Below are 57,671 nucleotides of genomic sequence, written 5' to 3'. Positions count from 1 at the left end.
CGTCCGGATGTGACCTTGCTTCTCGATGTTCCCGCCGACCTGGGGCTGTCCAGGGCCCGGGGCAGGGGAGCTCTTGATCGCTTTGAGCTGGAGGATCTGGCTTTTTTTGAGCGCGTGCGACAGTCCTATCTGTCCCGTGCCCGCCGCAGCAGTGGCCGCTATCAGATCATTGATGCCTCAGCAGAGCTCGCGGACGTGGAGCGGGCGTTGCAGGCCGTCGTCAAGGACCTCATTGCCTGCCCACCCCTGGTGACGGACTGATGCCGGAACTGCCACCCACGATAATCCCGCCACCGCAGTCCCGGACCCTGCCCTGGCATCAGTCGGCGTGGCGCAGCCTCCATACCCTGTTCCAGGGAGGGCGGCTTCCCCACGCTATGCTTTTAGAGGGGCAGCCCGGTACCGGACGTAATCGCCTGGCCCTGGCTTTGGCGCGTTTTCTTCTGTGTAGCCAGCCCGGCGTTGAGGGCAACTGCGGCGAGTGTAAAACCTGCACGCTCAGCGCTTCCGGCGCACTCCCGGACCTGTTGAGCGTTGGGCCCGCCGAAGAGGGCAAAGCGATCGGTATTAATGCAATCCGGGAAGTTATCCGCTTCGCGGCGGGGACACCGTCCCTCGGGCGCTACAAAGTCATACTGATCACCCCCGCCGAATCCCTCACCACGGCAGCGTTCAACGCTTTCCTCAAATGCCTGGAGGAACCCGCATCGGAGACCTTCATAATTCTGGTGTCCGCCCGGGGGTTTCCCTTGCCCGCAACGATCCGCTCCCGCTGTCAGCGCTGGCAACTGCCGTCGCCGGAGGAGGAGGCAGCTCAGGAGTGGCTGAAAAAGGAGCTGGGGCAGCAGGCAGAGGCCGATGGCGCGGCGTCCGCAATGCTGGAATTATGTAACGGTAGGCCCCTCGATGCCCTTAGCAAACTCCAGGGCGAAGAGCGGGAGCCCTTGCTCGCGATGCACCGGTGTGCCAGGGAAGTGCTCCATCAGGGCAGAAAATCAACCCTGCTGGAGCAGGCAGTCGCCGGCGTGGAGCCCGATAGTGCCCTGGACGCTATGGAGTCTGCACTCCAGCGCTGGCTTCGCGAGTTACCGGCGGCGCGTCTTCGAACGGTGGAAGCCCAGCGGGGGTTTGGGGCGCTGGATACCATCGGTCGCCTGCGCGCAGCGAAACGCAGCGGAACTAACCCCAATGTCGACTTGTTGCGCTTCAGTGCAACAAGCGCGCTTAACGGGCTATGGGAGTGATAAACGCAATGCTACACTCAGCGCTGCGCACTACATATTTCTTGCATCATGAATGAACAATCTTCCGGCCATCAGGGCATTCTTTCTCTGACGATTAAGGACAAAGCGGTCCTGTATTCTGCATACATGCCTTTTATTAAAAACGGCGGTTTGTTTGTTCCCACTAACAAGAGTTACGAAATTGGTGATGAGGTGTTTATGTTACTCACCCTCATGGAAGAGCCTGACAAGATTCCCATCGCGGGAAAAGTGGTGTGGGTGACGCCGCGGGGCGCCCAGGGAAACAGAACCTCGGGGATCGGAGTGCAGTTTTCTGAGCAGGACGCTGCGGCTAACTCCAAGATCGAAGAGCATCTGGCGGGCATGCTGACCTCCGATAGACCCACGCATACGATGTAAGAGACCGCGAGGGCGGCAACAAACAGTCTTCAGATGTCATGCCCCTTTATAAGCCCTTCATGGCCGCTTCATGCCCCCTTTTTTGTCCCGTCAGTGTCCCCCTCAAGGGAGTGGCCAGTTCAGAAGCGTTACCTTTCCTGCTTGGAATTGTTCTTGAGAACGTTGTCTTTCGAAGGTGTGTGGGAAGTGCATGGGAGGTGCATGGGAGGTGCATGGGAGGTGCGTGGAAAGTGCAGGCCCGAGATACCTAACATAAAATCGAGAAAACCTCGTTAAGCTATTGATTTTAATGATTTTCAGTCAAAAAAGTGGGCTCCAGGAGGAGCCCAATAAGACCATTAGGAGTGAAACATAAAGGAAGTTAATCCTTCACAACGGAACATTGGGTTTGTTCCGGTGACATACCATTCCTGCGAGGAAATGGGGTCACCTCTATAGTAAAGGCATTAATTGGAAATATTCCACAGTTTACTGTGCAAAAACTAGTTCTTTTCTGCATATACAAATAAATTTTTAATAGCCTGAGGGAGCAAAAAGCACTCAGTGATCGGTGAAAGGCCCACTTTAGGGGTTTTGGAAGGATTTTACGGACGGCCGTGGTCGCCGGCCTCTCGCCTGCGCATGATCGACTGGTTAGTGGCGCTTGGCATTGACGCCTATCTCTATGCCCCGAAGGCCGATGCCTGCCTCCGAAAGGGCTGGAAGCGGTCCTGGCCAGCAGCGGAGCGAGCCCATCTGGCCGCCGTAGCGCGGCGCTCAGGCGATAAGGGACTGGCCTTTCATATCGGCCTGTCGCCTTTCGAGCTTTACCGTGAGTACAACGGCGCGTCCAAGACGGCCCTGAAAAACAAGCTGGGGGAAATTGTCGATCTGGGCGTTGGGGGGCTTGCGCTGCTTTTTGATGACATGCCCGGCAATCTTGACAACCTCGCTGACCGTCAGGGGGAAGTCTGTAGCGATATACGCCACTGGGTCGGCGCCAGCGATCTCGAGCTGCGCCTGTGTCCCAGCTATTACAGCGATGATCCCATCCTTGATGAAATTTTTGGCCAGCGGCCGGATCGCTATCTCGAAACGCTTTTGGATAGTCTCGAAGGGAGCTACGAAGTTTTCTGGACAGGTCCCGAAGTGTGTTCACCCGCGGTAACACCCGAGGATCTCGCGAAACCGAGCCTGCTTTTTCAAGGGAGGCTCGCTCTGTGGGACAACTATCCTGTCAACGACAGCCGGGCCCGCTCGCCCCACATTTTTATAGATCCCTTGCAGGGGCGCTCGGCGGCGTTAGGCAGCGTCATCAGCAGCCACTGGTGCAACGCGATGAACCAGCCCGCACTATCGCTCCCTGCACTCGCCTCCCTACCTGCGCTTTATGGCGCATTGAATCAGCAGTGGGAGGGGGCCCTGAAAGAGGCAGGTGTTGATAAAGCACTGATTGAGGCCTGCGAGCCCCTGGCGAGTCGCACCCTGGGCAGCCTCCAAGAGGGCGAGCGCGCAAAACTGGAGTTCGCCGCGTCCAAAGACAGCCTGGCGGCGGCGGAGTTACGGGATTGGCTTGGCGGCGGCTACGATTTTGACCCCGAGTGTCTCACCTGTTGAAAGGCATGTTGCTGCCACGGGACGCCTGTGGCAAAATCGCGCCCCTCGAAGGCACCCGGCGCAGCCCCTGCCTTAGATAAAAGTCCAGAAATATCAACGTTTTGCAGGTTTTTTGGCCGCTCAGAGAGGGCGCTGAAACGCCTGGTCCATATGCGGGAGTGGCGGAATTGGTAGACGCGCTGGTTTTAGGTACCAGTGTCTTATGGCGTGAGAGTTCGAGTCTCTCCTTCCGCACCAATCAGGGGCTTGTCCAAAGCCCCGCCAAAGAATGAGTTATTAGGGATCACCAGATTATGCAGGTTTCCATAGAAACAACGTCCAAGCTGGAGCGCCGGCTGACCGTTGGAGTACCGGCCGAAACTGTCGACTCACAGGTCGACGAACGTCTCCGTCAGGCCGTTAAAAACGTGCGTCTGCCGGGCTTCAGGCCCGGTAAAGTGCCACTTAAAGTGATGCGCCAACGCTTTGGTCCCGGTGTTCGTCAGGAGGTGCTGGGCGAGGTCATGAGCCGAAGCTTCCAGGAGGCGGTTACCCAGGAGAAACTCAAGCCTGCAGGGCAGCCCACCATCGAGCCGCGCAACATGGATGCGGGCAAGGATCTTGAGTACATCGCGACCTTCGAGGTGTTCCCCGATGTGGAAGTGGTCGAGCTCAAGGACTACCCCGTGGAGAAGCCCGCTGCGGAAGTTACCGCCGAGGATGTGGATAACATCATCGAAGTGTTCCGCAAGCAACGGGGTAGCTGGGAAACCGTAGAGCGTGCAGCCGAGAAAGAAGACCGCGTGAATATCGACTTTGAGGGCACCCGCGACGGGGAAGCCTTCGAGGGCGGAAGCGCCGAAGGAAGTGACCTGGAGCTGGGTTCAGGACAGATGATTCCCGGCTTTGAGGATGGCATTGTCGGCATGAGCGCAGGTGAAGAGAAGGTGCTCTCCCTGAGTTTTCCTGATGACTACCACGCAGACGAGCTCAAAGGCGCTGCCGTTGAGTTCAAGGTCAAAGTCAACAAGGTCGAGGAGATGCAGTTGGCGCCCCTCGATGCAGAGCTCTACGCGGCTTATGGCCTCGAAGGCGACGATGAAGCCGAGTTTCGCGCAGAAGTTGAGCAGAACATGGCTCGCGAACTGCGAAACGCCGTTGATGCGCGGGTCAAGAAGCAGGTTATGGATGCGGTCATAGAGGCCTACAGCGATCTGGAGGTGCCCGCGGCACTCATCTCCCAGGAAACGGATGCACTGCGCAATCAGATGTTTCAACAGTTCGGTGGCTCCGCGCCCGAAGGTATGGACCTCAAATCCATTCTCCCCGACGACATGTTTGCGGAGAATGCTGCCCGACGCGTAAAGCTTGGCCTCGTGCTGGCGGAGCTCATTGCCCACTTCGAACTCAAAGCCGATGAAGAGGCGATTAAGGCTGCAGTAGAAGAGATTGCCTCCACCTATCAGGACCCCGAAGAGGTGGTTAATTGGTATTTTGGAAACCAGGAGCAGCTTGCCGCCGTAGAATCCAAGGTATTGGAGGACAAAGTAGTGGATCGTCTTCTCGAGTCCGCCGCGATTAGTGAGAAGGCCTGCACGTACCAGGAAGCCATCGCTTTAGGTCAGCAGGCTAATCAGCAGTAAATAAACGCTGCAAAAACCGTAAGAGTTACTCAAGCTCAGGAGCTGAGGAAGTATGTCGAAGCAGATCCAAGGAATGTCCCCTCCCGTTGAAGCACTGGGTCTTGTACCCATGGTGGTGGAGCAGACTTCGCGGGGCGAGCGGTCCTACGACATTTACTCACGCCTTCTTAAGGAACGCGTGGTGTTTGTGGTGGGGCAGGTTGAAGACCATATGGCCAACCTGATCGTTGCCCAGCTCCTGTTTCTTGAGTCTGAGAATCCGGATAAAGATATACATTTATACATCAATTCCCCGGGCGGGTCCGTAACGGCAGGGCTGTCGATCTACGACACCATGCAGTTCATCAAGCCTGACATCAGCACCATGTGCCTGGGTCAGGCCGCTTCCATGGGGGCTTTCCTGCTGTCCGGTGGCACCAAGGGCAAGCGTTACTGCCTGCCGAATGCGCGGACCATGATCCACCAGCCCAGCGGCGGTGCCCAGGGTCAGGCCACGGATATCGACATTCAGGCCAAGGAAATTCTGATCATCCGCGAGCGTCTCAATCGCCTCATGGCGGAGCATACGGGTCAGCCCCTGGAAGTTATTGAGCGCGACACCGAGCGCGATCGCTTTATGGACGCCGAGCAGAGCAAGGAATATGGCCTGGTCGACGAAGTCGTGACGGCTCGGAGCGCCGGCGCCAGCGAGTGATTCAGGCGCAGTTTTCTAAGGCACACGATGCCTGTCCACTTGCATTAGGAGGCGAAAAACATCAACCTAAAACCGGTGGCAGTGTCGTGGGAGGCGAAGTGAGCCAATGAGTAAAGATTCATCCACAACAGATGACGGTGGCAAACTTTTATATTGCTCGTTCTGCGGCAAGAGTCAACATGAAGTTCGCAAGCTCATCGCCGGTCCCTCGGTCTTTATATGCGACGAGTGCGTAGACCTCTGTAACGACATAATTCGCGAAGAGGTGCAGGAGAGCGCGGCCGAAGATGCCGACGAAAAGTTGCCGGTTCCCGTAGAGATTAACGCAATTCTTGACGAATACGTGATCGGTCAGCAGCGCGCCAAAAAGGTGCTCTCCGTCGCGGTTTACAACCACTACAAGCGACTTCGTCACGGCGGTTCCAAGAGTGACGACGTCGAGCTGGGCAAGAGCAACATTCTCCTCGTGGGCCCTACAGGTTCAGGTAAGACATTACTCGCCGAGACCCTCGCGCGACTTCTCGATGTCCCCTTCACGATCGCTGACGCCACCACGCTCACGGAAGCAGGTTATGTGGGCGAGGATGTTGAGAACATCATCCAGAAGCTGTTGCAGAAGTGCGATTACGACGTTGAGAAGGCCCAGGTAGGCATTGTTTATATCGATGAGATCGACAAGATTTCGCGCAAATCCGACAACCCGTCTATAACCCGGGATGTGTCAGGGGAGGGCGTGCAGCAGGCCCTGCTCAAGCTCATTGAGGGTACCGTCGCATCCGTTCCTCCCCAGGGCGGGCGAAAGCATCCCCAGCAGGAATTTCTGCAGGTAGATACATCGAGCATCCTGTTCATCTGCGGCGGCGCCTTTGCGGGACTGGACAAGGTCATTCGTGATCGGTCCGAGAAGGGCGGTATTGGCTTCGGCGCCGAGGTCCACAGCAAAGACGCCACACGCAACGTGGGGGAAGTGCTTTTTGATCTCGAGCCTGAGGATCTGGTTCAGTACGGTCTGATTCCCGAGTTTGTGGGTCGCCTGCCGGTGATAGCCACCCTGGAAGAACTCGACGTACCGGCGTTGGTGCAGATCCTGACAGAGCCCAAGAACTCCCTGACGAAGCAATACAGCAAGCTTTTTGAAATGGAAGACGTGGAAATCGACTTCCGCGAGGATGGTTTGCGAGCCGTGGCGGAAAAGGCTATGGAACGTAAAACCGGCGCGCGGGGTCTTCGCTCTATCCTCGAAGGCGTGCTTCTGGATACCATGTACAGCATTCCGTCCCGAGAGGATGTTGCCAAGGTTGTTGTCGATGAATCGGTGATCCGCGGCGATTCTGAGCCCCTGCTGGTGTATCAGAACAACGAGCCTGTGCGGGCAGCTGCGCCGGAGGAATAAGCACCCCCGCGTTGGAATCCGCCGACGGATTGCAGCGTCGACTTGCATTTCGTGTAACCGGCCCCACTACATAGGGGTCGGAGTCCTCGCAGACCCAAGCGGGCTGCGCCAAAATTCTTGACCCGATTTCTGGTTGTCACTGGAGAACACTATGGGCGAGCACCCTGTTTTAGAATTACCCCTCTTACCCCTACGCGATGTTGTGGTGTATCCGCACATGGTGTTGCCATTGTTTGTGGGAAGGGAGCGATCCATAGAGGCCCTGGAGCATGCCATGGCCAACGACAAGCAGGTGCTTCTGGTCGCCCAGCGCAATGCCTCCGACGACGACCCCCGGGCCGATGACATTTACCAGGTGGGCACCGTCTCCAACATTCTCCAGCTGCTGAAACTCCCCGACGGTACCATCAAGGTGCTCGTGGAGGGCGGCTTCCGCGCTGCCGTCGATTTCGTTAATGACGACGGCGAGTTCACTGTTGCCGGTGTGCGCGAAATAGAGGCCGATGAGCCCGACGAGGAGGAAGCCGAGGGCCTCCTGCGGACCACGTCGGCAAACTTCGAAAAGTACGTGACTCTCAGTAAAAAAGTCCCCGCAGAGGTCCTTACCTCTTTAACCGGCATTGACGAACCCGGGCGTCTCGCGGACACCATCGCGGCGCACATGGGCGTAGAGCTTGACCAGAAACAGAAGATACTTGAGATCTCCTCCGTAAAAGGCCGTCTCGAGTACCTCATGGGCCTGATGGAAGCAGAGATTGACGTTTTTCAGGTCGAGAAACGCATTCGCGGCCGCGTCAAAAAGCAGATGGAAAAAAGCCAGCGGGAGTACTACCTGAATGAGCAGATGAAGGCCATTCAGAAAGAACTCGGGGAAATGGATGAGGCGCCCAATGAGGTCGATGAGCTTGAACAGCGCATCGCCGAAGCCAAGATGCCCGATGAGGCCAAGGAGAAGACACTGACGGAGCTGGGCAAGCTCAAGATGATGTCCCCCATGTCCGCAGAGGCATCTGTACTCCGTAGCTACATTGACTGGATGGTCAGCGTCCCGTGGGCAAAGCGCAGCAAGGTGAAGCATGACCTGAAGCGTGCCACGGACATTCTTGACGCAGATCATTATGGCCTGGAGGAAGTCAAAGAACGCATCCTGGAATACCTCGCGGTGCAGAAGCGCGTGCGCAAGGTCAAGGGTCCCGTGCTGTGCCTCGTCGGCCCTCCGGGTGTTGGTAAAACCTCCCTGGGTGAGTCCATCGCGCGCGCCACCAATCGCAAATTTGTCCGCATGGCGCTTGGCGGCGTACGTGATGAAGCCGAGATCCGCGGGCATCGCAGAACTTATATCGGCTCCATGCCGGGTAAATTACTGCAAAAAATGGCCAAGGCCGGCGTGCGGAATCCGCTCTTCCTGCTCGACGAAATCGACAAGATGGGCATGGATCACCGGGGCGATCCGGCTCAGCGCTTTGGAAGTGCTAGATCCAGACAGAACATCAGTTCATGATCACTACTCGAAGTGGACTCGAAGGTCTGAGTCATGTCGTGTGGCCTCAACACCATGAACATACCGGGACCGCTCCTTGATCGCATGGAAGTTATTCGTCTGCCGGGCTATACGGAAGATGAAAAACTCAATATCGCCCAGCGTTATCTCATACCGAAGCAGATCAAGCGTAACGGCCTCAAGACCGATGAGCTGACCATCACCGAAGAAGCACTCATTGACGTGATTCGATACTACTCCCGCGAAGCCGGTGTCCGTGCCCTGGAGCGGGAGATTGCGAAGATTTGCCGAAAGATGGTCAAAGCCATCACCCTCAAGGAGAGTGAGTACGGTGCGACGGTCACGCCGGAGATGCTCTCCACCCTGCTGGGCGTCAGGAAATTTAACTACGGCGTTGCCGAAGAAGAGAACAAGATCGGACAGGTGACGGGTCTCGCATGGACCTCCGTGGGGGGGGAACTCCTGACCATTGAGACCGCTGCGGTGGCCGGCAAGGGCCGCTACGTAAAAACCGGCTCCCTCGGCGACGTGATGCAGGAATCCATCCAGGCGGCGAGCACGGTTGTCCGTAGTCGCTCACAGCTTCTGGGAATTCCCGCGAGCTACCACGACAGCCACGATATGCACATCCATGTCCCCGAAGGGGCGACGCCCAAGGATGGTCCCAGCGCCGGAGTCGCCATGTGCACGGCCCTTGTCTCTGTATCGACGGAGATCCCGGTACGCGCCGATGTGGCGATGACCGGAGAGATCACCCTCCGCGGGGAAGTACTTCCCATCGGCGGATTGAAAGAGAAGCTCCTCGCAGCCCGGCGGGGCGGCATCAAGACGGTCATCATTCCCAAGGAAAACGAGCGTGACCTTCAGGAAGTTCCCGATAACATCAAGGAAGATCTGGAGATCATTGCCGTGAAGTGGATTGATGAGGTCCTTGCCGTTGCCCTGGAGAGTCCGCCTGTGCCCCTGAGTGATGAGGACTATCTTGCGGGATCTGAGAGATCCCAGGCCGAGAAGGGACGCGACGGCGATGAGAGCCGTATAAATACCCATTAAAACCTTGAATAGTCCCGGCGATAGTTGACCCGTCTGAGGAGGCTGGTATACAGTCTCGCAGCTGTTAGGCGCTTCGTTTTAACCACCGAAAACAGGCACCGGCGGGTCGCCGAGATCGCTAGGTACATCTCTAGATGAGTCGTTAGAAGAGTCTTTAAAAGAGTCTTTAAAAGAGTCTTTAAAAGAGTCTCTAGAAAAGTCTCTAGGTACACCTTTGATCCTGGCAAGCCGCCGTCAGCCCGGCCTTACAAGGCATTCACGCTGTCGGCGCAGGCAAGCAGTGCGTGCCTATCCAATGCCAGAAGAGTGACAGTAAGCGAAACGATCAACGGGGTATCAAGGCAGGCGGGACGGGCTTTCAACAACTTTCAGCGGCTTTGCCATGGAACGCCAAAGTTTTTGCAATGACAAGTATCGTAGAGATTACGATTCAAAATTAAAAAAGGGGACCTTAGTGAACAAATCAGACCTTATCGACGCTATCGCGTCAGCAGCTGACATCAATAAATCAGACGCCGGACGTGCATTGGATGCCGTGGTAGACAGCATTACCGACACTTTGAAAAAAGGTGACCAGGTGTCTCTGGTGGGCTTTGGCACTTTTTCTGTGAAGCATCGCGCTGCTCGCGACGGCCGTAACCCTCAGACCGGAGAAACCATTAAGATCAAAGCCTCCAACGTGCCTGGCTTTAAAGCGGGAAAGGCGCTGAAGGACGCGGTCAACTCCTGAGGATTTGTTGGGGGGCTGAATTGAGTCGGTGATCTGAACCGACGACCGAGGCCTCTCTTACACGACATTCATACAAGGCGCACTTCGGGTGCGCCTTGTGCGTAAAGGCAGAAAGAGAATTCTTTTTCTTCATCATCGCAGGGTAAAAATTCAATGCTCCAGGACATCCGGGCGAACGCTCAGGGAACGGTCGCCAAAATCATCATTGGCCTCATCGTTATTTCGTTTTCCATATTTGGTATTGAGTCACTTCTTTTCAGTGGCGGATCCGACGGTGTTGCCGAGGTGAATGGTGAAGAGATCACGCCTTTTGCCTTACAGCAGGAGGTATCGGTTCAGCAACGACGGCTCCTATCCATCCTTGGAGAAAACGCGGACCCGGCGCTCCTCGATCAGGCACAGCTGAGCCAGCAGGCGCTGGAAACGCTTATCCAGAGGGAGATCATCAAGCAGGCGGCGGCAGACCTGGAGCTCACGACCTCGGATCAGGCCCTGGCTGACATCATCGGATCCATGGGGCAGTTTCAGATAGACGGTCAGTTTTCGCCGGACATGTTTCAGAGCGCTCTGGCAAGTGCCGGCTTTACGCCTGCTTTGTTCCGTGAGCGACTGTCCGAGGACGTCGAAATAGGCCAACTCCGTGCAGGAATCGCGGGGAGTGATTTCACCACTGCCGCGGAGCTCGAACTTGCGTCCGCCATCGCCCTGGAGGGGCGTGATGTGCGCTACGTAAGCTTACCGCTCATCGACTTCATGGCGTCGGTAGAGGTGAGCGATGAAGCCGTTGAAGCGTTCTACAACGACAATCCAGAGCGTTTTCAGAGTGAAGAGCAGCTGGTGCTGGAGTATGTAGAGATCACCTTGGATCGCTATATTGAAGATATTGATGAAGAGCGGGTCCGGGAAGAATTTGAGCTGGTGCGTGACGAGTTTGAACTTGCCACGGAAGCCCGCGTATCCCACATCCTTGTTGAAGGTGATGATGAAGAGCGAGCGGCACGTATCGCCGAGGCGCAGGCCGCCCTCGATGCCGGTATGAGCTTTGCCGAAGCCGCGGCGGAATATTCCGATGACATCGGATCGTCGCAGTTCGAAGGTGATCTGGGCTACACGGCGGGAGATACATTCCCCGAGGCCATGGAGGACGCGGTTGCTAATCTCGCGGTCGGTGAGCGATCGGCTCCCGTCGAAACGGAGGCGGGCACCCACCTGTTGCTGGTCACGGACCGACGGGAGGGCAGCAATGTGAGTTTCGAAGAGGTCGCTGAGGAGCTTGAGGACCGCATTGCCCGTCGTGATGCGGCTGCTGAGCTACTCTCTGACGTTGAACGCCTCCGGGACATCGCGTTTAACGCAGCCGATCTCGATGCGCCGGCAGAGGCCCTGGAGCTCACGGTGCAAACATCAGACCCCGTGACCCGCAATCAGAGAGAAGGCCTGTTCAGTCGCCCGGTGCTCCTCCAGGCAGCCTTTTCTGAAGATGTGCTGGAGGCGGGCCACAACAGTGAAGTACTGGAGCTGAGTCCCGAGCAATTTGTGCTGCTGCGCGTTGCAGAGCGGCGCCCGCCGGCTCAAGTGCCACTGGAAAGCGTTGCCGGCGAGATAGAGGACCTTTTGCGAGATCGCCTCGCCAGAGAAGCAGCCGCAGCGGAGGCTCGCGAGCTGTTGGCAGCACTGGACGATGGAAACACCGTCGAGGAAGCGGCAAACGCAGCGGGGTTTCAGTGGCAGGTGGAGCTGGGTGCTCGCAGAGACAGCCCTACGCTGCCCCCCGTGGTGCGTGAACGTTTGTTTTCCATGGCGGCACCTACAGATGGCAACGCCGTACGCGAGATCGTCAGTGATGACCCGGACGCCACCTACATCGTCGAGCTGGCGAGGGTGAACGCCGGTGATCCTGAAGATCTGCCCGCGGAGGAGCAAAACAGTCTCCGCCAGCGTATCGCCGGTGAAACGGGCGGCACCTTGCAACAGCAATATGAACGCAGCCTTCGGGAACGGGTTGAGGTCATCGTTTACTAAGCGCCGTACCGTGGGTGGATAGCGTGGGTAAGTCGCGTGGGTAAATCCCTTCAGAAGATCGTCGATACGATTGTCGCTGCCACGTCGGGCTTGCCCGACCCCGATGCCCTGGCCGGCTGGTCGCCGGCGCTAAGCGGTGATATCGACATCCGCATTCTTGCCGATGGCTCCTGGACCCACGATGGCGACATCATTCATCGCGAGGGGCTGGTGCGCGTCTTTGCGTCGCTTCTGAGACGGGAGGGCGACGGGCATTACTATCTCGTCACCCCCTCAGAAAAGTGGCGTATTCAGGTAGAGCGACACGCATTACTCGGCATTGATTGTGAATTCGTCGATGACGTCCTGCGGGTGCTGCTCAATACCGGAGGGCGTTGTCAGCTCGGGGGCCCCAATCGTCTTCATTTACCTGGCGTCGATGATGAAACAGCCGGAGAACCCTATATTGAAGTCCCGAACGGGCTCACAGCGCAGATTACCCGCGCCGCCTGGTATCGCCTGGTAAATGCCGCGCAGCTAGAGGGTGATACGGCGTTTGTCATCAGCGGTGGCGAAAAAATAAGCTTAGGTGCTGTGACCTAAAGCTACCTGAAGCGCCGCGGCCACTAGCGCCCAGTGCCTGAAACCTGGCGCTTACAAAAAAATACCGAATGAGAGCCCGTTCCCGGGCTCCTCTCCTGACTCTGACTACCAGTCCGAATCACATATTCGGGTAATTCGGCCCGCCGAAGCCCTCAGGCGTCACCCAGGTAATGTTCTGCGCAGGATCCTTGATGTCACAGGTTTTACAGTGAACACAGTTTTGCGCATTGATTTGAAAACGCTTCCCCTGATCATCTTCCACCACCTCATAGACGCCCGCAGGGCAATAGCGCTGCGCCGGTTCATCGTAGATGGGCAGATTGGACTGGATGGGGATCGCGCTATCCGCCAAGGTCAGGTGACAGGGCTGGTCCTCTTCATGGTTGGTGTTCGACAGGAACACCGACGACAACTTGTCGAAGCTGATGACATTGTCGGGTTTCGGGTAGGTGATCTTTGCGCACTCCGCTGCGGGCTTGAGTACCGCGTAGTCAGGCTTGCTGTCGTGGAGGGTGAAAGGCACCTTGCCGCCAAAAATATTCTGATCAATCCACACCATGGCGGCGCCCAGCATGAAACCGAACTTGTGCATATAGCCGGAGAAATTCCGCGTGCTGTAGAGCTCATCGTAAAGCCAGGAATCGCGGACTTTGGCTTCAAAGCTGTCGAGCTGAGCCGGCGGGGCGTCAGACAATAAGGCCTCGACCACGGCTTCCGCGGCAACGAGTCCGCTTTTCATCGCGGTGTGATTACCCTTAATCTTTACGGAGTTGAGAGTTCCCGCATCACAACCAATGAGCAGACCACCGGGAAACTGCATCTGCGGCAGAGAATTCAAACCGCCTTTTGCGATTGCCCGGGCCCCATAGCTCAGGCGTGAACCGCCCTCAAGGTACTTAAGCGTCTCAGGGTGATGCTTCCAGCGCTGAAACTCCTCGTAGGGAGACACGTGAGGGTTGCTATAGTTCAGGTCGGTGATAAAACCGATGTACACCTGGTTATCGTCCGCATGGTAAAGAAACGCACCACCGCTGGAGCCACTCTCCTTTAATGGCCAGCCCAGGCCATGAACCACAAGGCCCGGCTGATGCTTCTCCGGGGGAATTTCCCAGATTTCCTTGATGCCGATGCCGTAATGCTGCGGATCTTTACCGTCATCAAGACCGAATTTGCTGATGAGCTGTTTGCCCAGATGTCCCCGGCAGCCCTCCGCAAACAGGGTGTACTTTGCGTGCAATTCCATGCCCCGCATGTAGCTGTCTTTTTCCTCGCCCTCGGCGCTGATACCCATGTCGCCCGTGGCAATGCCCTTGACGCTGCCGTCGTCCCCGTAGAGCACTTCTGACGCGGCGAAACCGGGATAGACTTCAACACCGAGGTTTTCTGCCTGCTCTGCCAGCCAGCGGCAGACATTCCCCATGGACACGATGTAGTTGCCCTCGTTGTGCGTAGGCTTGGGGATCGCAAAGTTAGGTAGTTTGGTTGCGGATTTTTCTCCGGTATAAAAGTAGAAATGATCCTCCGTCACTTTGGTTTTCAGAGGAGCACCCATTTCTTCCCAGGTAGGGAACAGTTCGCTGAGGGCATGGGGCTCAAGTACCGCACCGGAGAGAATATGAGCACCCACCTCCGATCCTTTCTCAACCACGCATACCGTCAGTTCGCGATCATTTTCCTGTGCCAGCTGCATAATCCGGCAAGCCGCCGACAGTCCGGACGGACCGGCACCAACAATAACAACATCGAACTCCATGGCTTCGCGTTCCACTGGGTAACCTCTCTCGCTGTGGTTTGGGCGCCCGGGACCGGACGACGAAAAATGTAGTCTCCTATTATAAAGTTTCGTGCACCCTCAAAGCCACAGAGTTTTGCGAGATCCTTATGGCTACCTCGATGACGAAGCTGGCGATTGACGCTTTCGTTCTCGGGCGAGTTCTACCGATTCCAGAGTCCGGAAATCAGGCTACCGGGCGTTGGACGCCAATTCCGCTATCATTAATGCAGGATGGGTGCAAATAGAGCGCTATTGACCTGGATCGGCAATAGCGGCACCATTTGCCCGCGTTTTTTCCAGGGAGCAGCGGTTCCGCAGTTCCTGAAGTTCGTTTAACCCCGATCAACCCGGTATGGGAGAAAGTATGAAGGTTCTCGTCGCAGTCAAGCGTGTCGTCGACTACAACGTCAAGGTGCGCGCCAAGGCCGACGGTTCAGACGTCGATCTGAACAACGTCAAGATGTCCATTAATCCGTTCTGCGAGATTGCGGTAGAGGAAGCGGTGCGTCTCAAGGAAGCGGGCACGGCCACGGAAATTGTTGCTGTTTCCATCGGCGAGAAGAGCTGCCAGGAGCAGATTCGTACGGCTCTTGCCCTGGGGGCGGACCGCGGCATCCAGGTTGAGGTCGAGGGTAACCCCGAGCCCCTGGTCATTGCCAAGCTGCTCAAGGGCGTCGTAGAAAAAGAATCTCCCGATCTCATCATCATGGGCAAGCAGTCCATCGATGGCGACAACAACCAGACGGGACAAATGCTGGGCGCTCTGGCAGGCATGCCTCAGGGCACCTTTGCCTCCGAGATCAAGGTCGATGGTGACAAGCTCGCCGTGACCCGGGAAGTTGACGGCGGCATGCAGACCATCAGTCTGAATTTGCCGGCTATCGTTACAACGGATCTGCGTTTGAACGAACCCCGGTACGCGTCTCTGCCCAACATCATGAAGGCAAAGAAGAAGCCTCTGGACGTGTTGACCCCCGATGAACTGGGCGTGCAGGTCACATCGCATCTGACCCTTGTCAAGGTTGAGCCGCCACCGGAGCGCTCCGCGGGCATCAAGGTAGAGTCCGTGGAACAGCTGGTCGACAAACTGAAAAACGAAGCGAAGGTGATTTAATGAGTACTCTCGTTGTAGCAGAACACGACAACAGCAGCCTTAACGTTGCCACCCTGAACACCGTCGCCGCGGCGCAGGCTTTGGGTGGTGATATTGATATTCTGGTAGCCGGTGCGGATTGCGGTGGCGCGGCGGCTGCGGCCCAGGCAGTACCGGGCATTCGCAAGGTGCTCACTGCAGACAAAGCGGCTTACGCCACGCAGCTGGCAGAGAACGTCAGTTTGTTGATTGCAGAAGTCGGCGCCGACTACGATAACGTTCTCGCAGCGTCCACCAGCAATGGCAAGAACATCATGCCCCGCGTTGCGGCCTTGCTCGACGTCGCACAAATCAGCGACATCATCAGCGTTGAATCTGCGGACACTTTCAAGCGTCCCATTTATGCGGGTAACGTGATTGCGACGGTCCAGAGCAGTGATGCCAAGAAAGTCATCACCGTTCGCACCACGGCCTTTGACGCCGTTGCGGCGGAGGGTGGCAGTGCGGAGCTCGTGGCAATAGACGCCGCTCACGATGCGGGTATCTCAAGCTTTGTCAGCCAGGAAATCGCAGAATCCGATCGTCCTGAGCTGACCGCAGCGTCGGTGGTAATTTCTGGCGGGCGCGGCATGCAGAACGGAGACAACTTCAAGCTCCTCGATGGCATTGCGGATAAGCTGGGTGCAGCCATTGGCGCATCGCGCGCCGCCGTTGATGCCGGTTTTGTGCCCAACGACATGCAGGTGGGTCAGACAGGCAAAATCGTCGCGCCGGATCTGTATATTGCCGTGGGTATCTCCGGGGCGATTCAGCACCTTGCGGGTATGAAAGACTCCAAAGTGATCGTGGCCATTAACAAGGACGAGGATGCGCCGATTTTCCAGGTGGCGGATTACGGCCTGGTCGCAGATCTTTTCGAGGCATTGCCCGAGCTCGAAGCACAGATCTAGCGTCTTCTGCACGAAAGAACGTGAATCTAAAGCCGGCGTAAGCCGGCTTTTTTATGGCTAAGGGCTTTTTTATGTCTAAAGGCTTTTGTCGCTGGAGGCTTTCCTCTATTTATCGCTAGAGGCCTTTCATGGGCAATGTAACTAATCTCTGCGCAAACGATCGCTGATGGCGATGGGGGTAGGGTAGTTGAGGACCACGATGTAAGACGATACCAGTAAGGTGATGATGGTAGCCGCCTGAATCGTCAGGGATGCCTCCAGCCCCAGAAGACCGGCATCGAAAGCGATGTAGGCGATGAGTAAAGAAAACTCACTGGCCTGTCCCAGACGAAACCCCAAATCCCAGGCGAGACTGCTGCGTTCACTGACGCCCTTGAGAAGCAAACGATAGGTCAGGGGCTTCATTGCCAGCACCAGCAGCGCCAGACACAGCGCGGGCATCCAGACCTGCTGAAGCATAGCGAGGTCAAAACGCGCCCCGACGGCGAAGAAGAAGAGAATAAGAAAAAAGTCGCGAAGAGGCTTTAGATTGACAGCAATGTACTGGGAAATAGGGCTGGTGGCGATGCTGACGCCGGCAACAAAAGCGCCAATCTCCGCGGACAAACCGAGCAGCTGGGCGGCCTCGGCCATGCCCAGGCACCAGCCGATGGCCAGTAAAAATATGTACTCGTGAAAGCGGTCGAAGCGTTGGATCAGACGCAGGAGCACGTAGCGCACGAAGGCCCAGGCCGCCATGCCGAGAAGTGGCAGCGCCAGCAGCACCTTGACGATGTGCCAGGCGGCTTCTCCGTCCTCGGCACTTCCGCTGGCCATGATGAGCACCAGCACGATGATGGCGAGTAAGTCCTGCAATAGCAGAAGACCGATCATCATTTCGCCGATATGCTTGTGATGAAGAATCGTCGTCGGCAGGAGCTTGATACCGATGATGGTGGAAGAAAACATCATTGCCACGGCGACGATCACCGACTCGCCATATTCCGCAAAGAAAAAACTCGCGAGGAGCCACGACGCCAGAAAAAAGATAGCGGAACTCACCAGCCCGACGACCGTGGAATTTCGGATCGTGGCAAACAGGGCCTGGGGCTGCATGTCCAGACCGAGGAGAAAGAGCAGAAAAATAATGCCGATGTGCCCAATATCCGAAAGCTGCTGGAGATCCGTGACCAGGCTGAAGCCTGAGGGTCCGATGAGCGCCCCGAGAGCGATATAGGCAATGATCAGCGGCTGCCGGGTGTAGAGGGCCACGGAAGCGAGTGCCGCAGCACCGCTGAAGATCAGAAAAAAAGCAAAAGTGACGGAGCCCGTATCCATAACGCCCTGAATCAAAAACGAGTTTGGATTGTAGCAGGCCCCCGGGATGGCCTACGGGGGATGCGGGTCAGGCGCTGCGCCTGCGGCGAAAGAGCGGCTGCGTTTCCCGTGCATCAGCCTGATAGGCCTCGGAAAAGCCGGGCAGGCTTCCGGCGCTTGCCGCCACTCCATCATTTTCCAAAGCATCGAAGCCGCAGCGATGCAGATAGACCCATTGGTCTGCAAGAATATCGCCACCGGCGATAAGTTTCCCCGGGAAGCCCAGCTGACGCAGCTTCGCCGCATGACTGAAGCCCCGTCCATCCATGAAACCCTCGAAACGGATGCAGATGCCGGGCACCCGGAGCAAGGCCGCATGGTGGTCATAGAGATTGTCATCGCCCCCAACGATCACCCAGGCATCCTCGGGCGCACCGGCTTCCAGCCAGTCTGCAAACATCAGAGTACTGGCTTCTTGCGCTGCCGGTGCCAATACGGTGCCTGACGGCATATCAGGACTGTCCATAAACCGCTTCCTTGAACGGCTCAACACCGCATCGCTGATAAACCTGCAGGAATCGTTCCTCATCGGAGTCGCGAAGCTCAAGATAGCGCTGGAGCAGCCACTCGATGGCATCGGGCAAATCCGCGCGACTGAAGGAAGGTCCCAGAATCTTCGCCACCTGCGCCGTACCCGCCTGGGAGCCTCCGATACAGACCTGGTAGAACTCCTGGCCTTTTTTATCCACCCCGAGAATACCGATATGGCCGACGTGGTGATGGCCACAGGCATTCATGCAGCCACTGATATTGAGTTCTATCGGGCCCAGATCAAACTGGTAATCCATTTTTTCAAAGCGTTCCTGTAGCGCCTGAGCGACGGGCAGGGATTTTGCATTCGCCAGGGAGCAGAAATCGCCGCCGGGGCAGCAGATCATGTCAGTTATGTAGCCCGCATTGGAACCCGCAAGCCCGAGGGGCTGAAGTGCGTCCCACAGAGCTCTGAGTTCGCTTTCCCGCACGTCGGCGAGAACGATGTTCTGCTCATGGGTAGTCCGCAATTCACCAAAGGAGTAGGCGTCAGCCAGATCGGCAAGTGCGTCCATCTGACTTGCACTGATGTCGCCGGGAGGCTGCCCCGTGGCTTTCAGGGTAACGGTGACCGCACGGTACCCCGGCTGCCTGTGAGCCTGCGTGTTACGTTTCACCCAGGCCGCAAACAGGGGCTCACTTGCACAGGCTTCCCTAAGCGCAGCGCATTCCTGAGAGCCATCCACAAGCCCATAATCGGGGGCGGTGAAGTGCGCCGAGACCGCAGCCAGGGCGTCTTCAGTCAAAGTGTTCGGTCCGCCGCGATGGGAGTCCCACTCGGCGTCGACGGCGTTGCTAAATGCCTCCACACCCATGGCCTTCACAAGGATCTTGATGCGGGCCTTGTACTTGTTGTCTCTTCGTCCGTGGAGGTTGTAAACGCGCAGGATAGCCTCGAGATAACTCAGCATGTCCGCGGGGTCCAGATCGTCGCGGATCATGGATCCCACTACGGGGGTTCTGCCCAGCCCGCCACCGACAAGAAACTTCAGTCGCACGGCACTCGCCTCATTGCGGTACAGCTCAATGCCGATGTCGTGGAAGTGTATGGCGGCACGGTCTTCCTCAGCGCCGTTTACCGCTATCTTGAATTTACGCGGTAGGAAAGCGAACTCCGGGTGCAGCGTGGACCACTGACGGATAATCTCACAGTAGGGTCGTGGATCAACGATCTCATCGGCAGCCACGCCGGCGAATTGGTCCGTGGTGGTGTTGCGGATGCAGTTCCCACTGGTCTGAATGGCGTGCATTTGCACCGCGGCAAGGTCCGCGAGAATGTCCGGCACGTCGGCGAGCCGGGGCCAGTTCAACTGAATGTTCTGCCGCGTGCTTATGTGCCCATAGCCTTTATCGTAACGACGGCTGATCTCAGCTATGGCCCGCAACTGTATGCTGCTAATGAGCCCATAGGGCACGGCGATACGCAACATGGGCGCCAAACGCTGCACATAGAGACCGTTCTGCAATCGCAGGGGCAAAAACTCCGCGTCGCTTAACTCACCGTCTAAATAGCGCGCCGTTTGATCGCGAAACTGCGCGACGCGCTCATCAACGATGGTCTGATCAAGATTGTCGTACTGATACATGGCAGTGCTGTCGGCGAAGGAGGGCGCACTCTACCAAAGCTGCGAGAGCTGTTTTATCTCAGTTTTTTCTAAGCTTGGATGATTTAGTTATGGCGCCCCGGAGCCTTTTTTGTCAGTCTCCCCGAGGTCGGAATTCCACGCGTAAATCTCACTAGAAAAACAAGGACAGGCTTTGATGAAGGACCGTCTCGACAGTATTTTGCAAAAGGGCATTGATCGTGGCGCCGCTCCCGGCGTTACCGCTGTGGTGGTGAATCGCGAGGGAGTGCTTTACGAAGGAGGATTTGGAGAGCGGGCCGTCGGTAGCGGTGTCCCCATGACGTCGGATACCGTGGGTAAGATTTTCTCCATGACCAAGGCCCTCACGGCTGCCGCGGCCATGCAATTGGTCGAGAGAGGGGCTCTGCACCTCGATGCGCCGGCGGGAGATGTCTGCCCTGACATCGGGTCTGCGGAGGTGCTCACGGGCTTTGATGATCAGGGTCAGCCAATAACCCGCGCCCCGGCATCACCGGTAACCCTGCGTCAGCTTCTCACCCATACCTCTGGATACAGCTATCACATGTGGGATTCAACGCTGCTGCAATGGCTGCAGACAACCGGTTCACCGGATATCAGCAGTCAGCAAAAGGCGGCGTTGCGACAGCCGTTAATGTTTGACCCGGGCACCCAGTGGCGCTACGGCATTGGTTTGGACTGGGCGGGGCAACTCGTGGAGGCAGCCTCCGGCATGCGTCTGGAAGACTACTTTGTCGAGCATCTCACCGGGCCTCTGGATATGTCCGATACCCATTTCGATTACAACGACGGGATGTTTGCCCGCACAGCGCATATTCATATCCGCTCAGCTGACGGGCGTCTGTCGCCGATACCCACGGCGCAATCCGATGAGCGTGAATTTGACGAAGGTGGCGGGGGATTAAAGGGCACCATGGCCGATTTCGGTCGATTCATCCGCATGATCCTGAACGATGGCCAGCTCGATGGAATCCGGGTGTTACAGACGGAAACGGTGCAGGCCATGTGTCGTAACCAGATTGGAACATTGCAGGTACTGCCCATGGAGAGCTGCGTACCGGCGATGAGTAATGATGGCGAGTTTTTTCCCGGCGATCCAAAGACCTGGGGCCTGGCTTTTCAGATCAATGAGGTACCGGGTTACACCGGAAGACCCGCAGGGACGCTGATGTGGGCAGGACTGGCTAACAGCTACTACTGGATAGATCGTCAGAACGGCATCGGCGGCGCCTATCTCAGCCAGATTTTACCGTTTGCGGATCAGGCATCGTCGGCGCTTTATTTTGAGATGGAAACCGCGGTGTACAACGGGCTCTAATCCCAATGCAATCGCTGCCTCAAAATCCGGACCGTCGCGTCGGAATCAGGCTGGAGGAATCGCCGAAGCTGCATGTTTTTCTTGGGAGTCGTGCCTCCCAATGCTAAACTCCGCTCCGGTTTACGGGGTGAGGTGCTGTCAATCAGGACAGAGATTTATCTCAAAACGATAGATCGAAGCTAGAGTTCGAACTCTAGTTCGAACTATAGCTCGAACTACAGCCCCAAACTACAGCCCGAAACCACATACTACTGCAACTCAGAACAAGCGCTGACAACAATCGCAAAGCTGAGTAGCACAAACAGCCAAAAAGGGGATTTTATGATGGCGTCCAGCGGACCGCAGAAGTCAAACAGCAAAGCAGACGCGGTGGCGACCGTTGTCATTATGACCGTCGTGGTCGCTACGGTATCGTTCTGGCTTGCGGGTATGCCTGGCTAGAGTCAGGTTTACAGCAAGGCAAAGAGCAAGACTAAGAGCAAGGCTCAGCATCATGCCCCCGTTGGCCTCGACGCTAGCGATTGCTCAAAACCAGAGTCACAACGGTATAGACCGTCCCGATAAACAAGGCGGTAAACAAAAGGCCCGCCACGATAAACGTGCCCGCTCGGCCTTGCTTGAAGTCCCGTTCACGATTCTTACTGCTTTGAACACCCAGGCCCGCCGCGAGGACGCTGCTGAGCACCTGCATGGGGTTCAGAGGCTCGTGGGAGCTGTTATCTCCCTGTCCTTCGTGCTTTCCTGGCTCCGGTGCGCTTTCTCCAACCTGGTTCGAGGAAGCGCCCGACACTCTCTCCGACACTCTCTCCGACACTTTCTCAGGCGCAGCCCCCGGACCGTTATCCAAAACCTGTTCTTTTGATGGCGTAGCCACGTTCTCTCCGCTGTTGCTGCTCATTGTATTCATCCTTGCTCTGTGGTGGCCTGGAGCCTCAATCGAGATTGGGTGCCAACCATCTGGCGAGCTCTGCGGTCTTGCTGTTTTTTCTCGCAGCCATGGATTCCAACTGATCTTCGCCGATTTTGCCTACGGCAAAATAACGGGCTTCGGGGTGCGAGAAATACCAGCCACTGACCGACGACGCGGGTTCCATGGCGTAATTGTCTGACAGGCTCACGCCGCAGAGCGACTCTGCGTCCAGAAGATCAAACAAAGTGCGTTTTTCCGTGTGATCGGGGCAGGCGGGATACCCCGGCGCAGGCCGAATACCTCGATAACGCTCCTTGATCAGGTCCTCGTTGGTGAGTTCCTCATCCCGTGCGTAGGCCCAGAATTCCTGGCGTACGCGTCGGTGCATATGCTCCGCCAGCGCTTCGGCCAGGCGGTCCGCGAGGGCTTTGAGCATGATCGAACTGTAATCGTCATGCGCCGCCTCAAAAGCCGCAGCGCGCTTAGCAACGCCATGGCCGGTAGTGACACAGAAACCACCAATGAAATCATTTTCCGGTGCTATAAAATCACTCAGACTGAAGTTCGGGTCACCGTTCGCTTTTTCCGTTTGCTGACGCAAATGGTGGAGCCTCGTGGGCTCTGGAGCGCCATCGATATCCAGCAGTACGTCCTCTCCATCGCTGTGCGCAGGCCAGAAACCCACCGCAGCGCGAGCCTCCAGCCAGTTCTCGTCGACGATTTTCTTCAGCATCGCCTGCGCATCAGCAAACAGATCCCGTGCCTGCTCGCCCACGATGTCATCGTTCAATATGCGTGGATATTTGCCCGCCAGTTCCCAGGTGATAAAAAACGGTGTCCAATCGATGGTCTCAACAAGATCCGCCAGGGAGATATCTTTGAAAACCCGCACGCCCGTAAACGTAGGAGTAGGGGGTGTGTAGGCCGACCAGTCGAAAACTGCGCGGTTCGCGAGAGCTTCTTCATAGGACAGACGCTTTGCCTTGGGCTTTCGCGAGGCCATGCGCTCGCGAACCTGCAAATACTCCTCGCGCCGCTCGCTGACAAACCCCTCTTTTTGTTCTCCCAGGAGCTGTGAGGCGACGGACACGCTACGGGATGCGTCCGGGACATAGACCACCAGGTCGTTTGTGTAATTGGGCTCAATCTTCACGGCGGTGTGTGCCTTGGACGTTGTTGCACCGCCAATCATTAGCGGCACAGAGAAACCCGTTCGCTGCATTTCGCTGGCAACGTGCACCATCTCGTCCAGGGACGGTGTTATGAGACCACTCAGGCCAATGACATCGACGTTCTCTTCCCTGGCAACGCGCAGGATCTCTTCACAGTGCACCATCACACCGAGGTCAATCACCTCATAGTTATTGCACTGCAGCACCACACCAACGATGTTTTTTCCAATATCGTGGACATCGCCTTTGACCGTCGCCATGAGAATCTTGCCGTTAGTGCTGCCCTCGGCTTTTTCTTCCTCGATGTAGGGTTGAAGGTAAGCCACCGCCTGCTTCATCACGCGGGCGCTTTTCACCACTTGCGGGAGAAACATTTTGCCCTGACCAAAGAGGTCGCCCACCACGTTCATACCGTCCATGAGCGGCCCCTCGATGACTTCGATGGGGCGATCGGCCTGTTGCCGCGCTTCTTCGGCATCTTCTTCGATGTAGCCATTGATGCCTTTAACCAAGGCGTATTCCAGGCGCTTTTTAACCGGCTCATCGCGCCAGGCCAGGTCCTCTACGCGGACCGAGGCCGGTCCATCGGCATGGTACTTACTTGCGAGATCCAATAAGCGTTCGGTGCTGTCGTCGCGACGATTGAGCACCACGTCTTCCACCGCGTCACGCAACTCCGCCGGGAGCTCGTCGTAGACCGCAAGCTGCCCGGCGTTGACGATTCCCATGTCCATACCCGCGCGAATCGCGTGATACAGAAACACGGAGTGAATGGCTTCACGCACGGGGTTGTTGCCGCGAAACGAAAAGGAGACATTGGACACGCCCCCGGAGACCTTGGCGCCGGGCAGGTTCTCTTTAATCCAGCGGGTCGCTTCTATGAAGTCCACGGCATAGCTGTTGTGAGCCTCAATGCCCGTACCGATGGCAAATATATTCGGATCAAAAATAATGTCGTCAGGATTAAAATCCAGACGATTTCTTAAAAGATCCCAGCTGCGTTGACAGATCTCGCGGCGACGGGCAACGGTGTCGGCCTGACCATCCTCGTCAAAGGCCATGACAACCACCGCCGCCCCGTAGCGCTGGCAAAGTGCCGCCTGCTCCAGAAACTCTTCCTCGCCCGCCTTGAGACTGATGGAGTTGACCACCGCCTTGCCCTGGACGCAGCGCAAACCGGCCTCAATGACCTCCCAGCGCGAGGAATCAATCATGATCGGTACGCGACTGATATCCGGCTCCGAAGCAATGAGGTTCAGGAACGTGACCATGGCTTCCTTGGCATCGAGCATGCCCTCGTCCATGTTGACGTCGATAATCTGCGCGCCATCCTCAACCTGGGTACGCGCCACATCCAGGGCGGCTTCGTAATCGCCGGACAAAATGAGCTTTTTGAAACGGGCAGAGCCCGTGACGTTGCAGCGCTCACCGACGTTTACAAACAGACTGTCCGCGGAGAAGGTAAACGGCTCCAGGCCGCTAAGTTGGCAGGCCTTTGGATTATCGGGCAGCGGGCGCGGCGGAATCCCGTGGACGGCGTTGGCGATGGCCCGGATGTGTGCGGGCGTGGTGCCGCAGCAACCCCCGACCAGATTGACAAAACCACGCTCGGCAAAGTCTTTGAACTCCATCGCCATAACTTCCGGCGCCTCATCATACTCACCGAAGGCATTGGGCAGTCCGGCATTGAGATGGGCGCTGAAATAGCCATCGGTGGCCTTTGACAGCTCCTCGAGAAAGGGCCGCACTTCCTGAAAGCGCCGACCACAGTTGCTTCCCACAACCAGGGGCCGGGCGTGGGCGATGGAGAACCAGAACGCTTCGGGGCTCTGACCGGAGAGGTTGCGCCCGCTCACGTCCGGGAAGGTGACGGACAGCATCACGGGAATACGCACGCCACGCTCTTCGAACACCTTTTCAATGGCAAAGATCGCTGCCTTGGCATTGAGCGTGTCAAAGATGGTTTCGATCATGAGGAGATCGACATTGCCGTCCAGAAGACCGCGGGTTGCTTCGGCGTAGTCTTCGCTGAGGGTCTGGTAGTCGATGTTCCGCGCGCCGGGATCGTTAACATCCGGTGAGATGGAGGCCGTTCGCGGTGTTGGCCCGAGAACACCGGCCACAAACCGGGGTTTGTCGGGCGTTTCAGCGCTCACCTCATCCGCGGCCTTCCGCGCGATACGTGCCGAGGTTTCATTCAGCTCCCGGGCAATGGCCTGAAGACCATAGTCCTCCAGCGCCACGGCGGTGGAGTTAAAGGTGTTGGTCTCGATGATGTCCGCGCCCGCCTGCAAATAAGCACGATGAATGTTTTCTATGACATCCGGACGGGTAATCGACAGGAGGTCGTTGTTGCCCTTTAAATCTCCTCCATGCTTGGCGAAGCGCTCCCCGCGGTAGTCCGCCTCGGCGAGGCCCTCGGCTTGAATCATGGTGCCCATGGCACCGTCGATGATAAGAATGCGCTCGCTCAGGGCATCCGCAAGGGGACCTGTTACGGGGAAAAAGGCTGTCATTTTTTAAAACATCCGTAGAAAATCAGGAGCCGACGCCCGCGGCAAAAAAGGACGGGGAACGCCGGTAAATTCGGGGCGGGATGATAGCAGATTGCGGCTTTGGCAGCATTGGCAGCAAGGTCCGGCGTCTACCAGTGAATGAGTGCCGTTAGGCGCTGTGAGGGTGAGGCAAAACATGAATTGCCGTGACACAGTGACGCTGGACCGACGTCTCGTTATAATACCTGACTAATTTACTCAGGAAGTGTGTGGATATTACGCCGATGCTGACGATTACAGAGAGTGCACAGGAATACCTCGCGGAATTACTGGGGAAACAGGAGGACGCTCTGGGTGTGCGTGTGTTCATCAACGATCCGGGCACGGCGCGCGCAGAGACCTGCATCGCCTATTGTCGTGAGGGCGACGTCCTCGATGAGGACGTAAAGCAGCCTTTTGACAAAATCACCGCCTGGCTGGACAACCGCAGCGTGCCGTTTCTTGAGGACGCTTTGGTGGATTACTCCACAGACCGCATGGGGGGCCAACTGACCATCAAGGCTCCCAACGCAAAAATGCCCCGGGTGAGCGACGACTCTCCCATCGAAGACCGCATCAATTACGTACTTTACAACGAGGTCAACCCTTCCCTTGCCGCTCACGGCGGCGAAGTGTCCCTGGTAGAGGTAACAGATGACGCATTTGCCGTGCTGCGCTTCGGTGGCGGCTGTCAAGGTTGTAGCGCCGTCGACATGACGCTCAAGGATGGCGTGGAGAAGACGCTCCTTGACCAGCTACCCCAGCTGAAGGGCGTGCGGGACATGACCGATCACTCGGATCGCAGCAACGCGTTCTACTAGGTCGGTCTTTAGATCGCTCTTTAAGACGCTCGCGCGCGCTCGGGAAGCACATCCTTCAGTTTCTCGCGCAGAGAGCGCAGACAGTTTTCCGTATCTTCCCAACCGATGCAGCCGTCGGTGATAGAAACCCCGTATTCCATGTCTTTGAGGCTGCTCGCCATGCTCTGATTGCCCGCCTTGAGATGGCTTTCAATCATAAGGCCGATGAGCGAGCGGTTACCCCCGATAATCTGATTCGCCACATTCTCAGCAACCAGGGGTTGCAGGGCAGGGTCCTTGTTGGAATTGGCATGACTGCAGTCCACCATGATGTTTTGCGGCATACCGGCTTTTTCCAGGGCCTGCTCACACAGCGTCACGTGCACGGAATCGTAATTGGGTCCCGTACTCCCACCGCGCAAGACAACATGCCCGTAGGGGTTGCCCCGCGTTGTGAAGACCGACACCTGCCCCTGGCTGTTGATACCCAGAAACCGATGAGACTGGGACGCGGCGCCCAGGGCGTTTACCGCAACGGTTAATCCGCCGTCGGTACCATTTTTAAACCCCACGGCGGAAGAGAGCCCGCTGGCCATTTCCCGGTGCGTCTGCGACTCCGTGGTTCGCGCCCCGATAGCAGACCAGGATATGAGGTCCTGGAGGTACTGGGGCGAAATTGGATCCAGAGCCTCCGTGGAGACGGGAAGTCCCAGGCTGACCACATCGGTCAGCAGTCTGCGTGCGATGGTGAGGCCCTCCTCGATGCGGAAGGAATCATCCAGATACGGATCGTTGATCAAGCCCTTCCAGCCCACGGTTGTTCGCGGTTTTTCAAAGTAAACGCGCATCACAATAAACAGTGTGTCATCCAACTCCCGAGCCAGGGCGCGGAGACGCTTCGCGTAGTCCATGGCAGCGCTGGTGTCATGGATAGAGCAGGGGCCTACCACCACGAGGAGTCTTGGATCTTTGCGATCCAGAATATCGAAGACGGTTTGCCGACTGGTGGTGACGTCGCGCTCCAGGCCCTCTGTCAAGGGGACGAGGCGCTTCAGATCAGCCGGCGTCGGCAATATGTCCTGTGAGGCGACATTGATGTTGTGGACGTTGTTGCTCATGGAATCGGTCCTGCTAGAGTGCGGGTCTGCGCTTACGGCAATGACGAAGGCGTTGGGAAGGCGCGAAAGTGTAATGCAGGGGCAGGGCAATGAGTAGGTGTTCAAAGATCCAATCAAGCGTGAATATTCATGACTAATACGGCCCGGCCGTGGCGTTCGAGGCGTCTACCGTGAGTCTCCGCCCCCTTTTTCAGGATATGGACAGTATCGCCAGGCTTCTTGCGGAGGATGTGGCCATACTGACGCCAAACCGCCGTCTCAGCCGCGCCATTCGCGAGGCGGAGGCCCTGGAGCGCCAGACATCCGGGCAGACCGTGTGGCCCAGCAGCACCGTGCTACCCCTTCGTCAGTACTGGATTGAGCGATGGCGCTTTGCTGTGACCCGAGGTTTCCTCGCACCGTACACCTTGCTTGACAGCGCTGCGCAGCGACTGGTGTGGCGACAAGTCATCGATCAGGACAGTGAGGGAAGGTTCTCACTTCTCAGCCCCACGCGCGCTGCGGCCCTGTGCCAGGAGGCCAGCGAGCGTCTCGCTCTATGGCGCATCGATCCCGGCGATGCAGACACCCGTCAGCTGTTCAGCTTTGACGAAGATTCCATGGCTTTCCTTCGCTGGGAAAAAGCCTTCCGCAGCGTCCTCAAAGACATGGATGCCATGACACCGGAGCAGGCCCTGGAGGCGCTTCTGAACTGTCCCGAAGCCATGGATCAGGCCGTCGCCATAATGAGCGACGACGATTTGCCGCCCCTGCACGATGCTCTCTGCCGGGCCGCGGGGGAGTGCCACCGGGTGGCGCCGCCGCGCCAGGAGGGGAGGGTTCTGCCCCTGCGAGGTTTTAGTGAGCCTCGCGCTGAGCTTCAAGCCGCCGCCCGCTGGTGTCGCGAGCAGTACCTGAAAGACCCCGGGGGCCGCTACGCCGTGGTGCTGTCGGATATGCAGAATGATCGTGACAGACTGGAGTTCTTTCTTCGCCAGGAATTCGACTGTCTCAGCAAAAACTACGCGAGCCTCCCCGTCAACTTTGCCACAGGCTTTCGTCTGGATCGCGTTCCCCTGGTCAGGGACGCCCTGCGGATACTCGAACTCAGTCTTCCGGAGGTGACCGTGGAGACCGTGATCACCCTGCTGCAATCGCGTTTTGTTTCGCCATTCAAGATCCACGCTGAGAAGCGTGAAGCATCCCTGCGCCGGCTTCGCGAGCTTGCCCGGGAGAGGGTGCCTCAGCACGTGCTTCACGGTGTTCTTGAGGAACTCTTCGACCGAAGTCTCGGTGCGCCTCCCTGGGACCTGGTGTTGCAACGGTCTACCAACGGCGCATGGCAGAAACGTGCTCGATCGCCATCGCAGTGGTTGGAGCCTTTCAAGGCAATACTCAACGCCTGGGGATGGCCCTACGGCACCGCCCTGGATTCCCTGGAATATCAACAGGCGGTGCAGTGGCGGGAAACCCTCGATGCTTTCGCCGCTCAGGATCATGTGGTCGCGGAGCTCAGCCTGGCGGAAGCGATCCAGAGCCTGCGAGAGCTTTTGGGGGAGCAGCAATTCCAACCGCGGACGGATGATCAGGCCGTACAGGTCCTCGGCCCCCTGGAAACAACGGGGCTGCAATTTGATGCTCTGTGGATTACCGGTATGAGTGCTGATCGCTGGCCCGCCGCAGCGCAGCCCAATCCGTATCTTCCCCACAGTCTTCAGCGACAATCAGGCATGCCGCATGCCGATGCCGCCTGGGAGCGGCGCTGGGCGGAGGCCCGGTGGACCCAGTGGCTGCAGGGGGCAACAGAGATTCAGATCAGCTACGTCAACCTGGTCGACGGTAGCGAAGTGCTCCCAAGCTCTCTCCTGAGCGATGGAGCTGTGACCGCGGAAACCAGCGAGTCGAGGCCTGATGATCGCTGGCTCACGCAGAGGGCAGCGTCCACCTTTGAGTCCCTGGCGCTGGCCGCAGTTCCCGTAAGTGATGAAGAACGGGTATCTCAGGGCGTGGGCACCAGCGTTCTGGAACAGCAGTCCGCCTGCCCCTTTCTGGCCTTTGCCGCAGCCCGGCTCGCCGCCACGCCGCTGCCGGCACCGGTTGCGGGGCTGCTGCCTTCGGAGCGGGGCACCCTGCTGCACCGTGCGCTCTACACGCTGTGGGGAGAGATCAAAGACAGCGAAAACCTGCATCGTATCGACGAATCAGAGCTCGAGGCCGTCATCGACGCTGCGGTGGGCTTTGCGCTTCAGGGCATCGATAAAGCCCGTTTGGACGTGCTCGGCGGCGCGCTACTGGATCTCGAGCAGCAACGCCTGAGGCGTGTCCTGCTGCGCTGGCTGGAGGTGGAAAGAGCTCGCGACGAGGGGTTTACCGTGGTCGCGCGGGAAGAACCCCGGGAGCATGTGCTGGGCGGTTTGCGGCTGCGACTGCGTCTCGACAGAGTTGATGAATTGAGTGATGGCAGCACGGTGATCGTTGACTACAAAAGCGGCTCACCGGGCAGCGTGAGTCAGTGGCTTGGAGATCGACCGGCCCGTCCGCAGTTACCGCTTTATGCACTTCTTGAACCCTTTGCTTCGGGCATCGCCTACGCGTCTCTCAAGCCCGGCATGGAAGGCTTCAAGGGTATTGGGAAGCGAGCTTTTGAGGCAGGTATCGCCAGTGCCCGGGACCACGTAGACGATGACGGCGACGGCGAGACGCAAGACGCCCCAGAAAACGCGATGGAGGCATTGCGAGGGCACTGGCGCAAGGCGCTTGCAGAGCTGGCGGAGGAATTCATTGGGGGGATCAGCCCCGTAGACCCCACGGTGGAAGCCTGCCGCTACTGCCAGCGTTTTTCCCTGTGCCGCCTGGGAGAGGAGCTTCTATGACTCCCGTGGATAACGAAGCCCGCCTGCGCGCCGTGGATCCGGGTCTGTCGGTGTGCGTGAGCGCCCCCGCCGGCTCGGGTAAAACCGCGCTGCTCGTACAGCGCTTTCTGGGCCTGCTCGCCCGGGTGAGCGAGCCCGAGAGCGTGGTGGCGATTACCTTTACACGCAAAGCGGCGGCAGAAATGCGTGCTCGCGTCGTAGGTGCATTGCAGGGTGCCGCCGAGGGTGTAAAGGCAAGGAATCCCCATGAGGAGGCGCTTATGGCCGCGGCACGGGCAGTGGCTGAGCACGATGGTAGCCGCGGCTGGGGATTGCTGGATAACCCCTCCCGTTTGCGTATCCAGACCATCGACAGCTTTTGTGGCTACCTCACCCGGCAGATGCCGGTGCTCAGCGGTTGCGGAGGGCAGGTCACGGCGACCGATGACAGTCGGGTGCTGTACCGCGAGGCGATTGAAAACTTCCTGCACGGGGAACTGAACCGCAGGCAAGACGACAAAGCGCGAGACATAGAGACCCTGCTTCTGCACCTCGATAACAACTGGGACAGCGCTCTGGAGCTGCTATCCAAGCTTCTTCAGCGGCGCGAGCAGTGGCAACCGGTGTTTGGCGGTGGGGGACTCCATGGGGACGCGCAGCAAAACGTTCTGGAGATCACGGAATCCCTTGTCCGTTACCGGCTGGAGTTGCTTCAGGAGCGCTTTGCAGCGCATATGCAGCAGCTCATCACCTTGATGGACTATCGGGAACAAAACCTCAAGCGGGGATTGCTGTTTAGCGGTGACTGCAGCGACCTTGCCTCGTGGCGTGGCGTGGCTGCGCTGCTGCTCACGGGTAAGGGCGAATGGCGAAAAACCGTGACCGTGCGGGATGGATTTCCCGCGGGTAAGGGTGAACCCGCAGAACTCAAGGCGCAGATGCTGGCGCTCCTTAGCACGCTGCGGGAGGAGGACGACGGCGCTCTTCTGGGAGAGCTGCGACAGGTAGTGTTGCTGCCGGATGTCGACGATGAGCCCGCCCACTGGGATGTGCTGGTGGCGGTCACCCGTCTGCTGCCGCGATTAGGCGCGGAGCTTCTCCTTGTCTTTCAGCAAAAAGGGGAGGTTGATCATGCGCAGATCGCCATGGCGGCGCTGGATGCCCTGGGCACGGACCGCGAGCCGACGGACCTCGCTTTGCGTCTGGATCACAGCATCGAACATTTGCTCGTCGACGAGTTTCAGGATACCTCGTCGGTGCAGTTTGAGCTCATCCGCCGACTGACGCGGGGTTGGCATGAGCATAACGAGGCCAATCCCCAAGGGCCGCGGACGCTGCTCCTCGTGGGCGATGCGATGCAGTCCATCTATGGCTTTCGTGAAGCCAATGTGGGGCTTTTTATCCGCGCCAGAAACGAGGGCGTGGGCGATCTGTCCCTGACCCCTCTGGACCTGCAGGTGAATTTTCGGAGTCAGCAGGGATTGGTGGAATGGACGAACGCGCATTTTCAGCGCGGTTTTCCCCAGGTCGATGACGCGCAGCTCGGCGCGGTACAGTTCCGCGAGGCCATTGCGGCAAGAGCACCCGATGAGGCCCCGGAGTTCGCGTTATTCACCGGCGACGGCGGGCAGGCAGCGGAAATCGAGGCGCTATGCGACAAGCTTGCGGAAGGTGTCGCAAGAGACGACGTGGAGAGTATTGCAGTATTGGGTCGCTCCCGGACTCAGCTCAGACCCATACTCGCGGCGCTGCGCGCTCGGGATATCGATGTGGCGGCACGGGATCTGGACACCCTTGCCCAGCGCCCCCTGATCCGCGACCTTCTGACCCTGACCACGGTTCTCTGCGATCGTTTCGACCGCTTTGCCTGGTTGAGCCTGTTACGCACGCCGGCCATCGCCCTGGATAACGCTGATCTCCTGCGCATGGCCTCTCATTGTCCTACGGCCGCAGATTTCCGTGATAGAGAGATCACCAGAGACACGGCGCTCCAGGCAGTCTCAAGACCCGGTCAACAGCGTTTGGGGCAGCTGCAAAAGCTCCTGGCCTGGGCCGATCACTACAAAGACCGTCTCGCATTGCGGGTTTGGGTGGAGGAGTGCTGGCTGTTTCTGGGAGGCGCTGCGAGTCTCGCCAGTGATGCGGATTTACGCGATACCGAACGTTTTCTTCAGTGCCTTGAGGAACTGGAGGTTGACCAGGCTCCCCTGAACGGACGGAGCCTTGCCACAGCGGTCGAGGCCCTTTACGCCTCCCCGGGCGATGAGCGCTGCAAGGTCGAGGTGATGACATTGCATAAAGCCAAGGGGCTCGAGTTCGATTGGGTGTTCATACCCGCGCTTGCAAAAAGCACCGGGGGACAGGATAAGGAGTTATTGCTGTGGGACGAGTTTGTATTGCCCGGCGCGCCGCCGAGTTTTCTCCTGGACATTCGCGACACCGCCGAGGGCGGCGCTAACCCGCGCCTTTATGACTATTTAAAAGCCCAGGCCAAACAAAAGCGCGACTATGAAGCAGCGCGGCTTTTTTATGTGGGCTGTACCCGTGCGGCAGATTACCTCTGGTTGGGGGCAGCATTATCCTTTAGTGAAGCAAAAGACAGCTATTCCCCCCCGGGGTCAGGGTCCCTGTTGAGTGTGATCTGGCCCTCCATAGAACATCAGGCCAGCGTTACGCATGTGTCTTTGGACGAGGACGCGGTCGATGCGCCGACCCTGGGTTATCGACGACTGCGGGAGCTTCCGGACATCGCCGTCGTGGCGGCAAACAGCCCCGCATCACCTCTGGAACTTTCCGAAAATTATCTCGCACGGGCCCTTGGCACTGCGGTGCACCGTTGCATCGAGGCATTGATCTACAAACCGGAGCTTCCCGAATGCTGCGACGAGAAGCTCCGGGGCCTGCTACGTGTCGCATTAATCGAAGCGGGTGCTGACCGGCAGGCGCTGCCGGAGCTGGTGCTTGAAGGTGCATCCATGTTGGACCGGCTCTTAGGGGATTCCTGGGCCCGGTGGGCGCTATCCGCACAACGACGCGAACGGGCGGCGGAATTGCCCCTGACCATTGCAACGGGGACCGGAGCGCAGCAGCTCATTCTCGATTACAGCTTTTTGGATGAAGAGGCGGGAGAGCGCTGGGTGATCGATTACAAAACCGCGATCCCGGGCCCTGGGGAGGACGTGAGGCAATTTGTAATGGCACAGCTGGAGAGCTACGGGGAGCAGCTGGCACGCTATTTTGAGGCGCTGAACACGCGCTTTGATGAGCCCGTTCGCTGCGCCCTGTATTTTCCTGCCCTGGGACGCCATGCCGAATGGCATCCGACCGGCGCTGGCCAGTAGATCGCAACGGCTCTTATAATCGAATCATTGTCCAAAGTGAGTGCTCCGCCCATGAATGCTACTCCCGTTGCTCTCCGTGATCACATAGCAGGAGGCGGAGCCGCCATCTCACGCTGGACGCTTTTCAGCGCCCTGGGACTGGTGATACTGATGGTTCTGGGTTGCTCCGAACCGCCACCGCCCCAGGAGGGTGCCCGTTCCCGCCCGGTGAAGATCTTCAAAGTGGACCGAGGCCTGGGCACCGAGGTCAGGCAGTTTCCCGCAGTCATTGAAGCCGCAAAGCAGGCGGAATTGTCTTTTCGCGTAGAGGGGCGTCTTGAGGCCTTGCCCGTGCGCGAGGGACAGGTGGTTGATGCCTCGGAGATTGTGGCGCAATTGGATGCTACGGACTTCGAAAATGCCCTGGAGGATCGACGGGCAACCTTTGAGAACGCAGAGCGAAACTTCCGGCGAGCAGGTGAGCTCATCGGGTCCGGGAGCATTTCCCAGTTGGACTACGATCGCATGGAGAGGGATTTTAGATCCGCGCGGGCAGCCCTCGCTCAGGCCGAGGCAGAGCTCAGCTATGCAACCCTGCGTGCCCCCTTCAAGGGCCGCATAGCCCGGCGCTACGTGGATAATTTCGAAGAAGTGAGAGCCAAGCAGAGCATTGTCTATCTTCAGGATACGGAACTGCTATACGTCATCATCGCTCTTCCGGAGTCTGTGATTCGCTCCGTGACCACCGGAGGCGAGGACGAGCTTTCCAATGACCCCGTGGAGGAAACCAACGCAGCTCGGGTTCTGGCTACGGCCTCCTTCGATAATCGTCCGAATATCAGCTATGGCCTCGAAGTTCACGAAGTCGCCACCCGTGCGAATCCTGACACCCAGACCTATCCGGTCACTTTCAAGATGCGACAACCCGCGGAGTTCACTGTTCTTCCCGGCATGACCGCACAGGTAGAAGTCGACTTCAGCAATGTGCTCTCCAGCGAGGCGGTGACCTGGGTGCCCGCAAGAGCCGTGCAGGCCGACGCAGAGCTCTCTCCGAGGGTTTTTGTTCTCAACCCCGAGAGCATGGAGGTCAACAGTGTCAGCGTCGAAACGGGTCGTATGTCCGGCGACATGATCGAAGTGCTTTCGGGTTTGTCGGGCGGTGAAGAGATCGTCGCCGTCGGCGCCGCGTATCTCTCCGAGGGCATGCGGGTAACACGCATGGCGGGGGGCGAGCAGGCAGTTCCCCGTGAGACCGCTGATCGGGAAAGCGCCCAGCTATGAGCATCGGCGCCTATTCGGTTCGCACGCCGGTTATCTCCTGGCTTGTTATCGTGATTATGGTTGCTGGCGGCATCTTCGGTTTTCAGAAGATGGGCAAGCTCGAGGACCCTGCCTTCACCATCAAGATGGCAAAAATCATCACCCAGTATCCCGGAGCATCGGCGCAGGAAGTGTACGATGAGGTGACCTATCACCTGGAGGATGCGATCCAGAAGCTACCCCAGCTCAAGCGATTGAAGATGTCCGTGTCCCGACCCGGGCTCTCGGATATCACGATCGAGTTTAAGGATGAATACGGGGCCGACGAGCTTCCCAATGTGTTTGACGAGTTGCGTCGCAAAATCAGCGATGTAACGCGCCAGCTGCCTCCCGGAGCCCTGGCGCCGGTAGTCATCGACGATTTCGGTGACGTCTACGGCGTCTATCTCATGATCACGGGGGAGGGCTACAGCTGGCGCGACCTCTACGACGTCGCCGATGACATCAAACGACAGCTGGTTCTCGTTGAAGGCGTTCGCAAAGTGTCCATCGACGGTGAACAGCAGGAAGTTGTTTATCTCGACATGTCCCGCGTCCGCCTGGCAGAACTGGGCATTGATCCCGCGACCATCGCCGGGGTTCTGGGCTCGCAAAACTCCGTAGTGGATGCGGGGAATGTGCGGGTGGGCGATGACTATCTGCGCATCAAACCCACGGGGGAGTTTGATTCCGTACAGGAGATCGGCAATGTCCTCATCTCCTCTCGAAATCGGGATCTGGTGGCCCTGAAAGATATCGCCACGATTACCCGTGCCTACCAGGAAGTGCCGGTAAAGCTCTACTACCACAATGGGCTCCCGGCGCTCAGTGTCGGTATCAGCATGGCCAAAGGTCAGAACGTTGTGGAGGCCGGCAAACGACTGCAAGCGCGTATCGATGACCTCCAGACGCTGATTCCCGTGGGCATGTCTCTGGAGGCGGTCTACGACCAGCCCGCCGAGGTGGAAGAGTCCGTCAGCGGATTCGTCATGAGCGTGGCCCAGGCCGTGATTATTGTTATCGCGGTGTTGTTGCTGTTCATGGGGCTGCGTTCCGGTCTCATCATCGGATCCGTGTTGCTGATTACCGTGTCCGGGACGCTCCTGTTGATGTATCTCTTTGGTATTGAGCTCCAGCGCATTTCTCTGGGCGCTTTGGTCATCGCCCTTGGCATGCTGGTGGACAATGCCATCGTGGTCGCCGAGGGTATGCAGGTGCGCATGCAATCGGGTATGAAGGCGATCGAAGCCGCGACGGAAGCCGTGGGCAAAACGATTTGGGCGCTCCTCGGCGGAACGGCGATTGGCATTCTGGCCTTCTCGGCTATCGGGCTGTCGCCGGACAACACCGGGGAGTTTGCCGGCTCGCTCTTTTACGTCATTCTCATTTCCCTGTCACTTAGCTGGATAACCGCCGTCAGCACGACACCGCTCCTGTGTTCTCTGCTTCTTAAACCCGGCGGTCCCGATCAGGTCCAGAATCCCTACGGGGGGAAACTGTTCCTTGCTTATCGCTCCCTTGTCGCCTTTGCCGTCAATCACCGGTGGTTTACCGTGGCGCTGGTAGGGGGCCTGTTTGCCCTGGGTGTCGTGGGTTTCGGGCAGGTCAAGAGCGGGTTTTTCCCCGCGTCCAGCACGCCGCTGTTCTTTGTTGATATCTATGAACCCGAGGGCACGGATATTCGCAAAACCCGGGATGACACCCTTGAGGTTTCAGACTTCCTCCGTCAGCAGCCGGGCGTGCTGCAGACCACGGCCGTGATCGGCGGTGCCCATCAGCGCTTTACCCTGGTCTATGACGCCCGGGAACCCACGCCGGTTTACAGCCAGATCATCGTGCGCACTGAAACGCCCGAGCAGGTAGAAGCGCTGCAGGAACGGGTGGCGGAAAAGCTGCGCCGGGAAACGCCGTGGATCGACCCTATCGTTAAATCACTGCGCATCGGCCCCGGCCGCGATGCCAAAATTGAAGCGCGTTTTTCAGGGCCCGATGCGACGGTGCTACGTCAGCTGTCGGAGCAGGCGGAGGCCATCATGCGTAACGACGCTGAAGCTGTGGACATCCGCAATGACTGGCGCTCTCCCGTGAAACTGGTCACACCGGTATTCAATGAGCAGGTGGGGCGTCAGCTGGGCATCAGCAGGGAAGCGCTGGGAGATGCCATGAAGTCTGCGTTCGACGGTTTACCGGCAGGCAGCTATCGCGACCGTAACCGGGTCCTGCCCCTGAGAATGCGCGCGACAGAGAATGAACGCAATGACGTGAATTCCGTGCGTGATGTGCAGATCTGGAGTGCGGTGCTGGGTCAGACTGTGCCCGCCACCGCGGTGATTTCCGGGTATCGCACGGACTACGAAAACGCCGTTCTGCGCAGCCGAAATCGCATAGCAACCATCATAGCCTCCTGCAATCCCCGAGGGGAACTGGCGACGCCGCTTTTCGAACGGATTCGTCCGCAGATAGAGGCGATCGAACTGCCGCCGGGATATGAACTGTCCTGGGGCGGCGAATACGAAGATAACGCCAATGCACAGGAAGGGCTGGGACGCTCCCTGCCCGTGGGTATTTTGCTGATGATACTCACGAGCATCGTTCTATTCGGCAAGCTGCGGCAACCGCTGATCATCTGGCTCACGGTCCCCCTGGCCATTGTGGGCATCAGTGCCGGCCTGTTGGCAACCAACGGGGCCTTTGACTTTATGTCCCTACTGGGCGCGCTGTCGCTCATCGGACTCTTGATCAAGAACGCCATCGTGCTCATCGAAGAGATAGATCAACAGATCGCTGAGGGCAATGATCCCTACGAGGCCGTACTGGACTCTGCCGTATCCCGGGCCCGGCCCGTGGTGTTGGCATCGGGTACGACGATTCTAGGCCTGATTCCTCTCTTGTCAGACGTGTTCTTCGTGAACATGTCCGTGACCATTATGGCGGGCCTGGGATTCGCTTCCATATTGACCCTCACCGTCGTGCCCACGCTGTACGCCACCTTTTTCAACATCCGAAAGGATGACGGAGAGGGGGCTCCAGAAAGCGACGCACCGAGCGTCGAAAGCTCAGCCTCCGCCTAGATACAGCGTGAGGGACTGTCCGGGTTGCAAATAGCGCCCGGGATCAAGGTCGTTCCAGCTGATGATGTCATCGATGGTGACATCAAAGCGTGCAGCGATCTCGTAAAGGGAGTCGCCCCGACGCACTTTATAGCCGCGCTTCACCCCCGTGCTGCCTCCCTGGGCCAGGGCAAGGCTCGCCCGCCAGGCCGCACTATCGGGAATCATCAGCGTATCGCCCGCCCGGATGAGATTGCCTTTGAGATTGTTCACTTCCCGCAGAAGACCGACCTGGGTGTCAAAGGTCTTTGCGATGCGTATGAGACTGTCGCCACGCCGGATGCGATAGTGCTGCCAGGTCACCCGCTCGGAATCCGGCAGGGCTGCCAGGGAGACACCTAGGGCGTCGGCGACGCTAACGGGGACAAGAATGTCTCCCGTACCCTGGGGCGCCGTGGCCCACCGGAGCTGTCCCGGGTTAAAACTGCGCAGTTCCAGTAGATCAAGACCCGCAAGCTCTGCCGCGCGAAGCATTTCAATCTGTCCGCCGGTGGCAACGGCTGTGAAAGCGGGCGCATTGGGGATATCGGGTAAGGCGACTTCCAGGGCCTCATTAAAGGCAATGATGGTGCTCAGGGCAATGAGGCGCGGCACATAGCGGCGGGTCTCTCGAGGGAGTTCCAGGGACCAGTAGTCACTGGCCATACCTCTGCTTTTATTTCGCCGGATGGCGCGCTGCACCCGCCCTTTACCCGAGTTGTAAGCCGCCAGAGTCAGAAGCCAGTCGCCGTCAAAATCCTTGTTCAGGGATTCCAGATAATCGAGGGCATGGTCCGTGGAGGCGCGAATATCCAGCCGCGCATCAAACCACCAGTCTCTTCGCATACCCAGGTAATCGGCGGTGCCGGGCATGATCTGCCAGAGCCCCGCAGCTTTTTGGTTGGAGATCGCAAAGGGATTCAGAGCGCTCTCCACCAGGGGGAGCATGGCGATCTCAATCGGCATGTCTCTAGCCTCTACTGCCTCGACCAGATGATAGAGGTAGCGCTCCGCCCGGAGCCCCACCAGATCAAAATAACGGGATTGCTTGAGGTAGTACTCCCGCGCTGCGCCGATGCGCCCATTGTGCAGTGTATGCATGCTCAGCTGACGGCGGACTCGGTCCCAGAGGTCCACCGGCGGCCCCGGGGGTTCCTCAAGTGCGGCTTTTTTCGCGGGCGGCAGCAGCTCTGCCGCCGGTGTTACCGATGCGCCCCCTTGGGAAGGCTTATTGTCCTGGGTGCTACAGGCGCCGAGGAAAAGCAGGAGGGCAAGGATGACAAGGCGGCACATCACGGTGTTCAGAACTGATCTTTCCATGCGCGAAGCTCTGCAAATCGCTCGACGGGCGTTGCACCGGACTCGCGTCCCGCTGCCTCCAGGCCCACGGCCAACTCAGGTGCTGCACTGCGAAGAAAAGGATTCGTGGCAATCTCCAGACTGATGGTGGAGGGCACGGTCGGTGTTCCGGCGTCCCGCAGGTCTCTGGCCCTGGCTTCCCGCGCTTTGAGTGCTTCATTGCCTGGGTCTGCCGCCCGGGCAAAGCTCAGGTTAGCCAGGGTGTATTCATGGGCGCAGTAGACCGCCGTGTTTGCCGGCAGCGCCGCAAGACGACTCAGGGACTCGTGCATCATCGCCGGCGTGCCTTCAAAGATGCGCCCGCAACCGCCGGCAAACAGCGTATCGCCGCAGAACAACAGGGGCGTAGCACCTTCCTGGAAATAAGCGATGTGATCCAGGGTGTGCCCCGGCACACCGATAACGTCGAACTCGTAACTGCCCACGCTCAGGTGGTCACCCGAAACGAGTTCCCGGTCGATGCCTTCAATCGCCGGGTTTGCCGGGCCATACACGATACAGCCATGCTTCTCCTTCAGGGCCTTCAGTCCACCCACGTGATCGAAGTGATGGTGGGTGATCAGAATGCCCGCGAGGGACAGCTCCTGCTCCCGTAACGCGGCTTCTACGGGCGCGGCGTCGCCGGGATCCACCACCAGGGCACTGCCGTCACCATTGGGGAGAAGCCAGATGTAGTTATCACTAAAGGCCGGAAGACCAATGATGCTGGGCATGTAAAGCTCTCGTTGCGAAAAAGTTAGTGGGGGGACGTCTTCGGGTATTCCTTTAGTCAAACAGTCTCATCAAACGTTCCAGTCGAGCAGTGCAGTCAGGCGTTGCATGCGGGCAGCACACTGGCTACCCTCGTCATGGTGAAGAGCGTCGCGAACATGCAGTCTATCGAGATTTCCCGAGCTCTGGAATCCTGGTACGCCAGGGATTCTGGCGAGGAGCTTTACAGCGCCATTCTGCAGCGACTTGAGCCGGTCCTTGCCCTGTCCTTTGGCTATCACATCTTGCAGATTGGTCCCCTTGCGCAGCGCAGCCTTATTGCAGAAAGCCCCATCAACCACCAGATCTACGCGAGCGGGGCCAGCGACCGCAGCGCGTCCCTGTACTGCCATGGCGATGAACTGCCCCTGGAAAGCGACAGCATCGACACCGTCGTTGCTTTTCACGCTCTGGAATTTGACGAACACCCCCACGGCAGTCTGCGAGAAATGCAGCGCGTTCTGCGGCCCCATGGACACCTGATCGTTGTGGGTTTTAATCCTTACAGCCTTCTGGGGGCGATCCATTACGCCCGGGGTCTGCAGAAAAGCAGTCTCTGGAACCGGCAGCGACATCGGCCCGTCAGCCTCCATCGCCTGACGGACTGGCTGCGATTGCTGGATTGCGAGTTGGAGAGCGCCCAGCACCTGTTTCCTCTACCGCCTGCGGGACGGCCCGGCAAAGCCGGAAGAGCAGAACAGCAGGCAGGACAGGGCCGCTGGCGTCAGTTGGCAGGAGGGATCGACGCCTGGGCTGCGGGTCATGGTTTGCCCGGAGGCAGCGTCTACATTGCGCACGCCATCAAGCAGATAGCCGGCATCCGGCGCCCAAGAAGCCTGCGAGTCCGGGCAAAAGAGAGCTTTCGCGGTCTCGGTGTAGCAGGCAGTCCGGCCCCCGCACCTCAGCAGCCCCGGACGGACAACAGCGATCTGGCTGCCTGATATCTTTTTTACGATGACCCCTGAGATTCTATGAAACGTGTTGACTTGTTTACCGATGGAGCCTGTCGGGGAAACCCCGGTCCGGGTGGCTGGGGCGCGTTGCTGGTGTACGGTAGCAAGGAGCGCGAGCTATACGGTGGGGCGGCTGATACCACGAATAACCGCATGGAACTCAGTGCGGCAATAGAGGGGCTGGCGGCCATCAGCGAACCCTGCGCCGTAAAGCTGGTCACAGACTCTACCTACGTAATGAAAGGCATCACCGAGTGGCTGCCCAACTGGAAGCGTCGGGGCTGGAAAACCGCGGCAAAAAAGCCCGTTGCCAATGCAGATCTCTGGCAGCGCCTCGAAGCCGAATGCGAGCGCCACAGCATCGAGTGGGAGTGGGTAAAGGGTCACAGCGGCCACCCCGGCAACGAGCGGGCAGACGCCCTGGCCAACAAAGCTATCGACGAAATGCTTGCCTGAAGGAAACCTGGATTACAGCTATGCGACAAATCGTTCTGGATACGGAAACCACCGGCCTTGAAGTCAGTCAGGGGCATCGCATTATCGAGATCGGCTGTGTGGAGATGGAGAACCGTCAGCTGACGGGGCGACACTTCCACCGTTACATCAACCCGGAAAGGGATATCGACGCCGGGGCCATTGAAGTGCATGGCATAACCGCCACCTTTCTCGCCGACAAGCCGGTGTTCTCTGCCGTGGCGAAAGACTTTATTGATTTCGTCGATGGGGCAGAGCTGATTATTCACAATGCACCCTTCGACATCGGTTTTCTCGACAGCGAGCTGAGCCGTTGGGATGCGTCGGCGCTACCTCTCGCCCAGCGCTGCGACATCACCGATACCCTGATCATGGCGCGAAGCCGCCATCCGGGGCAGCGCAATAGCCTGGATGCGCTGTGCGGACGCTACGGGGTGGATAACTCCAGCCGGGAGCTTCACGGCGCCTTACTCGATGCTGAGATCCTGGCCGATGTCTACCTGACCATGACCGGTGGGCAAACCGCCCTTGCGCTGGGTGGCAACGACGACGATAACCAGGGCAGGGCACGCGTTCGGGGGCTGCGCCGCTTACCCGCGGACCGCGTGCGGCTTCCGGTCATCCAGCCCAGTGACGAAGAGTTAGCGGCTCACGAGGGGCAGCTTGACAGCATTGCAGCGGCCGGAGCGGAACCGCTGTGGCGACAGGCCAACCGCGGCAGTTAGTCCCGGGCTCCGTGGGGCAGCTTAACGCCTCCTTTACATAGAGCCCTCTTGAACAAAGAGCCGTCTTGAAGGCCGTCTAGAGAACTGTCTAGACGGGGCTATCTAGCAGCCTAGATAAAGGCCGTCACGCAAGCCAGACCCACACCACCCATGACGATAGTGTAGGGCAGGGCCATGATGACCATGCGGCCATAGGACAGTCGGATCAGGGGCGCCAGCGCTGAGGTCAGCAGGAACAGAAACGCCGCCTGTCCGTTGGGCGTTGCCACGCTCGGGAGGTTGGTACCCGTGTTGATGGCCACCGCCAGCTGATCGAACTCTGCGCGGCTGATAGACCCCGCATCCAGGGCCATTTTCACTTCGTTGATGTACACCGTGGCCACAAACACATTGTCACTGATCATCGAAAGCACACCGTTGGCGATAAAGAACATGCCTGGTCTGATGGCCGAATCCATGGCCAGCACCGAGTCGATGACCGGCGTGAACAAATGTTGATCGTGAATGACCGCGACGATGGCAAAAAACACTACCAGCAATGCCGTGAAGGGCAGAGCCTCCTCAAAAGCATGACCGATCTGGTGTTCTTCAACGATACCGTTGAAGGCGGTGAGAAGAACGATAACCATAAGCCCGATGAGGCCTACCGCCGCCCAGTGCATCGCAAGACCGAGCACGAGAATCACGGCGACGAGTGCCTGAACCACCAGCCGGGCCACATCCCGGGTGTCCCGCTTTTCATCAGCGTTCTCCTGGAATTCATTCAACACCAAGCGCACGGAATCCGGCAGCTTGGCGCCATAACCGAACTTACCGCTCCATTCGAGCAATGCGCAGGTCATCAGGCCACAAACAAGCACCGGCATGGTGACGGGCGCCATGACCGTCACAAATTTAATGAAATCCCAATCCGCCACGGAGGCGATGAGCAGATTTTGCGGCTCGCCCACTAGCGTGCAGACGCCACCGAGAGCCGTGCCTACGGCACCGTGCATCAGGAGAGAGCGCAGAAAGGCTCGAAAATCCTCAAGATCTTCCTTGTGGTTTGCCAACACATCGACGTCGTTGCCGTGATCATGCACGTCGTGATGGGAACCTTTGCCCGATGCGACCTTGTGATAGACCGAATAAAAACCCACGCCGACGCTGATGAGCACGGCGGTAACCGTAAGAGCGTCGAGAAAGGCGGAAAGGAAAGCGGCGACGAGGCTGAAGAGCAGGGATAGAACAATCTTGGACTTAACTTTGAGAAGGATACGTGTGAAAACAAAAAGCAGGAGATCCTTCATAAAGTAGATGCCGGCGACCATAAACATCAGCAGCAGGATCACTTCGAAGTTCGCCTCCGTCTCGTGGAACACCGAGTGGGGGCTGGTCATGCCAAGTACCACGGCCTCAATGGCGAGCAAGCCCCCGGGCTGGAGGGGGTAGCAACGCAGGGCGAGGGCCAGGGTAAAAATGAACTCACCAATCAGCACCCAACCCGTGGCAAAGGGACCAATGGTGTAAAGCAAAACAGGATTTATCACCAAGAAGGCTATGATGGCTTTCTTGTACCAGCCGGGTGATGGCCCAAGAAAATTGTGCCAAAACGCGTGCGTTGCGGATTCGCTCATGGGTTTTCCTCGTTATCTTAGACCCGCAAGTGTACGGTATTGCTGCGACTCAGGTAAGCCGTCGCGGGCGAATCTTTGGGCGAAACACGGTCGTCACGGACCCGGGGTGCCCCTTGCGACGGAGGTCGGCGGTGCATAGGATAGCCCCCCTTTTGTTGATGCGCCCCTCGCGGATTGAATCCGCGCAGCCCCCGGAGTCTTTGAATCTATGCTCGATCTCGATCAGCCCGCTCCCGACCATCGCCAAGATGCGCTGCACATCGTGTTTCAGCGCGGGAAACTGGTGATGGACATGCGATCCCGGGAGCCGTGCATTCTGAGCGACACGGACCTTGCGCAGAACCGATGGGAAGTCGCAAGGGAGCACTACATCGGACACTGGTCGGGGCAGGCCTGCTTCGCCGTGGAGATTCAGGATATCTGCGACATTGATGCGATGCGCTATCAGGCCGGGAGCCTTTATCAGCTTCTTGGCCGCGTAGAGGACGGCGTGTTTGCCCTGGCGGGGCGCGCCGCGCAGTTGTTGGACTGGCAACGGGATCACCGGTTTTGTGGCCGCTGTGGCGGGCAGATGCAGGTGGCCGACGGTGAACGGGCCATGGCCTGCGGCCCCTGCAAAACCTTACTCTATCCGAGAATCTCTCCCTGTGTGATCATGTTGATCACCCGCGGCGACGAGATGTTGTTGGCAAGGAACGCCCGGTTTCCCCGCCCCATGTACAGCTCCCTTGCAGGCTTTATCGAGGCAGGGGAAAGCGCTGAGGACACGCTGCGGCGGGAAGTCCGCGAAGAGGTAGGCGTGGAGGTCGGTGAGATCGAGTATTTCGGCTCCCAGTCCTGGCCCTTTCCCAACCAATTAATGCTCGGCTATTTTGCCGAGTATGCCAGCGGTGAAATCACGCCGGACCACGACGAGATCGCCGAAGCCAACTGGTATCACCCCGATGATCTGCCCCCGGTGCCGCCACCGTCATCCATCGCCGGGCAACTCATCCAGTATCACTGCCGGCGCATACAGTCGCGCTAGGCCGGCAGCCTCTTCACTTTTTAGGAAACCCTATGGAATTTCTCTCTGAATACGGCATCTTTCTGGCAAAGGCGATCACCATCGTTGTGTCCGCAGGCCTTATTGTTTTGCTGATAGCCGCCGCGTCCCAACGCCATCGCGGCGAGACCAACGGACATATCGAAGTCCACAAACTTAACGATCGCTATAAGGATCTGCGGGAGACCCTTCGCGACGCGACCCTTGATCCTGCCCTGCGCAAGGAATCTCAAAAGGCTGAAAAGAAAGCCGAAAAGAGAAAAGCCAAAGAGGAAGCCAAAGCCGCGAAGAAGCAACTGAAGTCCGGCAATGAAGAAACGCCTGAACAGCCACGGCTTTACGTGCTGGACTTCAATGGCGATATCCGTGCCTCGGCAGTAGAAGAGCTTCGCGAGGAGGTGTCGACGCTTCTGGGGGAATTGCGGGAAAACGACGAGGTGCTCCTGCGCCTTGAGAGTGGCGGGGGCATGGTCCACAGCTACGGTCTCGCCTCCAGCCAGCTTCAGCGCATTCGCAATAAGGGCGCCAAGCTCACCGTAGCCGTAGACAAGGTCGCAGCGAGCGGGGGCTACATGATGGCCTGCGTCGCCAATCAGATCATTGCTGCACCCTTTGCGATCATTGGCTCCATAGGGGTGATCGCCCAGCTTCCGAATTTCCATCGTGTCCTCAAGAAAAACGATATCGATTTTGAGGTCCTCACGGCAGGCGAGTACAAACGCACTCTGACAATCTTTGGTGAGAACACCGACAAGGGGCGAGACAAGTTCAAAGAGGAGCTTGAAGATACCCACGTGCTGTTCAAGCAATTTGTCAAAGAAAACCGCGAAGTCGTTGATATTGATAGTGTTGCTACCGGTGAGACCTGGTATGGACAGCGCGCGAAAGCCGTGAATCTGGTGGACGAGCTACAAACCTCCGATGAATACATTCAGGACAAGTTGGCCACCCATGGCGTGTACGAGCTGAACTATGTCCCGCGCAAGAACTGGCAGCAGAAGCTGGGCATCGCCGCAGAGAACGCCCTGGAACGAAGCTTCCTGAAGCTCTGGCAGGCGTCTCTTACGCGGCCAAAGCAGTAGGCTTGTCACGCCCCGGTCGGTTGGCATCGGTTAGGGACAACAACACGCAAGGTTATTTATAAGGAGAGTCGTCATGGAGCAGGCCGCGTCATTGAATGTATTTTCCGAGCCATTGGAGAGCTGTAGCACGGATCCCGTCACCGGCTTTTTCCGGGACGGATGCTGCAATACGAGCACTCAGGACGCAGGCTCTCATACGGTATGCGTGGCCCTCACTCAGGAATTTCTCGAGTACTCCCGCAACAGGGGCAATGACCTTATGACACCGGTACCCCAATTCGGCTTTCCGGGCTTGTCCGAAGGGCAGCGCTGGTGCCTCTGCGCATCGCGCTGGCTGGAAGCCCACAAAGCGGGGAAGGCGCCGCGGGTGTATTTGCGACGCACTCATCTCCGCGCCCTGGAAACTGTCCCGATGGAAACGCTTCGAGAGTACGCCATTGATCTCAGCTGAGCGTTGATCTGGGGTAACTATCAGTCCGAATCAACTGTTGATCTAAGCCAAGTATCAATCTGAGCCAAATAGGGAGTGTTTGCATGAGTCGTTTTCGCAGCGCATCGGGCAAATTTGCAGTACCGGGCCTGGTTTTGGCGCTGGCCTTTCCAGTCATCTCAGGCTGCGATGAAGAAGAGGCATCTGTTTCTGCGGCCCAGGTCCCTGCGGATAGCTCTGGCGACTCCACAACGGCCGTGCCCGAAGGGACGGACGTGTGGTTATTGGACCTGGTGATGGAGGAGAACAGCCTGCGCGCCGTGCAGCCCCGGAACCTCACCAGCCGGCCGGGCTATGACAATCAGCCGTACTTCCTTCCTACCGGTGAACTTCTCTACGTGCAGATGGCCGGTGAAAAAACCGATCTGTGGCGCTGGATTCCCGGTTCAAAAGCGACGAGCCGCTTCACCACCACTGTGGAAGAGAGCGAATTCTCGCCCACACCCATTCCACAGAGTGACGGCGGCGTGAGCTACATCCGCTCGCGAACCAATACCAGTGGACGGCTATGGCAGATGCCTCAAAAAGGCGCGGACGCAGAGATTGTTTTCGCAGACATCGGACCGGTGGGTTATCACGCCTGGTTCGATGCGGATCACGTTGCTCTATGGCTGCTCCAGGAACCCTCCTTGCTTCAGGTGGTAACCATCAGCACCGGTGAGGCGCAACCCATTGCTCGAGGGGTAGGGCGGTCGCCGCAGTCCGTGCCAAACCGCCGAGCCGTGAGTTTTACACGACCCTCGGACGAGGGCACGCTGCTTGAGGTCTACGATCTTGATGAAACCGCAGTGAATACCCTCGCAATACTGCCTGAGGGCGGGGAATTTCACGCCTGGATGCCCGACGGACGGCTTTTGAGCACGGCGGGTTCCCAGCTGTTCCAGTGGCGTGCAGGCGCCTGGGAATCCATTGCGGATCTCGGGTTGCTGGATCTCAACCTCAGTCGTTTGGCCGTGTCACCCGACGGGAGTCGCCTGGCACTGGTCGCCGAGCCCTCACACTGAGCCCGCTCGCCGGATCCTCAGCATCAAGGGGTGACTTGGCCTGCTAACGCTATTCAGGGGGCTCGACATAGCGCGGAGGGGTTGTATCGTTGGATGACGGCACTCGTCGACGATGGTCAACGTGAAGGGGAACGAATTTGAAGGAAATAGCCTGGTCAGACTTTGAGAGCGTCGAGCTCCGCGTGGGGCGAATTCTCAAGGCGGAGGTGTTTGAGGCAGCGCGCAACCCCGCCTACATTCTGCATGTGGATTTTGGCGAATCCATCGGGGTCAAGAAATCCAGCGCACAGATCACTGCGCTCTACGCAGTGGAGGACCTCGTCGGCAAGCTGGTGGTAGCGGTGGTGAACTTCCCCAGAAAGCAAATAGGACCGATCATGTCCGAATGCCTTGTCACCGGTTTTCACAATGCAGAAGGGCACGTGGCTCTCTGCGTTCCTGACTCGGACGTTCCCCTTGGATCAAAGCTGCTGTGAATGCATATCGAACCAGCCAGTGTATACACTCTCATGGCAGGACCGGACAGTAATACCTCACAGTAATAGCTAACAGGACCGCCAGCAGTTACGACCGCTATGCTTGGCACTGTAGAGCGCCGCATCCGCTCGCTGTATTGCATGATCAAGGGATTCGTCATCATCTCTTAACTGGGCGACGCCTATGCTTGCGGTGATTTTTCTGTCTCCAAGTTTCGGAATTTCTCTGTCGGCAATCATCGACCTGATGTGTTCAGCCTTTTCCTGCCCCGTTCCAGATCAGTGTGGTCAAGAATCAGCAGGAACTCTTCGCCACCGTACCGTACGACAAAGTCACTGACTCTGGTTTCTTCGCGAAGCAAAACGCCGATCTCCGCCAGAACAGCATCGCCGGCTGCGTGACCGAAAGAGTCGTTCACAGTTTTAAAATGGTCAACATCAATCATCAGAATAGACAAATCATGTTTATGACGATGAGCGGAGCCCAATAGTTTTGGTGCCATTGTTCTCAGATAGCGACGATTGTTAAGACCCGTCAAACTGTCAGTCACGGAGTCGAGATAGGCTTTTTCTTTTGCCTCGTTAGCTTCCTCCGCAGACGTTACAAGATCGCTCGCGGCGCTGTAAAACCTGGCACCGAGTTCGTTGTAGGCCTCGGCAAGATCACCAATTTCATCTTTGGACTCTATGTCCACAGGTGCAAATGTATCGCTGAGTCGGTGATGGCGTACGGCCGCGGTGAGTCGCGTAAGCGGCTCTACCACAAACTTGCGCACGCGATAGTAGGTCACCATCATAGCGGCGGCAAAAATAGCTGCTTCGGCAAACAGCAGGACAAAAATTAGTCGCTGTAGTGACGAGAGATCCTTTTGACGTTCAATGGCAAATCCCTCCAGTGTAGATTCCAGATCTGCAATGTCCCGCCGAAGCGCTTCCATAAACTGTTTGCCAATATCGCTATTCACGATTTCGAGCGCACTGTCTTTGTCACCTTCGCGATAGAGACTCACGGTCTCTTTTAACTCCATCAGCTTTTTCTTCGTCAGATCTTCGATTCTGTCAATGAGCTGAAGTGAACGCGGAGTGTCCCGCCCGAGACGCTTAAGTTTCTCCAGATCCACCAGGACGGCAGCTGATCCAGAGTAATACGATTCCAAATAGCTCTCTTTCCCCGTAAGTATGTACCCCCGCTGTCCGGTCTCAGCGTCAACAACTGAAATCAACAGGTGGTTAGCCAGCATGGTGAGGTCCACCATGGCGTTGATCTTGGTAATGGACTTGGCGGAGTCGATCGACAAAAGGAGCACCCATCCCAAACTCATCGTAGTGACAAGAATGAGGACGGCAAAGAATGTCGTCAGCTTTGCGCCTAGCGAGAATCGATTTGGAGAAATAAGTCGCTCCTGACCGTGGCCTTAATTAAAGCTATGTAGATGTCAATGCAACTAGCGTCTTGCGGCCCTCAGCATTTGGTTTATGTCACGTCAGTGAGATCAGCGCAAGGTGTCGAGATTCTCGCAGAGCTTGCGCTGCAACATCGCCCGATTCGCCAGGGCATCCTGATCTTTGTCGTCACCAAGAATGGCGGCGCTCACGTCATTCTGCGGGTTCAGACAGGGGTCGTCCTGGGATGGCGCAAGGGTAAGAAAGTAAGCGAGCACCGCGATGCCAAGGACAATCAGCAGCGACAGAATCTGCAATGCGCGACTCATGAACAGACGGCTGGCTTGAGAGCCTCGCAGGCCTGATGCTGGGTAAGAAACACCTGCCCCGACAGATGTTCAAGAAAGTCCGTGCGCTCCAAGGCATCCATCACCGGTCCTTTTACCTCGCTTAAATGAAGCATTATCCCCTGTTCTTTCAGTCGCAGGGTAACGGCCTCGAGGGCCTCCAGGGCACTCAGATCAATAGCGTTGACGGCGGTGCACTGGAGGACAATATGCTTCAAATCCGCGTCATGCTCTGCGATCACAGCATAGATGGCACTTTCCATGTAGCCGGCGTTCGCAAAATACAGGCTTTCGTCGATGCGCAGGGACACAATACTGGGATGGGTAATCACATCGTGCCTGTTCACGTTGCGAAAGTGCTCGGTCCCTGGCACCTCACCTACGATGGCGATATGTGGCTGCGAGGTCTTGTGCAGATGCAGGCTGATGGATGCCACGATGCCCGCCAAAACACCTAACTCAACACCCAGAAACAGCGTGCTGACAATCGTGACCATAACGGCGGTGAAATCGCTTTTAGAGTAATTCCAGGCGACTTTGATTAGCCCGAAGTCGATGAGAGAAGTGACCGCAACGATGATCGTCGCGGCCAGGGTGGCTTTGGGCAGAAAATACAACACCGGTGTGAGGAGGAGGGCAGCTGCCGCAATACCCACAGCGGTCAATACACTCGCCAGTTGTGTCTGGGCACCGGCGTCAAAGTTTACGACGGAACGCGAGAACCCACCGGTCACGGGAAAGCCTCCGGACACGGCCGACGCAACATTGGCAGCTCCCAGAGCCACGAGTTCCTGATTCGCATCGATGCGTTGCCGGCGCTTGGCGGCGAGCGTCTTACCCACCGATACGGATTCCACAAAACCAATCACACTGATGAGCAGTGCGGATACGGCCAGCTCGGACCAAAGCTCAAAGTCCATCGCCGGCAGGCTGAATGCCGGGAGGCCCTGGGGCACGACGCCCACGAGGGCGACCCCCAGGTCTTCATAAGCAAAGATTACGCTTGCCAGTGTCGTCGCAATAATCACAATTACCGGACCTGCTTTTGCGAGCATCGACGCCGCGCCTGCGCTCAATCCAAAACTGCGAAGGAGCGGCGCCAGCCCCGAGCGCACCCAGAAGAGGAACACGAGCGCTGCAAGTCCGGTGATGGTGGTCACGGTGTTGAACTGCGGCAGGTGCGCGAAGAGAGTGCTTAACAGTGTTGGCAGTGTCTCTCCGTGAGCATCAATCCCAAAGATGTGCCGCAGCTGCGATAGGGCGATGATGATACCGGAGGCGGTGATAAATCCCGAGACCACGGGGTGGGAGAGGAGGTTGGCAAGATAACCAAACCGCAAAAACCCCATGCCGATGAGCATCATGCCGGATAACAAGGCCATGGCTATGGCTGCCGATGCGTAGCCGAGGCTGCCGGTGGCTGCGATCTTGCCGACGGCGGTCGCCGTCATTAAGGACACAACGGCGACGGGCCCTACAGAGAGGGTGCGACTGCTACCGAAAAGCGCATAGGCCAGCAGGGGCAGAATGCTGGCATACAGTCCCATCTCCGCAGGAAGGCCCGCCAGCAGCGCATAGGCCAGGGACTGCGGAATCAGCATGATCGTGACGATCACGGCGGCAAGACTATCGCTTGCCAGGGCCTCTCGATTGTAGCTAGCCAGCCAATCCAGGGGCGGCAGCAGATTGCGAAGCCATGGCTTCATGCGTCGGCCTTGCTGCGCTCCGGATTAACCATCCACTCTTTACCCTTGAGCATCGCCTTCCAGTAAATCGGCGGCAGGATCTGCTCCTTGAGAATCCAGGCGAGGCGCGTCGGGCGCTGCCCGTTGAGCAGCCATCGCGGAAAACTCGGCAGCAGCTTGCCGCCATAACCAAACTCCGCAAGGACAATCTTGCCGCGCTCCACGGTGAGGGGGCAGGAGCCGTAACCGTTGTAATGAGCAACGCCGGATACCCGATCCATGTCGTGCAGAAGGTTGTTGGCGACGATGGGGGCCTGCATGCGCGCAGCGGCGGCGGTTTTGGCATTGGGAGCGTTCATGGCGTCCCCCAGGCTCCAGATATTGGCGTAGCGCTTGTGCTGAAGGGTGTTCTGGTCCACGTCAATCCAGCCTGCATCATCGGCCAAGGGGCTCTGGCGGACAAAGTCGGGGGCGGTTTGCGGTGGGCAGACATGAATCATGTCAAAGTCAGAACTCACCTCAACGGTGTCACCATTATCATCCTGAGTGGCAAACCAGGCGGTTTTGGATTCTCCGTCAATCCGTGTCAGGCGATGACCGAAGTTGAGTGTTGCCTGATAGCGCTCAATATATTCCATGAGTGCCGGTACATATTCTTTCACCCCAAAGAGGACCGGCCCGGCGTTAAAAAAGCTGATATCTATATTGTTCAGCACGCCTCGACGTCGCCAGTGATCACCCGACAGATACAGCGCTTTTTGCGGTGCGCCGGCACATTTAATAGGCATTGGTGGCTGGGTGAATAGCGCCTTACCTTCCTGAAGACTGCTCACGAGCTCCCAGGTGTAGGGCGCCAGATCATAGCGGTAGTTGGACGTCACGCCATTGCGGCCCAGGGTTTCAACAAGGCCGTCAATACCGTGCCAGTCCAACTTGATACCCGGCGCCACGATCAGCCGGTCGTAGTGAATCGGGTGACTGTCCTCGAGCAACACCCGATTGTTGTCCGGCTCAAAGTTACCCACGGCAGCCTTTATCCACCGAACGCCCTCGGGGATAAGGGACGCCATGGTCTTGACCGTATCTGCCTGTCGAAAGATGCCGCCACCGACCATGGTCCAGCCCGGCTGGTAGTAGTGAACCTCGGCCGGGTCGATGATAGCGATAGACAGGGCCTGCGTCCGTGACATAAGACTCGACGCGACAGAGATACCCGCAGCGCCAGCGCCCACGATAAGGACGTCGTAATAGTCCTTTGCCTTGATCGTCTCATCCGCCCGGGATTCGACAACCGGAGCGCTCCCCAGCGCATCAGTGAGGTCGTAGCCACAGGCCTTAGCGCGTTCGAGGAGTTCATCGTCGGCAACACCCTGGGCACGCTGATGAAGACTCCAAAGGGTTATGGATCGTGTCCCTGTGCGACAGAAGGCGTGCACCGGGGCTTCCATCTGCGACAGGGCACTGGAAAAGTCCGCAACATCGGCTGGCGTGAATTTACCGGACACGATGGGCACATAGGCGATTTTGAGCCCGGCGCCCTCTGCAGCTGTGCGGATCTCAGTGATCGTGGGCTGATCATTGGCTTCGCCGTCGGGACGGTTGCAGATCAAGGACTTTACGCCGGCCTCCACGAGGGTGGGGATATCCGCAGCCGTAACCTGCGTCGACACCGAGAAGGATTCGCTGACGGGGATTAGCTGAAGGCTCATTTTTGTTATTCCTTTGCTGCAAGATTCGAAAGGTCGGGACCGCCAAATGCATTCAGCGGCAGCTTTAAAAAGAAACGCTCATTACTTTCCGGCGGTGGTACATGTCCTGCGCGCATGTTGACCTGCAGGGAGGGCAGAATCAGATTGGGCATGCCGAGGGTCTCGTCACGTGCTTCACGCATGGCCACAAATTCGCTTTCACTGATGCCTTCTTTGACATGAATGTTCGCCGCGTTTTCTGCGGCGACGGTGGTCTCGAAGGCCAGCTCACGATCGTTGGGCATGTAGTCATGGCAGACAAAGATGCGTGTTTCCGGGGGCAGCGCGAGAATGCGTTTGATGGAGCGGAACAGGGTGGCCGCATCACCGCCGGGGAAGTCGCAGCGGGCCGTGCCAAAGTCCGGCATGAAGAGGGTGTCACCGACGAAAGCCGCATCCCCTAAAACATAGGCCATGCAAGCGGGCGTGTGTCCCGGCGTATGCATGGCATAGCCCTCCAGAGAGCCCACGTTGATGCTATCGCCCTCCGAGAGGAGAACGTCGAACTGCGAACCGTCGCGCTGGAATCCAGCGTCGGCATTGAACACCTCACCGAAAACATTCTGTACCGTTTTGATGGCCGATCCGATAGCAATCTTACCGCCGAGCTTTTGCTGGAGGTAAGGGGCCGCAGACAGGTGATCGGCGTGCACGTGGGTTTCGAGGATCCACTCCACCGAGAGGCCTTTTTCCTCGACATGCGCAATGATGGCGTCCGCACCCTCGTAGCTGACGGTACCTGAGGGATAGTCTAGGTTCAGTACGCTATCCACAATCGCACAGGCATTACTGTCGGGATCTTTCACAATGTAGGACAAGGTGTTCGTAGGAGCATCAAAAAAGTGGGTGACGTCTGCAACGGTAGTCATAGCTATGATTCCTTCGCTATATAATCAAAAGATATATACATATAACCAAAGTATAGCGCAGTTTCCCTGCAAAACATTGATCTGTGTCGCCTTTTGTTTGGATCGTATTTTTTACAGTCTCTTTGAGGTTTCGATCATCAGGGCCATATCGACGCGATGCATGCCAGGCCCCCAGCCATTCGTCACACGACCGCGCTCAAGGGCGCCGAACCGCTGAAAAAACGGCGCCGACAGATGGCTGGCGGCGATATTTAGGACCTTGCCGCCAAGGGCGCGGGCTTCCTCCACAGCGCGCTCCATAAAAAGGGCACCCAGACCCATGCCCTGGGCGTCGGGCGCGAGCAGTATCCAGTTAATGGCAACACGTTCACCCCGACGGAACACCCCGTAAGCGCCGATCACACGCCCGGCTGCCGTCGCCACCTGGTAAGACTCGGGAGACTCGTCGAGAAACAGCACGTAGTCCTCACGCTCGTTAGGGGCAAAAAACGCGGGACAGTTTGCGTCAAAGAGCGCCAGACAGGCTTCTCGATCGCTACGGCGACAGGGACGCAGACAAATGTCATGGGGCTGAAAGCTCATAGTGACAGTATCTGCCCGACCTCAGGATCAAAGCAACAAGAGCTGCGGGCCGGGGAAGGTGTTCAAGTTTTAGGAAAATGGACCCATGGGCACCGAGAACAAGCCCGAACGCGGGCCCTAATACTTGTATAAACGTACCTGCCTGTGTGAGACTCAAATGGCAATTTTGTAGCGTGCCTTTGGCCAGAAAGCGCCCGACCGGCGATCAGGCACCCCGATAAAATTAACGAGAAGATCGACTATGGCGGTTATCTACGATGCTGTGCGCACACCCCGCGGCAAAGGCAAGGCGGAGGGCGGGCTGGCCGCCAAAAAACCCGATGAACTGGTCGCTGCCCTCGCCGAGGCCCTGTCAGAGCGAGGAGCCGGCGCCTTAAGCCCCGATGCCTTGATTCTTGGAGCGGTGGGGCAGGTCGGTGCCCAGGGTGGCAATATCGCACTGGTATCAAAGTTCCGCGCGGCTTTGCCCGACAGCACCGCCGCGGTCGCCATTAACAACTTCTGCGTATCCGGTCTTACGGCCATGGGCCAGGCTCATGCCATGGTTGACGCGGGGCAGGCTGATGCTGTGCTCGCCGGCGGTGTCGAGATGATGTCCCGGGTCCCTTTTATGGCCGACAAGGCGGATTTCTATACGGACGGCACCTTGCCTCTTCGCAGCCGTTATCTCCTGGTGGCCCTGGCTGCCGATCGCCTCGCTGAGGATCAGAACATCAGCCGGGAAGCGCTGGATGCGGCAGCGCTGACGTCACAGAAACGCGCGGCGGCGGCAGAAGGCACGGCGCTGGTCGCCTCGCGCATTGCCGTAAACGGCTTGGACCGCGAGGAATGCCTGCGCGTGGGTACCGCCGAATCCCTCGCCGCGATGGAGCCGGCCTTCGGGGCAGCTGCCGCTCATTACAGAGGCATCCTTGGCCGCGATATTGATCACCGGCATACCATCGCCCACGCGCCGCCCATCGCCGACGGCGCCGGCCTGGCGTTGATAGCCGCAGAAGGGGCGATTGATGCGAGGCCCCGGGCGCGGATTATCGCCAGCGCAGAAGTCGGTGGTGATCCCGCAGAGTCCCTGACCGCCAGCTTTGCCGCCCTCGACAAAGTGCTCCAGCGCGCAGACCTTTCATTGGACGACATGGATCGCATTGAGTTTATGGAGGCCTTTGCCGTCAGCATTGTGCAGTTTCTGCGGGACCGGGATGTCTCGCCGGAGCGCGTGAATGTGAGCGGCGGTCATTTGGCCAAGGGACACCCCCTCGGCGCCTCCGGCGCAATTCTTCTGTCCACACTGCTGGATGCTCTGGATGAGGCTGAGGGCCGTTACGGACTCGTGGTCGCTGCAGGCGCCTCCGGTGCAGGCAGCGCAATCATTGTAGAGCGCCTGGGATAGGACTGCTGATGACACACGCAACACCTGGCAAACCGACAATGGCAAAGCCAACGATAAGCGCACCGCAGCGGGCGCTGGTCGAAAAACACGCCGCCACCCTGGACGCCGCCATGGACGCGGTCATGAGTAGAAAAAGCTGGAGTCCTTTTAAAGATTCCCCGTCCTCCAAAATTCATGGCGAAGAGAAACCACCTGCCGGCAAAGCGGCCTTTGAGGCGCGCTTGAATCAACGCTTTGACATCGATCTCCCGGGCATCACCGGCTGGTCAGGGGAGGAGGTCTCACCCTTTACCCGGGAGCCCCTGGGAATCACCTATCCGCTCTGTGAGCCCGAGGCGCTCATTGCCTCGGCCAAGACAGCCATGGCCGACTGGTCCAAAGCGTCCCCGGGATTACGCATTGCGCTGTGCCTTGAAGTGGCCGAACAGCTGTATGACAACAATTTCGAAATGGCCCATGCCGTGATGCATGTGGCCGGGCAAAGCTACACGCAGGCCTTTAGTGGCTCCGGCCCGAATGCCCTTGACCGCGGCATCGAGGCCCTTGCTTACGCCGCCATGGCCATGGACAAGGTTACCCCCGCCGCCGAGTACCACCGGCAGTTTGGTCGCGATCAGGTCGCCCTTGAAAAAACCTACACACTTGTCCCCCGGGGCGTGGGACTGGTGATCTGCTGCGCTTCTTTCCCGACCTGGAATGCCTATCCGGCAATGTTCGCGAGTCTGGCCACGGGGAACCCGGTTATCGTCAAACCCCACCCCATCGCTATTTTGCCCATGGCCATTGTCGTTGAGCGCTGTCGGGCCGTGCTCTCAGCCTTTGGCTTTGACCCCAATCTTGTCACCCTGGCCGCAGACACCATCGCCGAGCCGATCGCGGGGCACTATGTTGACCACCCCGATGTGCAGATCATCGACTTCACCGGCAGCCCGCGCTACGGCAGCCACCTCGAGAAGACCGTCACGGGCAAACAGCTGTTTACGGAGACCGCTGGTGTGAACAGCGTTGTGGTGGAGTCCGTAGATGATCTCGTGGCATCCATGCGGGCCATTGCGCGCGCATCCAGCTTGTTCTCGGCACAAATGTGCACCAGTCCCCAGGTGGTCTTCGTGCCCAAAGACGGCATTCAAACCCGGGACGGACATGCAAGCTTCGATGCCG

Annotated in this window: 44 protein-coding genes, 1 tRNA gene and 2 pseudogenes (2 of these 47 running past the window's edge); 31 read left to right on the top strand and 16 right to left on the bottom strand. The window is 58.0% G+C overall.

Features of this window, described 5'->3' with window-relative positions:
- From tmk to KT71_RS09960, 12 genes and pseudogenes are all read left to right on the top strand, one after another.
- Positions 1 to 261, top strand: the end of a protein-coding gene (gene tmk, locus KT71_RS10015) for a dTMP kinase (RefSeq protein ID WP_040363095.1). Its footprint begins 360 nt before the window's first position; 261 of the gene's 621 nt are visible here — the last part of the coding sequence; its start codon lies beyond the left edge, outside the window; the stop codon is at positions 259 to 261.
- The gene (locus tag KT71_RS19700; RefSeq protein ID WP_023659564.1) at positions 261 to 1,244 is read left to right on the top strand and encodes a DNA polymerase III delta subunit-related protein; all 984 of its coding nucleotides are present in this window, start codon (positions 261 to 263) and stop codon (positions 1,242 to 1,244) included. The genes tmk and KT71_RS19700 overlap by 1 nt, the downstream gene beginning before the upstream one ends.
- Positions 1,245 to 1,292: 48 nt before the next feature.
- The gene (locus KT71_RS10005; RefSeq protein ID WP_008295524.1) at positions 1,293 to 1,643 is read left to right on the top strand and encodes a PilZ domain-containing protein; all 351 of its coding nucleotides are present in this window, start codon (positions 1,293 to 1,295) and stop codon (positions 1,641 to 1,643) included.
- Between the two features lie 543 nt (positions 1,644 to 2,186).
- On the top strand, positions 2,187 to 3,239 hold the full coding sequence (locus KT71_RS10000) for a beta-N-acetylglucosaminidase domain-containing protein (RefSeq protein ID WP_023659563.1): 1,053 nt from the start codon (positions 2,187 to 2,189) through the stop codon (positions 3,237 to 3,239).
- 152 nt (positions 3,240 to 3,391) lie between these two features.
- A tRNA-Leu gene (locus KT71_RS09995) sits at positions 3,392 to 3,476 on the top strand.
- Positions 3,477 to 3,532: 56 nt separating this feature from the next.
- Positions 3,533 to 4,861: a trigger factor gene (tig, locus tag KT71_RS09990; protein ID WP_008295526.1), complete on the top strand. Its 1,329-nt coding sequence runs from the start codon at positions 3,533 to 3,535 to the stop codon at positions 4,859 to 4,861.
- A 73-nt stretch (positions 4,862 to 4,934) separates the two neighbouring features.
- The gene (gene clpP, locus KT71_RS09985) at positions 4,935 to 5,555 is read left to right on the top strand and encodes an ATP-dependent Clp endopeptidase proteolytic subunit ClpP (RefSeq protein ID WP_008295527.1); all 621 of its coding nucleotides are present in this window, start codon (positions 4,935 to 4,937) and stop codon (positions 5,553 to 5,555) included.
- A 106-nt stretch (positions 5,556 to 5,661) separates the two neighbouring features.
- Complete coding sequence (gene clpX / locus KT71_RS09980; protein WP_023659561.1) at positions 5,662 to 6,948, top strand: ATP-dependent Clp protease ATP-binding subunit ClpX; 1,287 nt, start codon at positions 5,662 to 5,664, stop codon at positions 6,946 to 6,948.
- A gap of 151 nt (positions 6,949 to 7,099) precedes the next feature.
- Positions 7,100 to 9,502: pseudogene (lon, locus tag KT71_RS09975) on the top strand (endopeptidase La).
- A gap of 382 nt (positions 9,503 to 9,884) precedes the next feature.
- On the top strand, positions 9,885 to 10,232 hold the full coding sequence (locus KT71_RS09970) for an HU family DNA-binding protein (RefSeq protein ID WP_008295531.1): 348 nt from the start codon (positions 9,885 to 9,887) through the stop codon (positions 10,230 to 10,232).
- 153 nt (positions 10,233 to 10,385) lie between these two features.
- Positions 10,386 to 12,254: a SurA N-terminal domain-containing protein gene (locus tag KT71_RS09965; protein ID WP_008295533.1), complete on the top strand. Its 1,869-nt coding sequence runs from the start codon at positions 10,386 to 10,388 to the stop codon at positions 12,252 to 12,254.
- Between the two features lie 36 nt (positions 12,255 to 12,290).
- Positions 12,291 to 12,836 (top strand): DUF1285 domain-containing protein, encoded by a 546-nt coding sequence (locus tag KT71_RS09960; protein WP_008295534.1) that lies wholly within the window; start codon positions 12,291 to 12,293, stop codon positions 12,834 to 12,836.
- A 118-nt stretch (positions 12,837 to 12,954) separates the two neighbouring features.
- On the opposite strand, the gene KT71_RS09955 is transcribed toward KT71_RS09960, so the two are convergent.
- Positions 12,955 to 14,604: an electron transfer flavoprotein-ubiquinone oxidoreductase gene (locus KT71_RS09955; protein WP_008295535.1), complete on the bottom strand. Its 1,650-nt coding sequence runs from the start codon at positions 14,602 to 14,604 to the stop codon at positions 12,955 to 12,957.
- A gap of 370 nt (positions 14,605 to 14,974) precedes the next feature.
- On the opposite strand from KT71_RS09955, the gene KT71_RS09950 reads away from it, so the two are divergent.
- Complete coding sequence (locus KT71_RS09950; RefSeq protein ID WP_008295536.1) at positions 14,975 to 15,724, top strand: electron transfer flavoprotein subunit beta/FixA family protein; 750 nt, start codon at positions 14,975 to 14,977, stop codon at positions 15,722 to 15,724.
- Positions 15,724 to 16,653 (top strand): electron transfer flavoprotein subunit alpha/FixB family protein, encoded by a 930-nt coding sequence (locus KT71_RS09945; protein ID WP_008295537.1) that lies wholly within the window; start codon positions 15,724 to 15,726, stop codon positions 16,651 to 16,653. Before KT71_RS09950 ends, KT71_RS09945 begins: the two co-directional genes overlap by 1 nt.
- Positions 16,654 to 16,794: 141 nt before the next feature.
- Here the strand turns inward: KT71_RS09945 and KT71_RS09940 are convergent, their stop codons facing one another.
- The 3 genes from KT71_RS09940 to KT71_RS09930 form a co-directional block, all read right to left on the bottom strand.
- The gene (locus KT71_RS09940; protein WP_008295538.1) at positions 16,795 to 17,970 is read right to left on the bottom strand and encodes a cation:proton antiporter domain-containing protein; all 1,176 of its coding nucleotides are present in this window, start codon (positions 17,968 to 17,970) and stop codon (positions 16,795 to 16,797) included.
- A gap of 67 nt (positions 17,971 to 18,037) precedes the next feature.
- Positions 18,038 to 18,475, bottom strand: a complete 438-nt coding sequence (locus KT71_RS19695) for a DUF934 domain-containing protein (RefSeq protein ID WP_008295539.1) — start codon at positions 18,473 to 18,475, stop codon at positions 18,038 to 18,040.
- Positions 18,462 to 20,126, bottom strand: coding sequence for a nitrite/sulfite reductase (locus tag KT71_RS09930; RefSeq protein ID WP_008295540.1), 1,665 nt, complete (start codon positions 20,124 to 20,126; stop codon positions 18,462 to 18,464). The genes KT71_RS19695 and KT71_RS09930 overlap by 14 nt, the downstream gene beginning before the upstream one ends.
- A gap of 175 nt (positions 20,127 to 20,301) precedes the next feature.
- Between KT71_RS09930 and KT71_RS09925 the strand changes: the two genes are divergently transcribed.
- Together KT71_RS09925 and KT71_RS20835 are read left to right on the top strand one after the other, a co-directional pair.
- Positions 20,302 to 21,462 (top strand): serine hydrolase domain-containing protein, encoded by a 1,161-nt coding sequence (locus KT71_RS09925; RefSeq protein WP_008295541.1) that lies wholly within the window; start codon positions 20,302 to 20,304, stop codon positions 21,460 to 21,462.
- Positions 21,463 to 21,783: 321 nt separating this feature from the next.
- Complete coding sequence (locus KT71_RS20835; RefSeq protein WP_023659556.1) at positions 21,784 to 21,903, top strand: hypothetical protein; 120 nt, start codon at positions 21,784 to 21,786, stop codon at positions 21,901 to 21,903.
- Positions 21,904 to 21,976: 73 nt separating this feature from the next.
- Here the strand turns inward: KT71_RS20835 and KT71_RS21480 are convergent, their stop codons facing one another.
- Both KT71_RS21480 and metH read right to left on the bottom strand, forming a co-directional pair.
- Complete coding sequence (locus KT71_RS21480; protein WP_008295543.1) at positions 21,977 to 22,360, bottom strand: DUF2970 domain-containing protein; 384 nt, start codon at positions 22,358 to 22,360, stop codon at positions 21,977 to 21,979.
- Between the two features lie 34 nt (positions 22,361 to 22,394).
- Positions 22,395 to 26,060 carry a methionine synthase gene (gene metH / locus KT71_RS09915; protein WP_008295544.1) on the bottom strand — a complete coding sequence of 1,222 codons (3,666 nt, stop codon included), beginning with the start codon at positions 26,058 to 26,060 and terminating at the stop codon, positions 22,395 to 22,397.
- Between the two features lie 263 nt (positions 26,061 to 26,323).
- On the opposite strand from metH, the gene nfuA reads away from it, so the two are divergent.
- A complete protein-coding gene (gene nfuA, locus KT71_RS09910; protein ID WP_008295545.1) occupies positions 26,324 to 26,899 on the top strand; it encodes a Fe-S biogenesis protein NfuA in 576 nt (191 codons plus the stop codon).
- Between the two features lie 20 nt (positions 26,900 to 26,919).
- Here the strand turns inward: nfuA and KT71_RS09905 are convergent, their stop codons facing one another.
- Positions 26,920 to 27,996, bottom strand: a complete 1,077-nt coding sequence (locus tag KT71_RS09905; RefSeq protein ID WP_008295547.1) for a 3-deoxy-7-phosphoheptulonate synthase — start codon at positions 27,994 to 27,996, stop codon at positions 26,920 to 26,922.
- Between the two features lie 170 nt (positions 27,997 to 28,166).
- Here KT71_RS09905 and KT71_RS09900 point away from each other — a divergent pair, with 170 nt between their 5' ends.
- From KT71_RS09900 to KT71_RS09885, 4 genes are read left to right on the top strand one after another with little or no spacing between them, the layout of a single operon-like run.
- Complete coding sequence (locus KT71_RS09900) at positions 28,167 to 30,848, top strand: PD-(D/E)XK nuclease family protein (protein ID WP_023659554.1); 2,682 nt, start codon at positions 28,167 to 28,169, stop codon at positions 30,846 to 30,848.
- The gene (locus tag KT71_RS09895) at positions 30,845 to 34,168 is read left to right on the top strand and encodes a UvrD-helicase domain-containing protein (protein WP_008295549.1); all 3,324 of its coding nucleotides are present in this window, start codon (positions 30,845 to 30,847) and stop codon (positions 34,166 to 34,168) included. Before KT71_RS09900 ends, KT71_RS09895 begins: the two co-directional genes overlap by 4 nt.
- A gap of 51 nt (positions 34,169 to 34,219) precedes the next feature.
- A complete protein-coding gene (locus tag KT71_RS09890) occupies positions 34,220 to 35,428 on the top strand; it encodes an efflux RND transporter periplasmic adaptor subunit (RefSeq protein ID WP_008295550.1) in 1,209 nt (402 codons plus the stop codon).
- A complete protein-coding gene (locus tag KT71_RS09885; RefSeq protein ID WP_008295551.1) occupies positions 35,425 to 38,517 on the top strand; it encodes an efflux RND transporter permease subunit in 3,093 nt (1,030 codons plus the stop codon). The genes KT71_RS09890 and KT71_RS09885 overlap by 4 nt, the downstream gene beginning before the upstream one ends.
- Here the strand turns inward: KT71_RS09885 and KT71_RS09880 are convergent.
- Positions 38,503 to 39,855 carry a LysM peptidoglycan-binding domain-containing protein gene (locus KT71_RS09880; protein ID WP_023659553.1) on the bottom strand — a complete coding sequence of 451 codons (1,353 nt, stop codon included), beginning with the start codon at positions 39,853 to 39,855 and terminating at the stop codon, positions 38,503 to 38,505. The two genes, KT71_RS09885 and KT71_RS09880, sit on opposite strands and share 15 nt — an antisense overlap.
- Positions 39,837 to 40,607 carry a hydroxyacylglutathione hydrolase gene (gloB, locus tag KT71_RS09875; RefSeq protein ID WP_008295553.1) on the bottom strand — a complete coding sequence of 257 codons (771 nt, stop codon included), beginning with the start codon at positions 40,605 to 40,607 and terminating at the stop codon, positions 39,837 to 39,839. The genes KT71_RS09880 and gloB overlap by 19 nt, the downstream gene beginning before the upstream one ends.
- A gap of 156 nt (positions 40,608 to 40,763) precedes the next feature.
- Here gloB and KT71_RS09870 point away from each other — a divergent pair, with 156 nt between their 5' ends.
- The 3 genes from KT71_RS09870 to dnaQ are packed head-to-tail and all read left to right on the top strand — an operon-like array spanning position 40,764 to position 42,796.
- Positions 40,764 to 41,585, top strand: a complete 822-nt coding sequence (locus tag KT71_RS09870; protein WP_202962406.1) for a class I SAM-dependent methyltransferase — start codon at positions 40,764 to 40,766, stop codon at positions 41,583 to 41,585.
- Between the two features lie 30 nt (positions 41,586 to 41,615).
- Complete coding sequence (gene rnhA / locus KT71_RS09865; RefSeq protein ID WP_008295555.1) at positions 41,616 to 42,053, top strand: ribonuclease HI; 438 nt, start codon at positions 41,616 to 41,618, stop codon at positions 42,051 to 42,053.
- 20 nt (positions 42,054 to 42,073) lie between these two features.
- On the top strand, positions 42,074 to 42,796 hold the full coding sequence (gene dnaQ, locus KT71_RS09860; RefSeq protein ID WP_008295556.1) for a DNA polymerase III subunit epsilon: 723 nt from the start codon (positions 42,074 to 42,076) through the stop codon (positions 42,794 to 42,796).
- Positions 42,797 to 42,906: 110 nt separating this feature from the next.
- On the opposite strand, the gene nhaB is transcribed toward dnaQ, so the two are convergent.
- Positions 42,907 to 44,412 (bottom strand): sodium/proton antiporter NhaB, encoded by a 1,506-nt coding sequence (gene nhaB / locus KT71_RS09855; RefSeq protein WP_008295557.1) that lies wholly within the window; start codon positions 44,410 to 44,412, stop codon positions 42,907 to 42,909.
- A gap of 208 nt (positions 44,413 to 44,620) precedes the next feature.
- On the opposite strand from nhaB, the gene nudC reads away from it, so the two are divergent.
- From nudC to KT71_RS09830, 5 genes are all read left to right on the top strand, one after another.
- Positions 44,621 to 45,439, top strand: a complete 819-nt coding sequence (nudC, locus tag KT71_RS09850) for an NAD(+) diphosphatase (protein ID WP_008295558.1) — start codon at positions 44,621 to 44,623, stop codon at positions 45,437 to 45,439.
- A 32-nt stretch (positions 45,440 to 45,471) separates the two neighbouring features.
- Positions 45,472 to 46,539: a protease SohB gene (sohB, locus tag KT71_RS09845; protein ID WP_008295559.1), complete on the top strand. Its 1,068-nt coding sequence runs from the start codon at positions 45,472 to 45,474 to the stop codon at positions 46,537 to 46,539.
- 73 nt (positions 46,540 to 46,612) lie between these two features.
- The gene (locus KT71_RS09840; RefSeq protein WP_008295560.1) at positions 46,613 to 46,990 is read left to right on the top strand and encodes a DUF2237 family protein; all 378 of its coding nucleotides are present in this window, start codon (positions 46,613 to 46,615) and stop codon (positions 46,988 to 46,990) included.
- A gap of 83 nt (positions 46,991 to 47,073) precedes the next feature.
- On the top strand, positions 47,074 to 48,033 hold the full coding sequence (locus KT71_RS09835; protein ID WP_008295561.1) for a TolB-like translocation protein: 960 nt from the start codon (positions 47,074 to 47,076) through the stop codon (positions 48,031 to 48,033).
- A gap of 137 nt (positions 48,034 to 48,170) precedes the next feature.
- On the top strand, positions 48,171 to 48,509 hold the full coding sequence (locus tag KT71_RS09830; protein WP_008295562.1) for a tRNA-binding protein: 339 nt from the start codon (positions 48,171 to 48,173) through the stop codon (positions 48,507 to 48,509).
- Positions 48,510 to 48,653: 144 nt separating this feature from the next.
- On the opposite strand, the pseudogene KT71_RS19690 reads toward KT71_RS09830, so the two are convergent.
- The 6 genes and pseudogenes from KT71_RS19690 to KT71_RS09800 all read right to left on the bottom strand — a co-directional run.
- Positions 48,654 to 49,750 (bottom strand): annotated as a pseudogene (locus KT71_RS19690) (diguanylate cyclase); the annotation flags it as partial.
- Between the two features lie 252 nt (positions 49,751 to 50,002).
- On the bottom strand, positions 50,003 to 50,221 hold the full coding sequence (locus tag KT71_RS09820; protein WP_008295564.1) for a hypothetical protein: 219 nt from the start codon (positions 50,219 to 50,221) through the stop codon (positions 50,003 to 50,005).
- Positions 50,218 to 51,945 (bottom strand): SulP family inorganic anion transporter, encoded by a 1,728-nt coding sequence (locus KT71_RS09815; RefSeq protein WP_008295565.1) that lies wholly within the window; start codon positions 51,943 to 51,945, stop codon positions 50,218 to 50,220. The genes KT71_RS09820 and KT71_RS09815 overlap by 4 nt, the downstream gene beginning before the upstream one ends.
- Positions 51,942 to 53,633, bottom strand: coding sequence for a bifunctional protein tyrosine phosphatase family protein/NAD(P)/FAD-dependent oxidoreductase (locus KT71_RS09810; RefSeq protein WP_008295566.1), 1,692 nt, complete (start codon positions 53,631 to 53,633; stop codon positions 51,942 to 51,944). The genes KT71_RS09815 and KT71_RS09810 overlap by 4 nt, the downstream gene beginning before the upstream one ends.
- Before the next feature lie 5 nt (positions 53,634 to 53,638).
- Complete coding sequence (locus tag KT71_RS09805; RefSeq protein ID WP_008295568.1) at positions 53,639 to 54,541, bottom strand: MBL fold metallo-hydrolase; 903 nt, start codon at positions 54,539 to 54,541, stop codon at positions 53,639 to 53,641.
- Positions 54,542 to 54,652: 111 nt separating this feature from the next.
- Positions 54,653 to 55,123: a GNAT family N-acetyltransferase gene (locus KT71_RS09800; protein ID WP_008295569.1), complete on the bottom strand. Its 471-nt coding sequence runs from the start codon at positions 55,121 to 55,123 to the stop codon at positions 54,653 to 54,655.
- A 241-nt stretch (positions 55,124 to 55,364) separates the two neighbouring features.
- Here KT71_RS09800 and KT71_RS09795 point away from each other — a divergent pair, with 241 nt between their 5' ends.
- Entirely contained in the window at positions 55,365 to 56,510 is a 1,146-nt protein-coding gene (locus tag KT71_RS09795; protein WP_008295570.1) for an acetyl-CoA C-acyltransferase, read from the top strand.
- A gap of 8 nt (positions 56,511 to 56,518) precedes the next feature.
- Positions 56,519 to 57,671, top strand: the 5' portion of a protein-coding gene (gene paaN / locus KT71_RS09790) for a phenylacetic acid degradation protein PaaN (RefSeq protein ID WP_023659550.1). 626 nt of this gene lie beyond the right edge of the window; 1,153 of the gene's 1,779 nt are visible here — the first part of the coding sequence; the start codon lies at positions 56,519 to 56,521; its stop codon lies beyond the right edge, outside the window.

It is taken from the genome of Congregibacter litoralis KT71, from assembly GCF_000153125.2.
GTDB classification, from domain to species: Bacteria; Pseudomonadota; Gammaproteobacteria; order Pseudomonadales; family Halieaceae; genus Congregibacter; species Congregibacter litoralis.
The sequence above is the reverse complement of the archived record's forward strand: the minus strand, read 5'-3'. Positions and strand labels throughout refer to the sequence as shown.

Bases quoted from the DNA above. Each gene is read 5' to 3' on its own strand.
- KT71_RS19700 (WP_023659564.1), top strand. From the start codon at position 261: ATGCCGGAACTGCCACCCACGATAATCCCGCCACCGCAGTCCCGGACC.
- KT71_RS10005 (WP_008295524.1), top strand. From the start codon at position 1,293: ATGAATGAACAATCTTCCGGCCATCAGGGCATTCTTTCTCTGACGATT.
- tig (WP_008295526.1), top strand. From the start codon at position 3,533: ATGCAGGTTTCCATAGAAACAACGTCCAAGCTGGAGCGCCGGCTGACC.
- clpP (WP_008295527.1), top strand. From the start codon at position 4,935: ATGTCCCCTCCCGTTGAAGCACTGGGTCTTGTACCCATGGTGGTGGAG.
- clpX (WP_023659561.1), top strand. From the start codon at position 5,662: ATGAGTAAAGATTCATCCACAACAGATGACGGTGGCAAACTTTTATAT.
- KT71_RS09970 (WP_008295531.1), top strand. From the start codon at position 9,885: ATGGAACGCCAAAGTTTTTGCAATGACAAGTATCGTAGAGATTACGAT.
- KT71_RS09965 (WP_008295533.1), top strand. From the start codon at position 10,386: ATGCTCCAGGACATCCGGGCGAACGCTCAGGGAACGGTCGCCAAAATC.
- KT71_RS09950 (WP_008295536.1), top strand. From the start codon at position 14,975: ATGAAGGTTCTCGTCGCAGTCAAGCGTGTCGTCGACTACAACGTCAAG.
- KT71_RS09945 (WP_008295537.1), top strand. From the start codon at position 15,724: ATGAGTACTCTCGTTGTAGCAGAACACGACAACAGCAGCCTTAACGTT.
- KT71_RS09940 (WP_008295538.1), bottom strand. From the start codon at position 17,970: ATGGATACGGGCTCCGTCACTTTTGCTTTTTTTCTGATCTTCAGCGGT.
- KT71_RS19695 (WP_008295539.1), bottom strand. From the start codon at position 18,475: ATGGACAGTCCTGATATGCCGTCAGGCACCGTATTGGCACCGGCAGCG.
- KT71_RS09930 (WP_008295540.1), bottom strand. From the start codon at position 20,126: ATGTATCAGTACGACAATCTTGATCAGACCATCGTTGATGAGCGCGTC.
- KT71_RS09925 (WP_008295541.1), top strand. From the start codon at position 20,302: ATGAAGGACCGTCTCGACAGTATTTTGCAAAAGGGCATTGATCGTGGC.
- KT71_RS20835 (WP_023659556.1), top strand. From the start codon at position 21,784: ATGATGGCGTCCAGCGGACCGCAGAAGTCAAACAGCAAAGCAGACGCG.
- KT71_RS21480 (WP_008295543.1), bottom strand. From the start codon at position 22,360: ATGAGCAGCAACAGCGGAGAGAACGTGGCTACGCCATCAAAAGAACAG.
- metH (WP_008295544.1), bottom strand. From the start codon at position 26,060: ATGACAGCCTTTTTCCCCGTAACAGGTCCCCTTGCGGATGCCCTGAGC.
- nfuA (WP_008295545.1), top strand. From the start codon at position 26,324: ATGCTGACGATTACAGAGAGTGCACAGGAATACCTCGCGGAATTACTG.
- KT71_RS09905 (WP_008295547.1), bottom strand. From the start codon at position 27,996: ATGAGCAACAACGTCCACAACATCAATGTCGCCTCACAGGACATATTG.
- KT71_RS09895 (WP_008295549.1), top strand. From the start codon at position 30,845: ATGACTCCCGTGGATAACGAAGCCCGCCTGCGCGCCGTGGATCCGGGT.
- KT71_RS09890 (WP_008295550.1), top strand. From the start codon at position 34,220: ATGAATGCTACTCCCGTTGCTCTCCGTGATCACATAGCAGGAGGCGGA.
- KT71_RS09885 (WP_008295551.1), top strand. From the start codon at position 35,425: ATGAGCATCGGCGCCTATTCGGTTCGCACGCCGGTTATCTCCTGGCTT.
- KT71_RS09880 (WP_023659553.1), bottom strand. From the start codon at position 39,855: ATGGAAAGATCAGTTCTGAACACCGTGATGTGCCGCCTTGTCATCCTT.
- gloB (WP_008295553.1), bottom strand. From the start codon at position 40,607: ATGCCCAGCATCATTGGTCTTCCGGCCTTTAGTGATAACTACATCTGG.
- KT71_RS09870 (WP_202962406.1), top strand. From the start codon at position 40,764: ATGCAGTCTATCGAGATTTCCCGAGCTCTGGAATCCTGGTACGCCAGG.
- rnhA (WP_008295555.1), top strand. From the start codon at position 41,616: ATGAAACGTGTTGACTTGTTTACCGATGGAGCCTGTCGGGGAAACCCC.
- dnaQ (WP_008295556.1), top strand. From the start codon at position 42,074: ATGCGACAAATCGTTCTGGATACGGAAACCACCGGCCTTGAAGTCAGT.
- nhaB (WP_008295557.1), bottom strand. From the start codon at position 44,412: ATGAGCGAATCCGCAACGCACGCGTTTTGGCACAATTTTCTTGGGCCA.
- nudC (WP_008295558.1), top strand. From the start codon at position 44,621: ATGCTCGATCTCGATCAGCCCGCTCCCGACCATCGCCAAGATGCGCTG.
- sohB (WP_008295559.1), top strand. From the start codon at position 45,472: ATGGAATTTCTCTCTGAATACGGCATCTTTCTGGCAAAGGCGATCACC.
- KT71_RS09840 (WP_008295560.1), top strand. From the start codon at position 46,613: ATGGAGCAGGCCGCGTCATTGAATGTATTTTCCGAGCCATTGGAGAGC.
- KT71_RS09835 (WP_008295561.1), top strand. From the start codon at position 47,074: ATGAGTCGTTTTCGCAGCGCATCGGGCAAATTTGCAGTACCGGGCCTG.
- KT71_RS09820 (WP_008295564.1), bottom strand. From the start codon at position 50,221: ATGAGTCGCGCATTGCAGATTCTGTCGCTGCTGATTGTCCTTGGCATC.
- KT71_RS09815 (WP_008295565.1), bottom strand. From the start codon at position 51,945: ATGAAGCCATGGCTTCGCAATCTGCTGCCGCCCCTGGATTGGCTGGCT.
- KT71_RS09810 (WP_008295566.1), bottom strand. From the start codon at position 53,633: ATGAGCCTTCAGCTAATCCCCGTCAGCGAATCCTTCTCGGTGTCGACG.
- KT71_RS09805 (WP_008295568.1), bottom strand. From the start codon at position 54,541: ATGACTACCGTTGCAGACGTCACCCACTTTTTTGATGCTCCTACGAAC.
- KT71_RS09800 (WP_008295569.1), bottom strand. From the start codon at position 55,123: ATGAGCTTTCAGCCCCATGACATTTGTCTGCGTCCCTGTCGCCGTAGC.
- KT71_RS09795 (WP_008295570.1), top strand. From the start codon at position 55,365: ATGGCGGTTATCTACGATGCTGTGCGCACACCCCGCGGCAAAGGCAAG.